Source organism: Microcoleus sp. MON2_D5 (assembly GCF_036701905.1).
Lineage (GTDB): Bacteria > Cyanobacteriota > Cyanobacteriia > Cyanobacteriales > Microcoleaceae > Microcoleus.
In genome coordinates this window covers 1-57671 of the sequence record NZ_JAUBRM010000019.1, presented here as the reverse complement: position 1 = coordinate 57671, position 57671 = coordinate 1, and the positions used below count along the sequence as shown (strand labels likewise).

Sequence of the window (57671 nt, the reverse complement as noted above, 5' to 3'; positions counted from 1 at the left end):
TTCGCCCCAGCACGACGGCAGAAATTGTCCGCAAAGCCTTTAAAGTAGCTCAAAGTGAAAAGCCGGGAGCCGTTCACATTGACTTACCTGAAAACATAGCAGCAATGCCGGCTGAAGGAACTCCGCTCACCAAAGACAACCGCGAAAAAACTTTTGGCGCTTACCAAAGCTTGAATAAAGCCGCTGTGGCAATTTCCAAGGCAAAAAGTCCTCTGCTTTTAGTAGGAAACGGCGCGATCCGCGCTAACGCCAGCGATGCTTTGACACAATTTGCTACTCGATTGAATATTCCTGTAGCTAATACTTTCATGGGCAAAGGTGTAATTCCTTACACTCATCCTTTGGCACTGTGGACGACGGGATTGCAAAAACGGGATTATATTAGCTGTGCTTTTGAAGAAACGGATTTAGTGATTGCTGTTGGCTACGATTTGATTGAATATTCCCCGAAGAAGTGGAATCCAGAAGGAAAAATTCCGATTATTCACATTGGATCTTTGCCAGCAGAAATTGACAGCAGTTATATTCCTCTTATAGAAGTTGTGGGAGATATTTCTGATTCCCTCAATGAAATTTTGCAGCGTGCCGATCGCATGGAGAAAGTAGATCCTTTTGCTAAGCAATTGCGGGCGGATATTCGCGCTGGGTACGAACAATATGCAGCCGACGACGGTTTCCCGATCAAGCCACAAAAACTCATTTACGATTTGCGGCAAGTCCTGGGCCCGGAAGATATTCTGATATCTGATGTGGGAGCTCACAAAATGTGGATCGCGCGGCACTATCATTGCGATCGCCCGAATACCTGTTTGATTTCTAACGGATTTGCGGCGATGGGAATTGCGATTCCGGGTGCGGTGGCTGCAAAACTCGTTTATCCCGATCGCAAAGTAATAGCAGCCACCGGCGACGGCGGTTTTATGATGAACTGTCAAGAGTTAGAAACTGCTTTGCGAGTCGGTACTAATTTTGTGACGCTGATCTTTAATGATGGCGGCTACGGGTTAATTGAATGGAAGCAGCAAGATTATTTTGGTCATTCCGATTTCGTCAAATTTGGCAATCCCGATTTTGTGAAATTTGCGGAAAGTATGGGTTTAAAAGGCTATCGAGTGGAAGCTGCAACCGATTTAATTCCGATTCTGAAAGAAGCCCTTGCTCAAGATGTCCCTTGCGTGATTGATTGTCCGGTAGACTATCGGGAAAATGCGCGTTTCAGTCAATTATCTGGGGATATGAGTTGCAATTTGTAAGAGTAGCCCGAAATCAGGAAACGGCAGTGCCGTTTCCTCCATCGCCGTGTTGTTGATGGTTATATCCGATCGCCCTTAAATCGCGCTTTTTGACAAGTTGGGATGTAAGGGCGATCGCACTTTTGCAGCTTCAAGTATTCGGATTAGCTGTTACCTGCGTGATGTACTGGATGATCACGTCAAAATGCTTACGGATTTCTGCCAAGTTTTTTACCCCAGTATGAGAAGTATAAATCACTTCCTCTTCCTTCTGGCGAGCGGTTGCAATTTTCTTTTCAATTACTCCCGATAGTTTTATTTTAACTTGTCGGAGTTGTTATTGTATCAGAGTTTCGAGGTCTTGGGCAATTGCAATAAACTGACTCATTATTTAACTATTATTTAACTTAAATTGATACGTTTTTTCAGTCTATTCAGACGTAGTTGAGTTTTTGGCTAGTTAAACTAATATAGCAATCCTTGCAGGAGTCGTAAATTTTTTACCCCACCCCAACCCACCCCGAACCCGAGGGGAGGAAGTAAGAAATTCACAAATGATGCGAGGATTGCTATATTTGAGCATACTAAGTATGGAAGACCCGTTTTTGGCTACTTAAACTAATATTTAAGGACACCAACTAAGAAAGAGCCTATTTTTTGACTTTTTAGCGACACGCAACACTTCTGTCTCAAATCTAATCACTTCAAACCCAATAATAAGGCGATCCCGCCGATCGCACCAACTACCCCCAAAACAGCCCGAATGCTCACTTTTTCGCCCGCCAGCACCGCTAAAGGCAGTATAAATAGGGGGCTGGTAGAACTGAGTGTTTGAGCGATTGCTGCGGGTGCATATTTCAGTGAAGTCTGTTGCAGGGAAATCCCGAGATAGGTTCCTAAAAAAGCTGCCAGAATTATGGCACCTAATATTTTGGATGATTTTAATTGTTTGAAACTCTCAAGGTTTGTTGGCTTAAAAAAGCACAGCATGACTGCCATGCCGCCGCTCAAACGCAAGGCCGCAGTCCACAGAGGATCGATATCTATTTGAGTGAAGGCGGCGCGGGATAAAATTGCTCCAGCGGCGTGGGTTGTTTGTCCTAATAAACTAATACCTAATCCCTGCCAAAGATGTTTTGATGATAAGGTTGTTTCGGCTGTTCGTTCTGCAATTACCCACGCTACGCCGCAGATTGTTAAAAGAATGCCAGTACAAGCAATGGGCGATAACTTTTCTTGCAAAAATATTAAGCCCAATAAAGCTGTTAAAGGGGGAGATAGGGTTTCTAAAAGCAGCGTTCGCCTCGCGCCTAAATATTTTAATACGATAAAGAAAGCGGTGTCTCCGATGCCAATTCCTAGACCGCCGCTAATCAGCAGCATTGCTAAAATATTAGGGTTGATTGCGGGTAAGGGTTTGCCTAAAATTAGTACAGTGGCAAGGAGCATGAAAAGGGCGATCGCGCCTTTGAGCAAGTTGAGCACCACTGCGGGGATTTGCTGTCCCACTCGCTGCCAGATTGTGGAAGATAGAGCCCAGACAAATGCAGCGCCTAAAGCGGCGATTTCACCCATAAAATCTATTGACTGTTGACTGTTGACTGTTGACTGTTGACTGTTGACTGTTAACGGTTGACTGTTGTCATTAGTTACCAATTCGCAATTCCCGATGCCCGATTCCTCATGCCATATAAATTAGGGTTCCCGGTGGCCTACCTGGAACCCTAGATTTATTAAGCTTTTTTAGCAGGGGGCGGTGAACATAAATCAATACCATCATGTCCGAATAGAGGAACGAATTCGCTTGCGGTTTGGGATGGCTTCGTTCCTTTCTTCGGACACCCAAGATATATGTCTACCTACTGATTAACGTTGTGGTAATTGCGGAGGTTGGGTAGGTTGAAATTGTGACCGCATATCTGTTCTTACCCAAGAACTAAAACGATCGGGACGAACGCATTCAGCATTCTCTAATTCATCTTTGAGTCTCTTGGCGAAAGATTCAAAGATATCCCCTAAAGCCTGACGATCTGTTAAGCAACCTTGGAGAGCAATAAGTTGTTCCAGCGTCCAGTTATACAGTTGAGTGTCCCCTTGTTCAATGCGTAAATAGAACTGATTCTCAAACTGTGCCAGATTAGAGTAGAAGTTCTCAACTTCTGACTTAATCAAGTTCATATCCAGGTAGAATTGTTGCTGTTTCAAATCTGCAAAAATCGTATTTTTGATGTTCTGCGTGAAGTTTTGGTTCAGCTCATTTTTGACGATAGTAGAGACATCATTACGGAAGTTGAGAATCTTGTTATCCAAGCTAACATTAATGCGATTGTCAAGATCGTTGACAATATTATTAGTCACTAACTGCACGTTGCTCGTGCTAGATTGATTAACAGCCGTATTGATGCGAGCATCAATGTTAGATTCAATCTGCTGAATGACCAGATTTTTAATGTTTTGGCTTTGGTCAGCAATTTTGAGATTAACTACCGCATTAATCCGCTGATCCATGTCGTGTTGAATTTGCTGAACAATTTGAGTGTTAATATCTTGAGATAGATTAGACACTTTCAGGTTCACGACATTATCGATGCGTTGATCGATGTAAGTTTGCATCTGCTGAATCACCAGATTCTTCACATTCTGGGTTTGATCGGAAATCTTGATGCTCACCACATTCTCAACACGCTGATCAATATTATGTTGGAGTTGCTGAATTACCTGATTAGTGATCTCTTGAGATTGATTGGCGATTTGGACACTAACCGAGTTACTAATGCGCTCATCAATATCAGCCGATATTTGATTAATTACCGTGGTATTAATCTCTGTAGACTGATTGGCAATTTTGATGTTAACTACATTCTCAATCCGTTGCTCAAGTTCAGTTTGCATTTGCTGAACTACGAGGTTCTTAACTTCTTGAGTCTGATTAGCCACTTTGAGATTAACGACGGACTCAACACGCTCATTGAGTTCGGTTTGCATTTGTTGCAGCACTAAGTTTTTAATCTCTTGGGTTTGTTCAGAGATTCTTAAATTCACCTGTTCACTAACAATGCGGGGGATTCGGGAAATAAATAAGTCGTTGAGATTTTTGTTGAAGTACCCCGACCAATTGTGGAAATTCTGATTAAAACTAACTTCCATTTGTTGGGTAAGAGTCTTAAACATAAAGTCCAGCCGTGCTACCCTCATGCCTAAGTCTTTAGCTTGAGTTTGATAGCCTTTAAGCAGCCATTTTTCCAAATTGTCCCAATAAGCTTCTTTTTTCTCGTTCGGGTCACCTGTTACTGTGATGGAAGTATTGATTTTGGCTGCCATTTCCTGCCACATTTGTTCCATCTGATCTTGGTCAAAACTGAAATTAAATCCACTGCTACTAATATTGATATTTTCAGTACCAGAGCCAGTTGTACCACCAGAGCCAGTTGTACCACCACCCACTAAACTAACACTGCCTCCGCTGATGCCGATACCACTGATGCCGATATCACCGATGCCGATACCAGGTTTTAGTTTGTCCTTTTCTTTCTCTACTTCTACATCAGTGATGTTGTTGATTTCTAAAACAACTTGCCCTTCGTTATCTTCTATGTATGTATCAAAAAAGAAGCCGGAGATGGTTGTTTTTTCTTTGACTTCAAAAATAACGTCATCTTTGAAGCCATTTAAGGAACACCAACTTTCGCTAACTTCATTTTCTGTCAACTTGGAGATAAATTTTCCCCCTTGAATCAAGAGTAATGCCCAAGGTTCTAATTGGAAATTTTTTGCTTCTGCTCCATAAGTGGCATTGCTTTCCCGAATTTTGACGCGATAGTTTCCTGGGGCTAACTCGATAGAATTAGCATTGGCTTTTTTAAGAGTTGAGAGATAATTGCCATCAAGCGAATAGCAGTTTTTCTTGCTATCAACGGTTAAAGTTTGGGAATTAGAAGGTTGATTGCCAGTGATTGAAACAGTGATTTCTCCTTCATTATCACCACTATAGACATCAAAGAATAAAGCACAGACTACAGCTTTTTCTTTGATATCAAACTGCAATTTGTCGTTATAGCCGTTTAAAGTTGCCCAAGTTCCACCTGTCTCAACACCTGTCTTTGTGTTGATAAAGGTACTGCCATCAAGTCCATAAATCCAGAGAAAAACAAAAGGCTCACCGACGGTATTGGCGGCACTATAACGGTAGCTACCACTGGTAATTTGGATGTCAAAAGTTCCTTTGTCTAATGTCAGAGACTTAGCAACATTTTGTTGCAAGCTATTCATCTGAGCGGTATTGATAACGTAACAGTTTTCTTTGGTATCAATCGTTAACAGTTTCATAGTTTCCTCACGAGTTGTAGTAGTTGGTTGTGGAGCTTGTGTAGCTTCAGTGTTAACTTTTGAAGTGATGGTTGGGATCGCTTCTGCTGCTGGTTGATAAACCGCAATTCCTGCCCAACGACCGCTAGGCTTGGTTTGAGCCACTAATGTGCCTTTACCTGTCTGGGTATTAATGCGGATTAATTGACCGTCTTTTCCCAAGTTAAAAAATCTGCCGGTAACGCCATAAAGGACATTGCCAACAAATTCTATACTGCCAATACCAGGAAATCCGGTATCACCAATAGTTTTAACTTCGCTAGTATCGAGATTGCAGCTAGCAAGTAATTTCTTCTTTTCGTAGCCAATTAATGTGATATATGCTATGCCATTGCTATCAAAGGCAACTTCGCCACAGTTGTAGTCTTTATTAGCTACGGTAGCTACTGGTGTACCTTTTCCTGTTTTGATATCCAGGGCAATCAGTTGTTTAGCTGTGCTGGCATAAAGGGTTTGACGTTGGGCGTTATAAGCCAAGCCGGCTGTAGCAAAGCCGGTATCCCCAATGACAATCGTATCGCCCGTTTTGATGTCAATTTTTACGAGCTGCGTTGTGTCGCCTTCTCGATCGATGCCATAGAGTTGTGAATCAACAAAGGCAATATCATACAGTTCTGTAATGATCTCACCGATGAATGTTGCTTTACCTGTGGCTAAATCAAGAGTATACAGTTTACTTAACTGATTTGAGACACAATCTTGGATATACACTGTCCCTGGAACCATAGCTAAATCCAAAGAAGATATATTGCTTGCCTGATTACTCATCTTTATCTTTTGAACTTGCCCAGCGATCGCTCTCTCTGGCCAGCAATACTGGTACAGGATGCGACAACTGATCCGTCTGAGCTTGTTTGAGCATATCTCCGAGTTGAGTGGTGCTGAGATCGTCGTAGGCTCGCGCCGGCGCCAAAAATTCGTCTACATTCAGTTTTTGGTAATCACTTAATGTGATATCTGCTATTAGACTTGTTTTGCCAAACTGTTAAGAAATCATAATCGAGGTTGCTGATGACGGTATTTCCCTTAGTGCTGATAAACTCAGCATCTGCTAGAATTGGTCGCAACTTTGACTGCTCCGGGGATGACTCTTAGTCTATCTAGAAGGGTAGATAATTGTTTTTTTAGTAATAAAGCGTAACATCTTTCTGTATCCGCTCAATAATCCGGGGTAAATCGCTCAACGATGCACCTCAAATGACGCAAAATCGTTCTTGAGTGGGTACTCCGCCCCGAATTATTGAGCGGATACATCTTTCTCATATTTCAGCCCACATTCCGCACCCTCAACTGTCACACGGACTGCTGAGGCTGAACGGAAAAAACTAATGATTTTTCAGGGAGTGCTTGTTTTCTCTCTAGTTATTGTCAATTAACAGGAATTAACGACAAGTTGGGTTCATCCTGAGCCTGACAGCTAATTCAACTTAAGTATTAGTGCTTAGTCTCACCTAGGTTGATCAAGCTTACAACCACCAAGAACACCAAAAGCCCCGTGTGACAGTTGAGAGTGCGGAAGGTGGGTTTTTGCTACCCCGCCCTAACTTGTTACTAAACAAACACTAACCAGTTATATAACTGGTTAGTGTTTGTTTAACTGGTTTGCTTTTCCGTAATCATTAACCAGATAACCCGATCAGCGAGCGCCAAATTAAAACCCTGTCTAACCGTTAGACATTAGGTTCCCTGACAACGCGCTCTATCATTCTGTGTCCTCAAACGTTATATTACTTTCGGACTTTAAGGTTAACCCTTTCCCGTCATTAAATTGAATCCTGACTTGATACTCTTTTTTTCCACCTGGAAAGGGCTGTGTAACAGACATATGAGAGACGACTTTCCCATTGTATGTAGGCACCTGCATTATACTCATTGCTTTTACTCCTTGTTTTTTTACAACAGAACCCGGAAGAAACGAGTCGAAAACTGCCTAAATATAGATTGGATAGGCATTTCGACAGTTCAAGCACATAACCCCGAGATCATCAGATTATATCCCCAAGTGGCGTTCGCTAGTTACTTTAAGTGGTGAGGCGATAGCTTACCGACCCAACCGCTGGCACTTCCCCAACACGCGATCACTGTCTGACGGTTAGACTGGGCAAAACAACCATTCCGCAACCCCAATTAACGCTTGAGTTGAAGATAATTTTACCCTCTGGCTAAATCAAGAGTATACAGTTTACTTAACTGATTCCAGACACAATCTTAGATATAAACTGTGCCTGGAACGATCGCTAAATCCAAAGAAGGTATATTGCTTGCCTCATTACTCATGTCTTTCTGTTTTTATTACATAAAAAAGCAGATGAAAGTAATAGTGCGGTTGCTCATGAGTTATTTCAACTGAAGTTCGGAAAATACTCGGCTACCAACCACAGCCACCAGCCAGGGCGAACTCAAGTGATGAGATATGCACTTGGAGCTACTGGGCTACCTAGCACACAGTTCTTTATTAATACATCACTAGCTTTTTTAGCAGTGGGCGGGGAGAGAATCGAACTCTCATACCTTTCGGTGTCAGATTTTGAGTCTGATGCGTCTACCAATTTCGCCACCCGCCCTTTTGGGTTTCACCATCATAACACACAGATCGATTTCCTGCAAGCAAAGATTCATAATCTTTTGAACTTGCCCAACGATCGATCTCTCGGGCGCGCAATACTGGTACAGGATGGGACAACTGAGCCGTCTGAGCTTGTTTGAGCATATCTCCGAGTTGAGTGCTGCTGAGGTCGTCATAGGCCCGCGCCTGCGCCAAAAACGCATCGACATTCAGTTTGGGAGCTAAAGTCGGCGAACCTCCGGCCAGTTTCATCAACAAGGATGCTACCACTTTTGGGTCTTGGGTGGCGAGCAAGGCGGCGCGATCGCACGTAAATTCCGCACACCGCAACCATTCCAACATTTGCGCCTGCAAACCCTGCGCGAGCACGGTTCCCACAGGCGAAATTTGGCCTGCGGCCAACACAATTAAATTAGCCAGAGTCAGGTAAACTCCGTGATCGCACTTCAAATGACCCAACTCGTGAGCAATTACTGCCTTAACTTCCTCGTCTGTAAGCAAATCAATCAGAGAAGTGTGCATCACCACAAAAGGCTGTTTTCCCCGCATCGCAAAAGTGTAAGCATTTGGCATCGGATGCTGGCGGACATAAAGCTGCGGCGCTTCCAAATCCAGAGTTTTGCAGGCATCCAACAGCAATTGATGCAGGTGGGGCAATTGATTTTCGCCGACTTGGACGCTGGAAGCCAGATTTTCCAGCATAAAAAACTGTTCGCCAAGTTGTCCCAGCAACTGCCGCACGATCAAATCCAGGCCGGGCAGTTGTTTGAGAGTGCTGGTAGCTTCCAAGTCTAGCGGGTGGCGAAACTGGTCTGCTTTTAAACCGATGAGCGGTATGTTCGACATTTTAGTCAGTTGGGAATGGGGAATTGGGAATTGGGAATTGGGCATGGGGCATGGGGAATTGGGCATGGGGAATTCTTTTGCTTCTTCCTTTTTTCCTCTTCCTTCTTCCTTCTTCCTTCTTCCTTCTTCCTTCTGACTACTTTAAACCCGATCGCACGGGATTGACAGGAGCCTCAGCAGTCGCCGGGTCTGTACCCTCTTTGACGCGTCGCAACTTAGCTCCCAGTTTTTGCAGTTTCACCTCTAACTGCTCATAGCCGCGGTCTAAGTGCTGCAAGCTGCTGATGGTGGTGACACCATCGGCTGCAAGTCCCGCTAGCACTAACGCCGCCGAAGCCCGCAAATCTGTTGCCACGACAGGCGCACCCGACAGCCGCGACACTCCCCGCACAATGGCTACATTGCCTTTAAGGCGAATGTCTGCGCCCATGCGGTTGAGCTCTGCTACGTGGCGCAAGCGATTCTCAAACACGGTTTCTTTGATCAAGCTGTCGCCTTCGCTCAGCGTCAGCAAAGCCATAAACTGAGCTTGCATATCTGTGGGGAAACCGGGATAAGGCAGAGTTTCGATGTCTGTGGCCGAGTGAGTTTGGCCGGGAACTATCCGCAAAATGTCGGGGGATTCTGCAATAATTTTTGCCCCAATTGTCTGCAATTTGGCAATGACTGCGGTCAGGTGGTCGGGAATTACTGGCGACAAACTGATTTCCGAGTGAGTGATAGCTCCGGCTACTAAAAATGTTCCGGCTTCAATGCGATCGGGAATAATTGAATAGTCTACCGCGTGCAGCTTGGGCACTCCCGAAATGACGATCGTATTCGTGCCGGCGCCTTGAATTTTTGCTCCCATGGCGCGGCAGAAATTCGCCAAATCTGCGACTTCCGGCTCTTGAGCGGCATTTTCAATTATGGTTTCTCCTTCCGCCAGAGTCGCCGCCATCATCAAAGTTTCAGTTGCGCCGACGCTGGGGTAGTCCAAATAAATTTTGGCTCCTTTCAGGCGGCGGTTTGGCCCTTTGACGTAAGCGTGAACGGTGCCGTGGTCGATGTGGACTTCGGCACCGAGGGCTTGCAGACCGCGAACGTGGAGTTCAACAGGTCGCGCGCCGATGGCGCACCCACCGGGCAAGGGCACTTTGGCAAATCCCAAACGCGCTACCAGTGGCCCGATGATGAAGAAGCTCGCCCGCAGTTGGCTGACTAATTCGTAGGGGGCTTGAGCGTCTATGAGGTTGCTGGCGTTGATGTCTAAAACGTCCCCGTTCTGCTGTAATTTGACTCCTACAGCCGAGAGAATTTGTCCCATGCGGGCGACATCGACTAGACCGGGAACGTTGCGGAGACGGCAATCCTCTGGGCATAGCAGGGAGCCTGCCATGACGACTAAGGCCGAGTTTTTGGCGCCACTGATTTTGACGTGTCCTTTAAGGGGTTCGCGACCCCAAATTTGTAATACTTGTTGTTCGTCGCTTTCAGGTGAAGCTGGCAGGTTAGATGAGTTCTGAGCTGGTGTAATGGGTTTGCCCTCCATAATGCGCTTCATTACTTTATACATTATTAATTTTGGTTCGATTTTACCGGAAAGTTTTTATATGTCTAGGGGTAACATTTGGAATTGCGGGAATTATATTTGCTGGCACTCGGTCTGGACAAGGCTTTCAGGTTTTAGCCCACAAATAATATCGATCGAGTCTCATGAAGTTATCTGTATCAAAATTTACGTTAATTTGTAGCGCTCGCTCGGCTCTCAGATGTTGTACCTTTGTCAACGATCTTTTTAAGTAAAAGCGGACTCGGTTGTTGACAAAGGTGTAAGATATCGGTTCGATCGACAATGCCGGAAAGTTCACACATTGTCGATCGCCCCATTGCCTGTGCTACCCTGTGACAACAACCTAGAGCCAAAGCTACTCCTAGCATATGGTTCACATTAAACGGATCGAACTGACTAACTTTAAATCTTTTGGCGGCACGACGGCCATTCCCGTGCTGCCCGGTTTTACTGTGGTTTCCGGGCCCAACGGTTCTGGCAAGTCCAACATCCTCGACGCTTTGCTGTTTTGTCTCGGACTTTCGAGTTCTAAGGGAATGCGAGCTGAACGTTTGCCGGATTTGGTGAACAGCGCCCAAAACAAACGCGGTACGATCGAAGCTAGCGTGACTGCGACTTTTGCGCTGGAAGATGTGGGGGAGGAATGGTTCGCCCGGGATGAAGATGAGGACGAAAATGCAGCAGATGAGTTCTCTGTGGAAGCAGAGGAAGTCGAAGGGATAGATATTGGCGAAACTCAAGACAACAACGGCCAATCATCTGCCAATCGAAAATCGAAAATCGAAAATCGAAAATCGGAAGAGTTATCTGTTGAAGACGTAGAAGAGATTGAAATCGCAGCGACTCAAGACAACAACGGACAACTACTCGCTACCAATCGAAAATCCAAAATCGAAAATCCAAAATCGGATGAGTGGAGTGTGACGCGGAAACTTCGGGTAACTCGCCAAGGTACTTACACTTCAACTTATTACATTAACGGCCAACCTTGCACCCTGACTCAACTTCACGAACAACTCAACCGCTTGCGAATTTATCCCGAAGGCTATAACGTCGTGCTGCAAGGAGACGTTACGAGCATTATTTCGATGAATTCTAAGGAACGCAGAGAAATCATTGACGAATTAGCTGGTGTGGCTCAGTTCGATCGCAAAATCTCTTTAGCTAGGCAGAAGTTGGATGAAGTTAAGGAGGTGGAAGAACGCAGCCGGATTGTAGAAAAAGAGCTGATTTCTCAGCGCGATAGGCTGGCTTCCGATCGCACAAAAGCGGAAAAATATCAAAAATTGCGGGCAGAATTTCAAGAAAAATCGCAATGGGAAATAGTGCTGAAATTCCGCCAATTGCAGCAGCAAGAATGGAAGCTGCGAGAACAAATCGAAACTGGCGATCGCACTTCGGCATCTCTCACGGAACAACTGCAAGCAATTAGTACCCAAATTCAAGAAGCAACCGCCGAACTTGAAGCGCTGAATGCCCGCGTTAAAGCTTTGGGCGAGTCGGAATTGTTGGCTTTGCAAGCGACGATTGCGACTCAGGAAGCGGAACGGCGGCAACTGCAAAACCGCAAACAGGATTTGGAAAAAACTGCTGGGCAAATGGCGGCTAACATAGCACAAACAGAGGAAGAAGTTCGGCAATTCCGGCAAAGTTTGGAGCAAATTGAGATTGAAATATCTTATGTTAAGTCTCAAATAGGAAGTTTGCAGGAACAGCGGGATGCAGCCCAGCAAAGTTTAGATGAAAGTCGGGAAGTTGCAAATGCGATCGCCTCGACTGCCGAAGTGTGGGTACAGCAGCAAACAGAATTGCACCGCCAAATCGAAACAATTCAACAAACTTTGGAACCGCAGCGTACAGAACAAGCTACCATTGGCGAAAGAGCCGATCGCCTGCAAAGTCAAATTCAAGAACAAAACCAATCGCTGCAAGTATTGGAACAGGAAATTGCAGCAAAAAAAGAGCAGCAATCTCGCCTTGTGGAAACCAAAGGCGTTGCATCTTTGCAAGTAGAATCGCTGAATCAGATTTTAGTCGAAGCCGAACAAGAATTGCAACTGCAACAAGAAACTCAAACTCGTTTGTTGGAAGAACAGCGCGAAAGACAGCGCAAATTAGACAAACTAGAAGTGCAGTTTCAAGCACTGCAAGAAGCGACGGGAACGTTTACTGCAAAAATTGTCGCGCAAAGCGGAATTGGCGGAGTTTGCGGCTTGGTGGCTCAACTGGGCAGGGTAGAACCGCGCTATCAGTTGGCGCTGGAAATTGCCGCGGGCGGGCGCATGGGAAATATGGTGGTGGAAGATGACAGCGTGGCTGCTGCTGCGATCGAATTGTTGAAACAAAAACGGGCGGGAAGGATGACGTTTTTGCCTTTGAATAAGATTAGAGGTGGCAGGTATTCGGTGAATGAAAATTTGCGGCGCGCGGCTGGATTTGTGGATGCGGCTGTTAATTTGATTGATTGCGATTCGCGGTATCAGGAAATTTTTGCTTACGTTTTTGGCAGTACGGTTGTGTTTAGTAACCTCAGCGACGCCCGCCGCTATTTGGGACAGTACCGGATTGTCACTTTGGACGGGGAAATTTTGGAAACTAGCGGGGCGATGACTGGGGGAAGTTCTACTAATAGATCTACCTTGCATTTTGGCACGGTTGAGGCTAGCGAGGCTGCTAGTGAAGCCCGGACGATCGCCTCTCTGCAAGAAAGGTTGGAGGAAATTGAGCGGATTTTGGAACGGTGCAAAATTGCGATCGATCGCGCTTCTGTTGCAGTCAAAACACGCAGCCAAGAATTGATGGAAGCGAAACAGAATTTGCGCGAACATCAGTTGCGCTTGGAACAGTTGGATTCAGAAATTAAGAATTTGCAAGCGCAACAGGAACAAGTGCGATCGCAAATGGCGAAAAACACACAGGAATTAACTAATTCGCGATCGAGATTGCAATTGCTGGAGGGAGAATTGCCCGCACAGGAAACTCAATTGCAGCAATATCGGCAAACTTTGGCGCAGTTGGAAGAGTCGAACAGTCACAGCGAATGGCAGCAAATGCAATCGAGTTTGCGCGCTCTGGAAGCGCAACTGCAAGAGCGAGAATTGGCTCTGAGAAACGTCCAGCAGCGCCTTGTAGACTTGGAAAATCAATTCGGGCGTTTGGAAGACAAAATTAAGGAATGTAGCGAGAAATTGCAGGAATGGCAAGTGCAGCAAAACGCGGGGGCGGATGCACTCGATCGCATTGTTTCGCAGCAGTTAGAACTCGATCGACAAATTGCCGAAGCTAAGGCGGCTTTGGGGGAAATTGAGGAAAAATTGGGCGTGCAGAAGGGAGATCGCGATCGGGCGGAATCTCAACTGCGAGAGAAGCATTTAGCCAAACAGCAGTTACAATGGCAGTTGCAAAAACTCCACGAAACCCAGCAAGAACGCCGGGAACAATTGAGCGCAGTCCGCACTCTATTGGAAGCGCAGCGGGCGGAAATGCCCGACCCCGTGCCCTCGATTCCTGAAAATGTCGAGAAAGCCAATTTGACGGAATTGCAGCAGGAAGTAAAGGCGATCGCCAAACGCATTCAAGCTTTAGAACCGGTCAATATGCTAGCCTTGGAAGAGTACAACCGCACTCAAGAACGCCTTCAAGAATTGAGTCAAAAATTGACCACATTGGAAGGAGAACGCACAGAACTGCTGTTGAGAATCGAAAATTTTACCACACTCAGGCGGCGCGCTTTTAAGGAAGCTTTCGACGCGGTTAACGAGAACTTCCAGACTATCTTTGCGGAACTTTCCGAAGGCGATGGCTATCTCCAGCTAGATGACCAGGAAGACCCCTTCAGCAGCGGCTTGAATTTGGTTGCTCACCCGAAGGGCAAACCCGTACAGCGACTGGCTTCCATGTCTGGAGGGGAAAAGTCCTTGACGGCGCTGAGTTTTATTTTTGCGCTGCAACGCTACCGCCCGTCTACGTTCTACGCTTTTGATGAAGTGGATATGTTTCTGGATGGGGCAAATGTGGAGCGATTGGCTAGAATGATAAAACGACAGTCTGAACAAGCCCAGTTTATTGTTGTGAGTTTGCGGCGACCTATGATTCAATCGGCTGAGCGTACAATTGGCGTTACTCAAGCGCGGGGAGCTTATACTCAAGTCATAGGACTGAAGTTGTAGTCCCGGAGTTTATGTTAACGCTCGTGTTGAGTGATATATGTACTTAATAAATCAGGATTAAAGTTAGAATGACATCCGAACAAATCTGCCAACGCTCAGACATTCTAGGCACTCAGGTCATCACCCGCGACAGAGGTAAACGCTTGGGGGTGGTTAGTCAATTGTGGGTGGACATTGACCGGCGGGAAGTTGTGGCGATCGGTCTGCGTGATAATATATTCGCGGTCGCTGGAATGCCGAGGTTTATGTTCCTCAGCAATGTTAGTGAAATCGGCGACGTGCTGTTGGTGGAAGATGAGAGCGCGATCGAAGATGATGTTGATGTTGAAGTCTACAGCATTTTGATTAACAGCGAAGTTATTACCGAAACCGGCGAACTTTTGGGTAGGGTGCGGGGCTTTAGGTTCGACCCCGAAGACGGTAAGTTAGTTTCTATAATTATCGCTTCCCTGGGAATCCCCCAAATCCCAGACCAAGTTCTCAGCACTTACGAGTTGGGGATTGAGGAAATTGTCAGCAGCGGCCCGAATCGCTTGATTGTATTTGAAGGTTCCGAGGAAAGGCTCAGGCAGCTTAGTGTGGGTTTGCTGGAGCGCGTCGGTTTGGGCCAAGCACCTTGGGAACGAGAAGAGGACGAGCAAGGTTATTATCCGAAACCCGTGGCTACAGGAAATCAATTGGGCCCGGGCGTGCGGATACCTGCACCGGAAATGCGGAGCCGGGTAGCTGCGCCTGCGGTTGAGGAAGTTCCTTGGGACGAGGATTCGCAGTGGAATCGGCCTGCGGTGCGCCAGCCGCAGCAGCAGATGCGCGCGGTGCAGCCTGAGCCGATCGACAATTACGAGGATTACGAAGAGGATAATTGGGGCGGCGAGGAGGACGATTACGAGGAGGAGTACGAGGCGAAGCCGCAGTACACTCGCTCTGAGAGTTCTCGCCCGAAGGCGCCTGTGGTCGAGTACGAGTACGAGGATGATGTGGAAGCTGATGCTTGGGCGGACGATGAGGCACCGAAGCCTTACCAGGCTCCTCGAGTGAATATCCCTGAGAAGACTAAAACTCCTGAGTACGAGGAGGAGCCTGGTTATTAGAAATTAATCGCTCGGTTGAAATTAATCTGGGATTTTTGGGGCGGGCTTGCGTGCCCACCCCAGACTTATCTGGGTTGATTTCTTGGGTGGGGGCGAGTTTACGAAATTATTGATTCTAGGCCTAGATGGTTGGAAAAACCCGCCCTTACAAATTGTCGTAGGGGCGGGTTTTGTCAGAGAGATCATTAATCATAAACATTATGAATCAACCCGCCCCCGCAAGGCGATCGATCAGAGTTGATTGTTTGGGCGGAAGCAGGTTTTGCCAGAAATATCGATCGCCCCAGTCCGTGATATCATGTCCGGTGATTTGATTTGCGATTGTTCGCTGTTTTGGGCGATCGGCAAAACGGTCGATTGCTTTCACCGCGATCTAAAGTATGAAAAAAGATATAGCTAAAAATTTTGCTTTTCGGTTAATAACTTATCTAATCTTTCCAATATTTCTATCTGCTACCAGTGCAGAAATTGTCTTACGAGTTGCGGGATACAAACCCTGGCAAATAGAAAATGTTGATGTTGCGGTCGAACCAAAAGGTAACTTTTTTACCAAAGACTCGCAACTTGGCTACAAGCATTTGCCGGGTAAATTCAAGGTGACACTTAACGGCAATTACTCATTTAATACAACTCATCTCAATAATAGTTTAAGAATAACACATCCCCTCAATACTTACAATTTATTATCGTCAAAAAAACCTGAAATTTGGATATTCGGCTGTTCTTTTACCTACGGTTGGTCATTGAATGACAGCGAAACTTATGCTTGGTTGCTGCAAGAGAAATTACCCAAATATGAAATAGTTAATTTTGGCGTTAATGGCTACGGCACGCTGCACTCGTTGATTCAATTCAAAGCAGCACTCAAACAAGGAAATAAACCCAAAATTGCGGTAATTGCTTATGCGGGATTTCACGACAGACGCAATACTTTGTTAAGGGCGAGAAGAAAGCAGATGGCTGCTTGGAATAAACTGGGTATTCTCTTCCAGCCCGATGCTAGGCTGAATGGAGAAAATAATTTTACCTACAAGATGGCAAAACTTGAATATCACGAGTTCCCGCTGATGCGGGTTTCTGCATTAAGCCATTTTTTGGAGGTTAATTACAATCAATTTGAAGAGGGATTGTACAAAAGTCACGAGGTTTCTAAGGCAATTATTGAAGAATTTAACCGTGTGGCTGAGGCTAATGGTGTTAAGTTAGTTGTGGCCGGAATTAATGCCGGTTCTGCTAAGATGTTGGAGGAGTTAAGTCAGGAGGGAATTGCTACGGCGGATATTTCAGTTGATTTGAAAATACCTGCCAATAATAATTTACCTCATGACCTTCATCCAAGTGCGATCGCAAATCGGCAATATGCAGAAAAGTTGGCAGGTTTTTTGCAAGGTACTGTTTTAAGGTAAGTTAACGGACCGTGAAGGCGCAAAGGGCGCGAAGGAAGAGAGAAACAAGAAGTTTATAAGTTATTTAGGGTTGCGAGAGTGATGGGATTATTGGATTTTGTTTCTTTTAAATTGCCTCGCAAGAGTTTGATTGATGCCTTTTTTCTGTTTTTAGTTGTTCTTGTAACAGTTGCAGTAACATCAATCTATGTATCCAGCGAACATACTTTTTATTGGTGGGATTACGCGGGATACAATACCGCTACAGTCAACACGGCAAATTTATTTAGAGACTCGCCAGATAAAGCATGGCGCGGAGTTATAGAATCGCTATCTAAAGAAAAAAACCTGTTAATTTCTCTGCCGTTAGTGCCGTTTATTCTCTTATTTGGCGAGTCTCGGCTGAGTTACATTCTCAGCGTATCCCTGATTTATGTGCTGCCGTTTCGCCTGTTGCTGGGGGCAATTTCGGCAAAGCTAATTCCCGTTTATCCGCGCCGGGTGTTTTGGTCAACTGTGCTGCTGAGTTTATTAATGCCGATGAGTTGGATACCGACTCTGCGGGGATATCTGGATACTGGGGGCTGTGTGTTTGTAGCCTTGGCAATTTGGGTTTATTTGCAGGATGTTAAGCTGAAATATTGGTGGAAAATCCCGTTAATTGGGTTTTTGCTGGCGGCGGCGATTCTGTTGCGGCGTCATTTTGCTTATAGTGCGATCGCATTTTTTGGTTCAGCGACTTTACAGGCTTTCATCGAGTTTATTGTACTAATATACCGTAGGAAATCGGCGTTGTCGTCTCCAAAAGACAAGGACGTAGCCGTGCCGTTTCCCTACAGATGCTTGTTTGAATCCGCTGTTAAATTGGGTTTAATAGCTGCAACTAGCTTAACTATTTTAATGTTGGTAGCGGGAGATTTTACTCACAGTGCTCTGACGGTTGACTACCGCAATTTGTATGTCGCTTGGAGTTTGCCTGTCAATGATATTTTAACTCGTTATGCGGATTTTTACGGTTTGGGAACTTGGCTGCTGGTACTGATTGGTTTTTCTGCGGGAATTCTCACCCGAATCCTGGTTCCGGCGGCGGCTATTTTTGTTTCGTTGTTTGGGGTTTTGTCGCTGGTTGAATGGCTGTTAGTTTTGCGTTACGGCTACTTGCACTATACAATTCATCTTACACCGATCGCACTTTTAGGACTATCCACATTTTTCTGGACAACTTGGCTGACACTCAAGGGAAAAGTCCGGTATTTCATGCTGGGCGCGGCGGGTTTGTACCTGGTTTTGAATGCCGCAGTCGGGTTAATTCCTCTCAAAATTGATTTGCCAAGACTGTTTGTGGGTAATTTTCCGCCGTTAGTGCGATCGGACTACGACGAAGTTGTAAAATTAGTAGAGTTTCTGCGAAAATTAGCACCGAATGAAGAACCGATTTATATTGCCGGTGCTTCTAACAGTTTTAATGCTAATATCCTGCGACAAGCTAACCGAAAATTAAACCCGCCGGAGGGTTGGTGGAAATTAAATACAATCGGGAGGCCGCAAATTGACTCGCGCGATACTTACCCGCTACCGGAGTTGTTGCAGTCACTATATGCGGTGATTGCTGTACCTTTTCAGCAGGTGTTACCGACTGACGAACAAGTTTTGCGATCGCACGAACAAGATGTTGTTAAAGTTGTGTACGATGCCTTTACTCAAAACTGGGAAATTGCCCGCGATTTCCAATTGCTACCGGAACAGTTTAAGCTAGCAAACGACGTGACTGTCAGGGTTTACCGGAGGATGCGGCCGACTGATACACCAACGGCAGTTAGGACTCTGGATGCGATGCAGCGGCAAATAGTCGATCGACCGGGTACGCAGTTAGATTGGATTAGTTTGCATCAATCAATCTACACAAGTGCCAATCATTCAGTCAGTCAAGAATCGGATAACTTATATAATATTGTAACTTATCCAATTAAAAATAGCAATAAACTCGATACATCTTTCCTGTATTTAGGTTCCATCTCAGACAAAGCGAAAGTTACCGGCAAACTCAATTTACCTAACAAACAATGTCCGGGAATTGCCCTGCGCTTGACTTTGTGGGACAAGCAAGGTAAATTAGTAGACTCAACAGAGATGGCTTATAGTCAAAAAAGTGCGATCGGCTTAAATCTATTAGTAGAGGGCAAAAATCCCACTTATCTGCTGCTTGAGGTATTCAGTACCAGCAAACAGGATTTAACAAACCAATGCCAACTGGAGATTAAGAATTTAGCTGTCAGTAGGTAAATTGAACCGTCAATGCACAAACATCAAAAATCCCACTGGTATTTTAATCTATCTCTATATACATTTGCCATCATCGGCTCCCTGATGGCAACTGGCTATATTTTCCCCATTGGAGGCAATTTCCCCGAAGTGCCGCCAATTCAATTTATGCTAAATCCTGAACTGTATAAAAATGATTATTACGTTCAGGAAATGGTGAAATTCAATCCCAGATACTACTATTATTATATCATCTATTTCCTCGCCCACTTAGGAACCAGCATTCCCCTAGCGCACTTTATTTATCAATTCCTAGCCTTTGGTTCATTTATCCTAGCTTGCTACGCAATTATCAATATCTACACTAATTCCAAACTGCCTGCTGCAGCGATGGCTTTTTTATGTATAGCCGCTTCATTTACAGATGTTGGTAACACCCTGATATTTTCCACCAAATCAGTACCCAGTACCTTCGCAATGGGTTTCGCAATCTGGGGAATTTACTTTAGTTTGCGCCACAAATGGCTGACCGGATATTTCTTTTTTGGACTGGGTTGTTTGCTGCAATTTTTAGTTGGTTTGTTGCCGGGATTGATGATGCTTCCCGTTTTAGTTATTCAATCTGTAAGACAGCGGAATTTCAAAACATTGATTTTGGCGATCGCACTTTTAGCAGGAATGGCAAGTATCGTTTACGTACCGATGTTATTAACAGGTACTACCAGCACTCACACTATCGGCAACGCCGAGTTTGTCTACATTCATGCGAAAGTCCGCAACCCCCACCACATCCTCCCGTCAAATTGGGATGTCGGGAATTGGTTCAACTTTATATGTTTCATAATTGGTGGCTTGCTGTGCATCAAAAATTCCGATTTATTGCGAAAAGAAGACAAAGTTAATTTTTATATAATTGTTGGTACATCCCTTTTGGGACTGTTTCTAAATTACATATTTGTAGAAATTTACCCGGTGGCTTTTATCGCCAAACTACAGTTAGCTAGAACCGTACCTTTTGCTCAATTAATTATATTTATTGCTGTTGCTTTGACGGTAGAGCGACTTTACAGAGACAAACAAATAGCTGTTAGCTTGTTGATGTTAGCTGTACTAACTTTGCCTTTTCGGGGCATCATTTTTCTACTATTATCAGTGTGGCAAACAAAAAAATACGTATTTACCAAACGATATAATATATTGTTGTGGATTTTAGCAGCAGCAACGGTAATTTTTAGCTTGATATATCCGCTGACTGATTCATGGGAAATAATAGGCGATCGAATAATTAGCATCCCAATCTTTTTCTCAATCCTCGCCTTCCCATTTATTTTAGAAGAAACATCCCTAGCTACATCTATAAAACAGACTCTAACTCACATATTAGCCTTAATAACTACCGCCACATTAGTTTTTGGAATAGCAGGAATTATGCCCAAACCTATATTAAATGTATTTCAAACAAGAGTTAATATTAATGCCGTTCCCAGGGACGACTTAAGCAGATTAGCGGTGAGATTTTCGCAAATTAGCAGCCGCGATTCACTCATATTAATTCCACCTTCAGTTACCAGCTTCCAGTTTTTCTCCGACAGAGCGATTGTCGTCAACTTCAAGAACTTTCCCTTTACCGAAAAAGGCATCAAAGAATGGCAAACTCGCATGGAAGCTGTTTTAGGGGTTCCCTTAAACCCGCAAATGATTTGGGGAGGAAATGACTTTTTTATCCGCCGCAGCAGTGCAGATTTAGTCAAAGTAGCCAGAAACTATCATGCCGATTATATCCTGACTCGTACTGACTGGCATCCAAATATTCAAGGGGAAATCGCCGACAAACAAGGCAAATGGATACTTTATAAAATTAGGTAATAGGTAATTGGTAAAACTTGTTAAATCTCAATTAGACTTTTATCTTAGTCTGCCGAGACAGATTTTGCTTGTCTGTAAGCAATTTGAAGAGCCGATTTATCTGCGTTAATCACCGTTAATCAGTTTTAATCTGCGGTTAAATATCAAAACCCGAATCATCAATAATTTCGCTAATTTGTTTGTCCACATAATCAGCATCCACATTCCGCGCCATCAACTCAGCTAAAATCCCCAAAGAAATCAACTGCACCGACAAAATTGTACACAAAATCCCAAAAAATAACAAAGGTCGATTCCCAATCGGCCCAAAATTCATCCCCGCTAAATTCAGAAACCAAATAATTATCAAATAACTCAGCGAAACAGTTCCAACCAAGCCAAAACACAATCCCAAACCTCCAAACAAATGACCCGGTTTGTGCAAATACTGCGTCGTGGCTAACACCGTCAACAAATCAATAAAACCCCGCGCATAACGTTCCCAGCCGTAATTAGATTTTCCGTGCTTTCGCGGATGATGTTCCACCACTACTTCCCCAATTTTAAACCCTAAATTGTTTGCTAAAGCCGGAATGTAGCGGTGCAATTCCCCGTACAATTTAATAGACTGCAAAACTTCCCTACGGTAAGCTTTAAAACCGCAATTCATATCGTGCATTTGCACCCCCGTCAGCAAACACGCAACGGCATTAAACAGCTTGGAAGGTAAAGTTTTAGAAAGGGGGTCGTTCCGCTGTTTTCGCCAACCGGAAACTAAATCAAATCCCGATTCTAAATGATGTAAGAATTTGGGAATTTCAGCGGGGTCATCCTGAAGGTCAGCATCGAGAGTAAAGATAATTATCCCTGCTGCATTGCGAAATCCTGCTGAAAGTGCGGCGGATTTGCCAAAGTTGCGGCGCATTTTAATCGCTTTAATTAGTTGGGGATGTTGGCTGGCTAAATCTGTGATTTCTTGCCACGAATAATCGCGGCTACCGTCATCTATGAAAATGACTTCGTAACTGTGAATTGCTGTTTGGAACATGACAAGTTTAATTTTTTCAAACAGTAATTTTAGGGTAGCTTCTTCGTTGTGAACTGGGATTACGAAGCTGAGATGTTTTGGCATAGGGCTATTCTATTTCATTTGTGTTGTAAATGAGGTTTTTTTATTAACCGCAGAGGGCGCAGAGGACGCAGAGGAGGAGAAAGAGAGGTTTTTTAGTTTTTATTGATAACTTGGGAGTTTCGCAAGGCTACCCAACCTTTGCGGTTTTTAAAGGAGGCATAGGCGGTCAATAATTTATCTGTTGGTAATGTTTGAATGTATCCTCTCCAAGCTGCGAATTCGTAGGAAGGGCCAAACAGTTTAACTAAATCTGGGCGCGGAAATCCGGACATGGCAAAACCTCGAACGACATTTTCTTGGTTGAGAATGGCAATACATTTTACATTGTTTTCGGGGTCTCCTACCCAGCCAATTACTCTCGCTGCTGTTGGTGCAAGTGTGGTGGCTGTATCAAAATATCCGGGTACTCCGTCTTTGGGCGCTGACAGTAAATTTGGGTCGATTTTTGTGTCTAATGCTGCACAGAAATTGTGTTTTTTAATATCTCGGTTAAATGGCACTAAGTTGTTAGTTTTTAATGCGTCAATTAATCCGATAAAAGCGGCAGGTTTGTTGCCTACGCGGTCTTTAATTAGCGTTACGTCGGTGATGCCTAATTGCAGTGATAATGCTACTAACGGTTGATAGGTTGCTCTGCGGGCGATCGCCATTGCAGTTTCGCCTCCCACCCCGTACATTAAAATAATCGCAACTGTCGCGACTGCAAACAGCGGTGTCAGCCAACGCCCTTGAATTCTTGGTGTTGGCTGCAACTCGCGCACCCACAATACTGTCAGCACAATTGTGCTCATCCAAAACAAAGCTGGGAGTGTGGCGTAGCGGGAAGCGGTGGCCTGTTCCACGCCAAATCCCGATCGACTAACCGCGGCCATTAACGCCGTTTGCAGCGTGTAAAGTTGGATTGATAGCCAAGGCAGCCAATCCGGGCGATCGACCTTTTTTACAAATAGCCAATAACCCACAAAACCCGTCACTGCAATCAAACCAATTATACCAATAATTGAAGCAACAATAATATTTTCGCTAAAAATACCGCCGAGATAAGTGGGAATATATTCGAGAGTTTTGAGGGGGTTAATTTTAGTTAAAGAAGGGTGATGAGATGGAGTTTTATAAGTTAAAAAATAAATACCAATCACTGCAATCGAAGCAATGAAATACAAATAAGTTATTCGCCGAGGAAACCGCAGCACAACAGCAGCCGCACACAATATCGGCCACAAAGCTAAAGGAGTGCTGTAACTAATACAGCCTAAAACGCCAAAAACAATGCTGCCAATTACCCACTTATTTTGTAACTGCGGGGGTGGGCACGGGGGCACGGCCCCTAAAAACTCGTTCCCCGGCTCTGCCTGGGAATGAAGATCAGGAGGAAGAGCCTTCCTCTTATTTAACAAAACTGTCGCATAGGATTGCAAACAAAATATCGAACAAATTACAAATAAATTAGCAATTATCCAGTGAACGCCGCTGAATCCCCGCATCCAATTGTGAGCCGCCGCCGGAGTAAAATTAAAAATAGAAATGCAAAGGAGTAGGGAAATAAATTGCAGCGGAAAACGCCTCAATTTTAACGGCAGCAGAGCAATTAATACGTGGCACTGAATCCAAGCCAAGAACCAGGCAACTAAACATAAACCAATATTTGAACCTTGGGTAACAGCTATATTCAAACCATAAATAATTGCCGGAATTAAGACAAAATGCTCGTTCGCCCGAAAAATCCAATTAAAAGGATTTTTAGAGAAACCGTCTACTGAATAAAAATTCCACGTCATCCACCAATAATCAAAATTAGACAAGTCTCCCGCTTGGGATATCAAGTACAAAATATATGATGCTGGTATTAGAATCCCGAGAACTGATGCGGCAATTAAAATATATTGTTGCTTGATTTTCATGGATTCAGACATGGGGAGATTTTTAAGGGGTAGGGGCGAGTTTAGGTGAGAAACTTTGCATATAACAGGTAACTCATGAACAAAACCCGCCCTCGCGTTTTGAGTTTTCCTCAATTTTTTATTTCACTTCTCTTCCCAGCATTTGTCTGAGCCCTTGCCGCCAGTGGGGAGGATACGTGCCTAGAAGTGCTGATATTTTTACTGTAGAAAGGACAGAAAAAGCGGGACGTTTTGCGGGTGTCGGATATTCGGAGGTTGTGATGGGAATTACGCGCTGAATTTTTAGGGGAAAGCCGAGTTGTGCTGCTTCCTCAAAAATGGCGATCGCAAAATCGTACCAACTACAAACTCCGCTGTTAGTGTACTGGTAAGTCCCAAAACTTTCTGGTCCAAGCCGAGGAATAATTTGCGAAATTGCCTCCGCTAAATCGCCCGTCCAAGTAGGACTTCCGATCTGATCTGCTACTACTCGAATTTCTTCCCTTTCCTTTCCCAACCTCAGCATGGTTTTGACAAAATTACCTTTGCCGCCATTGCCGTAAACCCAAGCGGTTCTAATAATAATATGTCGGTTTCCCGCTTTCCGAATTGCTTCCTCGCCTGCTAATTTAGATTTGCCGTAAGTTCCCAGCGGGTTCGTAGAATCTGTTTCCAGATAAGCAGAACCGTGGCTGCCGTCAAATACATAGTCAGTGGAGAAGTGAATCAAACTTGCTCCCAGTTTTTCGCATTCTTCTGCGAGAATTCCGGGTGCAATACCGTTGACTGCGTTTGCTAATTCCGGTTCGCTTTCTGCTTTGTCTACCGCAGTGTAAGCACCCGCATTGACTACTAAATTCGGTTGAATTTCAGCCATTGCTTGACGGATGCTTTCGGGTTGGGATAAGTCGAGGTGAGTGCGATCGAGCGCAATTACCTCTCCAGAAGATAATAAAATCGGCTGCAATTCTTGAGCTAGCTGTCCGCTGCCACCTGCGAGTAAAATTTTCATGATCAAAACACTTGAGCTGTTTTCAATGTTTGTCCCGCTTGGTCTTTAGCTGATAAGATTGGTTGGGCACCATCTAGCGGCCAGTCGATCGCCAAATCGGGGTCATTCCACAGGAGACACCGCTCGTGTGCAGGTGCATAATAATCTGTAGTTTTGTACAAAACTTCAGCAGTCTCCGAAACCACTAAAAAACCGTGTGCAAATCCGGCCGGCACCCAAAATTGCCGTTTATTTTCTGCACTCACCAAACACCCCACCCACTTTCCGAAAGTCGGCGAACTTTGTCTAATATCCACCGCTACATCAAATATTTCGCCAGCAACTACCCGCAGCAATTTGCCTTGAGGCTGCTGTATTTGGTAGTGCAAACCGCGCAGCACATTTTTAGAGGATTTGGAATGATTGTCTTGAACAAATTCTGCCGTCACACCTGTTTTTTCGACAAAAGCTTTGTGATTAAAACTCTCAAAAAAGAAACCGCGATCGTCTCCGAAAATTTTTGGCTCAATGATCAGAACTTCCGGTATTTCAGTAGATATAACATTCATAGTGGGCTGTATTGCGTGATAAACTCCTACCCAGTCTAGGCTATTTTACTATGAAAACTGACACATATCTCAAAAAATTGTATGCCAACCGCTTTGATTCCCGACAAATGCAAGCGAAGGTGGCACTCTGGAAAGTTTTAATTGACGATTTTTTACAAAATTATGTTCCTCCCCACTCAGCAATTTTAGATATTGGCGGCGGTTACTGCGAGTTTATAAATCAAATTAGGGCTGAAAAAAAATGTTTGATTGACCTCAATCCCGATTCAAAGTTATTTGCAAATCCTGATGTGAAGGTGCTTAACATTGATGTGTTAAATTTGGGCGATAAACCTGCTTTTAGCGCAGAATTTGACCGGATATTTATCTCTAACTTTTTTGAACATCTCCGCAATAAAGAAGAACTAATCCAAATTATCTCATTTTGCTTTGAGGCGCTTAAACCAGGGGGTTCTCTCTTAGTTGTCCAACCAAATTTTAAATATTCTTTCAAAGAGTATTACGATTTTATCGATCATCAATTACCGATTACCCACTTATCGCTGCAAGAACTGTTACAAACCGTTGGCTTTGAAATCGACCTAATTATACCCAGATTTTTGCCATTTTCGACTAAAGGCAGACCGGCATCGCCCTGGCTTTTAAAAGTTTACTTAAAATTGCCTTTTTTGTGGCTGTTTTTGGGAGGCCAAATGTTTGTTAAAGCATCAAAAACAAACAATAGAGGCAGATCCTCATGACAGGCATTCCCAGTCATATCCAGGCAGAGAGATACATCTGCGTTTATCCGCGTTGATCCCCCTGCATCTGCGGTTAAAAAATCCCTACAAAATGGAACTTAAAACCACCTCATTAGCAGCAATCCAATTATAAATATCCTGCAAAGCTGCTTCCGGCCCAATAACAGGGCGCCATCCTGTTTTCTCCATCACCCTAGAAGAATCAGTAATAAAAATCGGAATATCCCCCGCGCGTTCCTCCAAAACAGGATGAATGGGAATCGATTTACCCGTAATCTTTTGGCACAAATCAGTTGTCTCAACCAAAGAAAGACTGTTGCTCAAACCGCCGCCAACATTAAAAACTTCGCCATCAAATTCAGGAAAATGTTCTAACTGATAATTAACTAACCTCAACAAATCTTCTACGTGCAGTAAATCCCTAACCTGCTTCCCACTGCCGCGAAAACCGATATAATTCAGCGACTTTTGAAAATAGTGAGCCGCCACCCACAAACCGCAAACTCCCTGATCGACTTTACCCATTTGCCAAGCACCAGTAATTAACCCGCAGCGGTTAATAATTGCCGGCACATTGTATGCTTCCCTGTACTCCTCAATCAGCAATTCCGAAGCTAATTTAGTTGCTCCGTAAAGCGAACGGTGTCCTTTTAAAGGGAAGTCTTCTGATATGCCCAACTCGGATATACCAGGTAAAGTTTGCTCAGGAGCGATCGCAAATCTATTCGGCAACTCTAACAGTTTAACAGACTTGACACTGGCGATCGGATAAACCCGACTCGTAGACAAAAACAGCAAACTCGCACCCGTTTGTCTCGCCAACTCCAAAACATTCACAGTGCCCAGTAAATTCGTCTGCAAAACGTACTGAGGCGAACTAAAACCAGCCAGCACAGAAGGCTCCGCAGCACAATCTATAATGCAGTCAGCATTTAGTGCAACTGGATCTAAATCTGCCGCTGTGCGAATATCCCCGTAAACAAACTGAATACCGCAACTTTTAAGCCGAGGCAGATTCAATTCTGAACCCCGGCGACGCAGGTTATCTAAACAAATTATTTGCCATTCCGGGTGCAGTTTCTTCAGGCCAATTGCCAAACAACTGCCGATGAAACCCGCCCCCCCCACAATTAAGATTCTCTCAGGCATTCACTTTTAACTTTGCTATCTTTCTAGTCCGGTGGTAGTCGCCGCGAGAGAGATGTTTTTCCAGCCAGACATACAAGACAATAAACAAATACCGACTGCCCATCTCTTTTATTTTCAGCTTAGAAATACCAGCCGTCCGATTGTACCACCTCAGAGGAATCACCGTATAGGAAAAACCCCGGACAATTGCTTTTAAAGGCAGTTCCACTGTCAAATTAAAATGGTGGCTCAAAATCGGTTGCACGCCTTCAATCACTTCTCTGCGGTAAATTTTAAAAGCATTGGTGACATCGCTGTAGCGCAAGCCGAAAATACTTTTGACAAACCAGTTTGCTAAGCGGTTAATTGCTAACTTGTGAATTGGATAATCAACCACAAAGCCACCTTTGATAAAGCGGGAACCAAAAACGCAATCATATCCTTCTTGCAGCTTGCGGTATCCTGCTACCAAATCCATCGGATCGTCGGAAGCATCCGCCATCACAATAGCTGCAGCATCTCCGTCAAATTCCGCCAAACCCCGTCGCACCGCAAATCCGAAACCGTTCGGAGGTTGATTGTTGATGTATCTAACGGTGGGAAAAGTCTCTGACAACTCCTGGCAAATATCAATAGTTCGATCGACACTGTTGTCATTCACAATCAAAATTTCGTGCGGAATGCCTTCTAAATCGAGCGTCTGGGCGATCGCCCGCACAGTACCGTACAAACAGCCCTCCTCATTGTGGGCTGGTATTATCACAGAAATTTTCACTCCTCATCCTCCGCGCAACTGGACAAACTGGTTGTCAACAGGATTATACACCCAAGCTTTAATTTCTGTTTGGGTGATCGGCAAATTATTATCCGACAAATCAACAGCCCACCTTGCATTATTGTATAACTCAGATTTTAAACTCTCAGCAATGTCGGGACTGTCCAAATTTACATAAGCGTTAGCAAAAAAAGATTTTTTGTCCCCGACAGATAGCAGTACAATATTCGGCTGTTGCAATTTTTCTGGCAAAACCGCCCAACCAGCAGCCTTGACAGCATCATTTTGCTTAACCGTCAAGGATTTATTGCTGGTTTGAGGTTTGTCTAAATAGCCGTACACTTTCTCGGTATTAGAAATAAACTCTATATTTTTCGCGAACTTGATCCAACCTATTTTGTCGATAATTGCAGCGCCTTCTCTTACCAGCCAAGTTTTTTTGCTCAGCACCCTCAAACAGCTTTCCGGCGAATTTTTGAAAAACTCCGAGGGTTCCAGATAGTTAATTAACTGCAAACAATTTTGAGCGCCTTGTTTGTAAAGAAGCGCCGATCTAGTTTGGGCGATCGCCTGTTGAGAGTTAACAATAATTGTAGCAATTAACAGCCCTGCTACTACGCGATAAATAAATTTATAATTACTCCTTAACGTTGCTTGTGTTTCTTGATAATTACCTCGAACAAACAATTGCCCTAGCTGAACCAAAGCAATTAAGAGCAAAATCGAATTAGTGGTATATCTAGACGATTCAAGCGCCTGAATTGCCCCAAATTCTGCCCTCCCAGCCGTAATAAACAAAGAAGATAAAACCGAAAACAACCCTATTGACAGCCAAGGTAAAGCCTGATATTGCAATCCTAAAGGAATTGTGGAATGGGCATCTTGCCGTAATCCTAAATGAATTGTGGGATGGGCATCTTGCCCGTCCAGCGTCGCAGCCTGAACCACGTTCATAACTGAGTTGGGATTGCTATAGCTTTCAGCAATATCATTGCTATCTGTGATTCCGAGGGGCGAAGGAATCGCCGGGACTTGAGGTTGCTTTTGGAAGTTAGCATTCACAGATGAAGCTAGCGAACTTGATACAATTTTTTTTCCAAAATAAACTACAAAAAATATAAAATTTGCCAAAATTACCAATCCTACAAATGCCGAAATTCCCGGCGAGCGAACAATTGGCGAACCCAGCAAGCTTAAAAAGTAATCAATAACCACAAGCGGCTTATTCAACAATGAAATAATACTTGCTTTCCGACTAGGATGATAATCTATTGAGTAAACCGCACAAGTTGCCACAAACAGCAGCATCCAGGCGATCGCTCTTTTTCGTTTCTGCGCTGTATTTCCCTTCAAAGCCACCACAGCCGGAATCGCAGCCAACCAAGACAGCAAGCCTTGAGCGAGCGAAAAACTCGCAACAAAGCAGAATACAGCAGCAATAGAGATTCTAATATTAGGCACTAATTTGTGAGGTGAAACCAGCCCATAAACCGCAGTTACAAAACACAAATTTACGAAAAACCAAGCTAATTGAAACCCCCAAAGCCAGTTTTCGTGCTGAACTAGAGAGAAAACCAAAATACAAGTTAAAATATTAGCTAAATGCCACAGATCATCCGCGATATTCTTAACTGGCATCGAGGATAACTTGTACATAGCGATAAAAGTTATCGCAGCCAAACCTATGCTGAGACACAACTGATAATTAATATTCCATCGGGAAGCAAAAGCCAGCACCGCAATAATTATTTTAGGGAAAAGTATGCGGTGGTTGCTGTGCAAAGCCGAAAAATCGTTAAACGTTACATTTCCCGCAGCTATTTTTTCAAAAAGGCTAGCTAACCTCCACTCGTCATCAACGGGAACGTTAACGCTAAAATTCGCTACAAATCCGATTAACAACAGGACAGGAATCAGATATAGAGTAAATAAGATTAATTTTTTCATCAATGTGCGATCGCACCGATTGCCATCACCATTTTATATCAACCCGGCTTAAATACCCTTTATTTTTTTGTCAGCGAAGGACGTTCGGCGAAGCTCAGTCTAGCCGCCGACGAAAGTTTGACTTTTGAGGGGTTTTAACCACCTAATTTGATCGAGGAGGTGGTATTTACTTATAGCGGTAAGGTGCGCTAGGCGCACCCTACTTCTTGATAGCGGTTAACCGAATTACTTAATAGTCTTGAACGTATCCATTTTCCCTGTAAATCGGTTGATAAACATCTGCAAAACAGTCCGCTTGCCGATATTGATATTAGAACTCACCGACATTCCCGACTGCAAGTTAACCTCCACTTCATTTGCCTTGCCCTTGTTCAAAACAAACTTCTGATTTTTGAGCTTAATTTTGGTTTTGAAAGCGTAGTATTTCCGCAGTTCAGTAGGAGGCTCAGCATCGCTACTAATCTCTATCACTTCACCCTCAGCAGTACCAAACTCCATCGCCGGGAAAGCTTCTACATTCACTTCCACAGGCACGCATTGGTATTTCGTCAAACCCAGTTTCTCTCTGTTAACTTCCTTCTCTGGACAAACGCAACTTTTACCTGTTTCGCAGTCAATCTTTTCTCCGTCTAATTGCTTGCCGTGATACTTCTCCAATTTAGCCCGCTTCTGTCTCAAAGCATCCAATACCAGAGCCACATTGCTGTTTTCCAGGTAAACAACTGCTTCCAGACCGTTTTCGTCATCCAAAACCTTGAGCAGCTTTTCAGTTTGCTGCGCTTCGTAATAAGCTTCTTCGCAGCGTGCTGGGCGCGGTTCGCCCGGTTTCACCACCGAATTAATAATGGATTGGCATATCGGATCTTTCGCCATATCCAACTTAGCTTTCTCCTTCGTAGAAGGCTTCAAATCAAAGATTACACCCGATACGGGAGCCTTCATCACTTGAGTGTCGCGGTTTTGTTGAGCCTTTTCTAGCTGAGCGTTCACCTCGGACAGCTTTTTCAGGTTTTCCACTTTGAAGCGACTTAGCTGAGAATCGCTGCTGGCAATTTGTTTCTGGTTTTCAGCAATTTTGGTATAAAGTTCTTTCGCCCAGGAATCCTTGGTGTTTTTTAACTGTTCTTGGGCGCGGTTGATAGACTCCTGAATGCGCGCTTGCTCTCCTTGGTGACGCTGTATTTCAGCAGTAATTTTTTGAATGTCACCTTGACGCGCGTTAATTTCGCCTCGGCGCGTATTGATTTCACCGAGGCGCGTGTTAATTTCGCCTTTGCGAGAGTTGATTTCACCTTCCCGCTGCTTGATTTGATCTTGCTGTTTGAGAACCTCGCTTTGGCCTCTGAAAACATCTTGTTCTTGACGTTCTTTTTGCAGTTCAGCAATGGCTCCTTCCTCCACCAAGGGGGCGAGTCTGCCTAGAATGTTTTGATTCGACTTCAATACTTGTTGGGATTTCGCTAACTGTTCTTGGGCCAAATCTTTCTGAGCTAGGGCTGATTTTACTTGCTCTTGCGAAGAAGCTAACTGCTGCTGAGCATAATTTAATTGGTTCTGGGCAAAACCCAATTGTTGCTGTGCCACTGTCATTTGATCGCCGGCGGCTTTCTCAGCATCCTGAGCTTGCTTCAGTTGTTTTTCCAACTCCTGAACTTGGCCTTGAGCAGCAGCAACGCGAGACAGAAATTCCGATCGATAATTAACATAAAGTCCTTGCTGGGCTGCATCAAAATTTCCGCTAGCTCCCCGATTGAGGTACAGTTCGTCAATCAAAGCTTGCAGCACTTGATTTTGTGCCGTGAGGCTCTGTCGGTCCTTGATTGTTGATTCTAGGTTAGAAGGAACAGGGCCTTGAATTTTGCCGTTGACAACATCTTCGTAAAATTTATTTTCCTTTTCCAGAGCTTCTTTAGTTTTCTGTATCGATGTTAAATCGGCACTGGGTGCAAGGGGGTTGAAAGTGAGCAGAGGCTGGTTTTTTTCCACACGATCGCCATTTTCAACGTGAAGTCTCACCACAGCGCCCGTAGCAGGTGCTTGGATGTCTCTAGCACCATCTTTGAGCTCTAATTGCCCTACAGCGGGGACAGCTTGCTCTACGCTAGCAAAATAAGCCCAAACTACAGCAGAAGTGGTCATCAGCATGATCATCCACAAAAACAAGTGCGACCAAATCGCTGGTTTTTCGAGAATGACTGGTTGCTCAGAAAGTATTAACGATTTCATAGCCATTTGTTAGTTCTCAGTTGTTAAGCGTTAGCGAGCGGTTGTGAGTTGTTAGATATTAGGTATTCGAGGACTCTTGTTGTTGGAAGAGGCAGTAGTAACGCCCTTTAAGAGCCATTAATTCTTTATGAGTTCCCCGCTCGACTACCGAACCTTGATCCATCATAATAATTAGATCAGCGTTTTGGATTGTAGTCAGGCGGTGAGTAATGAAAAACACCGTGCGGCCGGCGAAAGCTTCTGCTAAGTTATTGCAAACTTGGCGTTCGGAATGGTAGTCGAGGGCGCTTGTAGCTTCGTCCAGAATCAGGAGTTTCGGGTTTTGCAAAATCGTGCGGGCGATCGCCAAACGCTGCCTTTGACCCCCAGAAAGCGACGCACCCCGCTCTCCGACTATCGTATTGTAGCCAGCAGGCAAGCCCATAATAAAATCGTGAGCTACCGCTAATTTCGCAGCTCGCACAATCTCATCCGTACTCGCATCGGGATTACTAAGAGCAATATTTTCCTGTACGGAGCAGTTAAACAGCAAAGTATCTTGCAATACCACCCCTAGTTGGCTGCGGAGCGAGTACAGTTCCACCTTAGAAATGTCGTACCCGTCAATAAAAATCCGGCCCGACAGCGGCGGATAAAGACGCTGTAACAGCTTCATCGCCGTACTTTTACCGGAACCGCTTCCCCCGACAATTCCCACAAAACTGCCAGCGGGAAATTCCAAATTCACATTAGCCAATTGCAGTGGACCGCTCTCGAGGAATCGGAACGAAACCTCCTCATAAGTAACCTGCCCTTGAATTGCCGGCAGCGGGATATTGCTGCGGTCTTCATCGCTGGTTTCCGTCGGCGTATCGACAACATCCTTAAGCATATCGATCGACATCGATACTTCTTGGAAACTCTGCCACACGCTTACAAAACGCAGCAGCGAACCAGTCACGTTCCCGGAAATAATTCGGAAAGCAATCAACTGACCCAAAGTAATCTCATTTCCCAGTACCAAATAAGCTCCTACCCACAACTGAGCTAAGTTACCCACCTGGTTTAAAAAGCCGCTAATCGTACCGGCAGTAGTCCCGGTGATAATTGTTTTAAAACTGGCTGTAATGTATTTTGCGTAGCGGCTCGACCATTCCCAGCGGGATTTCAATTCAATATTTTGAGCCTTAACAGTTTGAATCCCGCTGACTACTTCCACTAGATAGGATTGAGAGTCAGCAAAACGGCTGTTTCTTTGTTTTATCAGGCGCAGCACCAGCGGATTGATTAGAACAATCATCAGCCCCAGTATCGGTACCACTGCCAAAGATACTGCCGTTAGCTGCACGCTGTAAGAGAGCATAACGGCGACGTAAACCACCGAAAATACCGCATCGAGAACCACTGTCAGAGCTGTACTCGTCATGAATTCCCGAATCTGGCCCATCATGCTGAATTTGTAAACCAGATCTCCCACGCGCCGGTTGTCAAAGTAATTCTGGGGCAGGCGGAGCAAGTGGTCGATTACCTCCGCACTCAATTTGACATCGATGCGGTTTGAGGTGTCTATAAACAAAAAGGTACGCAAACCGTTGAGCAGTCCTTCAAACAGGGCAACACCTAACAGAAATGCCCCCAAAATATCCAAGGTGTCAATGCTGCGCTGACCTAATACTTTATCAATAATTATTTGGCTGATTAATGGGTTGGCAAGACCAAATAACTGTACAAAAAACGAAGCGAGCAATACCTCAAAAAACACTGTCTTGTGTTCCATGAGGGCCGGCACAAACCACCAGAAGCTGAACTGCTCTTTTTGCTCAACTTGCGGAGCTTGCAGCAGCAGGACTTCTCCTGATTCGCCCCAGATTTCTTTAAACTGAGGTATCCGCTTCCGCATCAGCCCCTGTTCGGGCGTGGCGAGCACCAATTCTTGCTCGGTGATGCTGTAAATAATGGCAAAGCTATCTTGCCATTTAATCATTACGGGGGCTTTGATGCGGTTGATGGCTTCTGCTGGCACTTGCGCCAATTGGGGCGTCAGGCCGATGCTTTGGGCGATCGCCCCGCAGGCTTGCATACTGATAGAACCAGCGGTTTTTAACTGATTTTCTAGAACTTTGCGGATGATATCTCGACGAAATTTGAGGCCGAAATACTTGCTCAACATCTGGAAGCAAGCTAGCGGACTGTCAATCTGCCCTTTGGCGCGGAAAACTGGGTATCTCCCCGCATCCTTTGGTTGGTCGGTTGGGGGTTCTGGGGGACGCTCTGGGGCGTCTATAACCGTGATCGATTTTCCGCCGGGCGGCTTGAGCCCTGGGCCTACTATATCTGGCGTGGGATTTAATGGGTCTGTTTCTTGAGGTTCTGGGGGTTCCCGGAAGCCGACCAAGCGGGCGCCGAGGCGACCTTCTACTTTTAAGGATTTGGCTGCGTTTTCCACAGAGAAGCGGCTGCCCGTGGGAAAGTCGCCCAAGACGCCGCTGCTGACAAGCCAAACTCGATCGGCATCTAGCTCTTTGGCGATGTCTTGAGTTTTTTTGTTGCCGTTTGGCACGTTGACAACTGCCGCGTCTTGCCAAGCTTGCAGGGTGAGTTCCTTGAGATTGGAAGTGCCGTCGGCTTGGCGCTGCAACTCCAGGCTCAACAGTTCAAATACTTCGCTCAAGGAACAGTGTTCGCGAAAGGCTTCTCCAAAGGTCGGCTGTTTTTCCAGTACGCTCAGGAAATCTTCGGCAGGTAGGACGATCGCGATCACATCTGTAGAAGCGATTGCCGTCTCGCAGGGAACCCCCCTGAGCAAGCCAGCCCAGCCCAGGATTTCCTTCGACTGCACCAAGCGTAAACTTACGTGGCGCTGCGAGCGCTGGTCAAAGCCCAGCAGCCGGGCCTGGCCTTGATAGATAATTGCCACCTGAGTCGGCATTTTTTCCCGTTCAAACAGGGGCTGCCCCGTCCGGTAGCCGAGGAGTTGGCATTTAGCCACCAAGGCTGACAGAGCCGTCTCTGAGAGTCGGTCAAAGGGAGGTGTTTTAGCTAGGAAATCCTGAATTTGGGAGAGGGAAACAGCGGAAGAAGTCATCCGATTTTAGATTTTAGATTTTAGATTTTAGATTGAATCCACAGATGAATCCGGAGGCTTTTTGTTAGGATGCTACGCTTTTTAAAGTCTCCACGGATAAATCCGGGGGCCCCAGACGAAATTGCTTTCGGTCATGATATTGAAGACACGGAAGAGAGGGGCTGTAGCGGGCCTATTTGCGAGATTTGTTCGGCGAGCCAGCTTTCAAAGAGTTCGTTAATCAAGTGCAGCCGCATCGATTCATCGAGCTGGGCCGGCATGAACTTTTCTAGTCGAATAATTACCATCCATTCTGCCAGAGGACGTGGCGTCCAGAGTTGATTTGGCTGGCTGACGGACAAAAGTTTGCTGATTGCCGGGTGGGGCTGGCTCAGGGGTACTGGGCCCAACAAGCCGCCTGACTTGGACTCGGGCCCTTCGGAATACTCGCGGGCCACTTCTGCAAAGGTTTGTTCCCCTTCGAGGATGCGAAAGTAAAGTTCGTTTGCCAGTGCTGGATTTTTGGTGCGTACCAGGGAATAGACTACGTGGTCTAGGCTGGCTTTGCGCGTTAAAAAATAATTATCTACTTTAGGTCTCCAAGTGGCTTGCTTAAATTTTTCAATCAGCAAGGGCCTCACGGCCATCTCTTGAAGTTCTTCTTCCGTCATGTTTTGGCTGCGCAGCCAAGCTTCTTTAGCTTCGGGGGCTGTCAGTTGGTGTTGTGCCAGAAAGTTCTCGACGGCGGATTTGCGTTCTTCGTCGCTGCAACTAAAGGATGCGATCGCTTGGTCTACTATTACACCCCGCAAGAATTGCGGCATTAACTGGTACCGCTTCAGGAGCGATGGCATATCCTGAGCTTGCAGTAATTTATCGCCTATTTGAAAAAGTCCTGTCATTTTTTTATCTCCAACTGACTTGCGCTTCCCCTTTTAATTTAGCTGTGGCAGGAAAAGAGCGACAACCACTAACCCCTCGATTCCCCGATGATAGCAGACCGTAAGTGGGCTAGCGCTATTGCTGTCTATTTCTTGACGCTCTGCCTAGCGAGGGGTTCCCCGCGGGTCTCAGAATGGTAGCGGGATGCGAGAGTGGGAGAGTGGGAAAATCTTTACTTCTGCCATCTTCCTTCTTGACTCAACATCCATCCGTTAAATCCCGTACACTGCTTAGTTGCTGAACTTCCTTCTTCCTTCACTCTCGGAATAGTCTTTCAAAGAGTGTTCCGAGTTGGGTCGAGCAAGCGCGACTGTCGAGATATTTCGGGTTTGCCGCCATTTTTTGCTGGATTCGATCGCGGTAGTGCTGGCGCAGTTCTGGGTTGGTTCCCAGTGCTGTGCTGAGCTCTAAATAAGAGTTCTCGCTGTTTGCTACCAGTTCCGGAATTAGCAGTTCTTCGAGCACTGCGGCTGATTGTCGCGATCGAGTTGTTTGCCCTTTTCTTACCACTACAGGCAACCCCACCAACAGCGCTTCTGCCGCATAGCAGGCACTGCTGTATGGATAGGAGTCTAAATATATATCAGCCAATTCCAGACATTTTATGTAATCGGCGCGAGATGGCAGCGCTTTAATAACAACTAAGCGTTTTTTGTCAACCCCAAATTCGGCAAAGAGCGATCTAATTTGTTTGTAAAAAGGCACCGTCGGATAGTTTTCATTGCCGGAACTAAAGGGATACAAAACTAAAATAGAATTTGGTACCGCCGCAATAATTTTTGCCCAAGTTTCTCTCAATTCTGGGATAATTGTAAAAGCTTGAGCGCCGGACATGAACACTACAGATTCCTCGGTGGCTCCCCAACTGCTGCGAGTCGGTTCAACTCGGGCAGGTCCTGATTCTACAGTATAGCTTAAACAAACTCCCGAGCCTTTTAAAGTAATTAATTTTTCGCGATACTCTGCTGCTGCGCCTGCTGGCAAGGTCAAATCTCCGGCAATGAAATAATCGATATTTCGGCTTCCGGTGGTTGCGGGGGTTGATGCACCGGTAGCTATTTGCACCCGCGCTAGTCGGTGCAGGCACAGCAGCGCGCTTGGTTGAGAAGTGTTGGTAGTATTGGTGCAGATTAGCAGAATATCTAAATCGTGCGATCGCATTTCTCGAACTTGATTGGGCAAATCTTCTGACATTTGCACCAGTTTGTCGGCGCAATTTTCGCAATATTTCCTCAGTCGCTCGTCTTGTACCTGGAAATGGTACACGATAATTTCAAATTTGTTTCTGTCTAAATATTCACAACTCGTAATTGCTGCACGATTCTCGAATTCATCACTAATTTTATCAAGCAAAAAGCCAACTCGTATTTTAGTTGTTTCCGATTCTTTTTGAATAAAATTCCATTCAATTTGACAGCCGATAGTCTTCAAATAAAATTCCAGAATATCCGCTCGATGACTCAATACATTCAGCAAATTTGCTTCGCTCAAGGACAAAGCTTGGAAGCTAACTTTTTTCGCAATAAAAGCCGCCAAATAACGCCACACTTCTGAATCTGGAAAACTGGCGATATTAGCAGCGACATACTTGATTAACTGCTGGAAATATTCAGAGTACCTTTCTATTTCCCAGTTTTGTTTAAAATAACCGGGAGACTGAAATATAAATTTCAAAAAGTCGTCAAAAAACCACTGGGGAATCGCTGCATTGTTATACTCAAGTGGCAACTGATAAGCGTCGCGGTACAGCATCGCTGCGAGGAGATATTGAATCTTATCGGCAATTTCCCCTCCTTCAGCAAGTTTCGAGGATAACTGCTGGACAAAACTTTGTTCTTCCTCAGTTAAAGTTTCATTTTTGAGGGCGCTATCTAGGAGCAATTTATGAGCTTTCCCCATGTCTTTCGAGTAAGCACTTTCTAATTTTTTCGCTGGCAAATTCAGCCAATATTCAGCTAGCTGTTGGCGGTATTGGCGCAGTTGCGCGAGAATAGGCTGTTTTGATGGCAATTTATTGTATTGCTCAAGCAGTGCTGACAATTCAGATAAACTCGGCTGGGTTCTCAATGCCAACTTTTGGCGAATTGTCTGTTTGATTTGTTGATTCAAGAAACTGTAATCAGGACTATTTAGTAGTTTTTTGTAAAATCTGACTACATCCTTATGATTTTCCCCAGCCGCGAAGTTTTTCCAAGTTTGTTGTTCGGGATGAATCCGCAGTGAGGACAGTTTTTTATCTACAAATCCGATATGATAGTTGCCCATGATTCGCCACCACATATCTAAGTCTACATACTGAGATAATCCCGAATCAAATAATCCTATTTCTTCAAAGACTCGCGCGGCTATTAAGACGGTACTAGGTTCGCCAATTTTGTTTATCGGGTTGTTCAAGCAGTTAGTATCAGCCAGTAATTCTTTTCCGGGCTGAATAGATTTTAAATTTGACCAACTTTTATGCAAATCTTTAATTGATTGGGAAGCTAGGCGCAAAATCGGGTTAGATTCATTGTCAGCTATGGTGATGCCACGCGGGGAGAAAACCATACCTATTGCTGGGTTTTGTTGGGCGACGGCGACCATTTTTTCAATACATTCTGGTGCGAGCAAGTCGTCTTGAAACAAAAACTTAATGTATTGACCTTTTGCTTGGGATATGCAAAAGTTCCAGTTTTGTGATAAGCCGTAGTTGCGGTGCAGTACGATACGGAAATCGACTGAGGTTTGGGATTGGAAAGATTGGGCGATCGCAACTGTTTCGTCTGTGGAACCGTCGTCGGATATAATCAGCTCTATGTTAGGGTAAGTTTGGGCGATCGCACTTTGAATCGCTTCGCCAATAAATGCCGCTCCGTTGTATGTGGGAATACAAATACTAACTAAAGGTCGTGCATTTTTTACTGTCGCCCCCTGAGAGGACTTTTTCCGTATTCCGCGCTCCAAGCTTTTGAAATTATCTGTAAGTTCGGCAATATATTCGAGACGGTTTTGAATTTTGCTCCCGACAGTTGGCGGATTCAGTAAAGTCTTAATTTCATCAGCAGCTATTCTTCCAACTTGCTGAGCTTCCAGGTAATTGTTGAAGACATGACGCATTAAATCAGCAGCGTGTTCGACATCCGGTTCGGCCCAAACATTGCCTTTTTTGTAAGGCCCGCAATCTTTCTCAATTGGGATTAACTTATACTTGACTAAATAGCTATTGCCGACATTCATAAATTCTGTATTTGATGAATAGCCGGTGGCAATTACGGGTTTCCCGTAAAACATGGCTTCAGCCATTGTTAAGCCAAATCCTTCGCAGCGGTGCAGCGATATGTAACAGTCGCAATTATAGAGCAAGCCGTTAAGTTTATTTTTGGACAGATACCCGTCTAGATGTTTGATATTTGAATTATTTGCTATGGCTGAGTTTAAGGATGCTTGCTCCGCTGAAAATTTGTTGGAATTAGAAGATTTGATTACCAATAATACCCTGTTATCTTCCCTAAAAGCTTGTTTAAATGCTTGAATGGTCGCCAAAGTATTTTTGCGCTCAATGCGGCTAGAAAAGTCGAAGACAAACAAGAAAATAAATTTGTTTTTCGGTAAATTCAGTGCTTCTCTGTTCAGGGAAGGTGCGGGGAGAGCAATACTAGGCATGATTTTGATAACGGGAATTGGCGCTACTGCGGCAATTGCTTCGGCGCAATAGTTGCTGTAAGTCCATATTTCGTGAAAGTGATTAAATGCGGGCTGCCATTCCGGGGGAAAGGCGGGAAGTTCCCAGGCCCAAAAGCCGATGTTGTATTTTTTGTCAAAATAACTGGAACCTATATGTTTGATAAAGGTTGCAACTTCATCTGCGTTGACTTGAATTAAGTTTACGGGATAGGGATTATCTTGGCTAAAATTTTGATAGGTGGTGTCTTTCTTGCGGTGGGGACTGCGGGTAAAATTGTTGATGACGAAGGGAATGTTGGCGGCTTCTGCAGCCCTGATATTTGCTCGGACACCTTCTCCTATGCCAAATTCGCCGTTGATGTAGCCGGCGATGTTAATTCCGATGTTTGGGTACGAATTTTTTGCTGTAATATTTTGAGATAGCTCGGGCGATTCCCTGCGGGATAGCTTGGGTTTAAGCACTTCGGGGTAGAAATCACTTTCTGGAAAAATCGGGGAACTTTCAGCGGGTAATTGCGCTTCTGGTGAAATTGTCTTGGCGACAAATTCTCGCAAGTGTTCCTCTGATGAAAAGTCTTTGAAAGCCATCGACTTTTCCCTCAGGATCAGCGATAGCCACGAAGTATTGAGCGAGCATAAAGTGTTAACAAAATCTCGGTGAATTTGAGACTTTAAATCTGGAGTTAAATTTGAGTGCAAACTCACACTCATCAGTTCTTTGGCTAAACTTGAATAAGGCTGGTGAAAATTTTCTTCGTGGTTGTTGGGCAACACTCGATAAGCAAATAATTTTTCGGGAACTTTGGCAAATTCGCCCAATAACATCAGTTCCATCAAGAGAATAACATCACTGCCGTATTTGCCTGACATTAAATTAGTTTTTTTCAACGCATCTGCACGCATCAGCCCGTAAATGGCGTCGTACCAATTAAGTTTATATGTAAGTCGGCGAATTCGCTCGGGAATATCTTTCCCCACTGTTTCTAGCAAATCGTTGTATTCACGATTTTTCGGAAATCCCAATTCATCAATAAACTGAATTTCACTAAAACAGAGTACCGCATTTGGGTGCGATTGTAACTGTGCTAAACATTTGCTAACATAACTAGGAACCCACAAATCGTCGTGGGCAGCCCACATGAAGTATTCGCCAGTAGATAGTTTAAAGACTTGGTTAAAATTAGAGAGAGCGCCGATATTTGTAGAGTTGCGAAAATAGCGAATTTTAGGGTTTTTGGCTGCATATTCCTGACAGATTTCTGGTGTAGAGTCTGTAGAGGCGTTGTCGGAAATTAACAGCTCAAAATTCGGGTAATCTTGGGCTAACAGCGAATCTAGTGCTTGACAAAGATAGCGATCGCCATTGTATACTGGCATCGCAATGCTAACCTTCGGCTGGTTGTCTGTCGGCATGGGTTGCTCTGTTTTATTTTACGATAAACTAATCAGGAATTTTAGACAAAGTGATCGATCGCGCCAACCACGACTTCTTGAAGCTGCTACCGCCGGATGCTAAAGTCATTGTCGAAATTGGCTGCGGTACGGGTTCGACGGGCGAACAGTACAAGCTGATCAATCCCCATTGTCAGTATATGGGCATTGAATGCGATCGAGAAAAAGCTCAAATTGCGGTCGCTCGGCTAAACTGGGTGACTGTAGCCGATATTGAAGAAATTGCCCTCGAAAGTCTCGACATCGCTCCAGGAACTGTCGATTGCTTAATTTTCGGCGACTTGCTACCCTATCTGAAAAATCCCTGGGAAGTCCTCAAGCAGTACAGTGGTTTGCTGAATCCAGAGGGGCAAATTCTCGCCAGAATCCCTAATGTTCAATACTGGCGGCGAATTGTCAATCTGCTGCGGGGACAGTGGGAGAATCCCGACAGCAAGATGCAGCACTGGTTTACCCTAGAAAGTATTAAATCACTATTTGCTCAAGCCGGATTGCAGGTTTATGAATTTCAAGGGAAGGGACACAAAACCGAAAATTTTGTCCACTTTCAGGAATTACTGCATCCAATGGTAAAGGCTTTAGAACTCACATCGAGCAGCTTTGCTACGGAAACGGGTGCTGAACATTATATCGTGCGATCGACCAAATCGACCGTACCTGCGCGCCGACTGCTGATTCAGACTATCATTATGGCTCCTACAGGGTGCGATCGCGTGCGAGTTTTGGAACCGGACAAATTTAGCGCCACAATTCCCGGTGTCCGCACCGTATCCGGCGTGAAAACAGCAGGATTAATTACCCCTCTGCCAGGAGAAGAAAAAGTTTTCATCTGGCAGCGGACAATCATGCAATATCCTGCCTACATTCCCCAACTCAAAGAACTGTTGCAACAAGGCTATTTAATAGTAGCTGAAATTGACGACAATCCGATCCGCCGCCGCGAATATGCAGATAATAATTACCTCAGCTATCGCGGCTGTCACTGCGTGCAAACTTCTACAGAACCCCTCGCAAAAATTTTGCGCCAATACAATCCAAATGTTGCTGTATTTCCCAATCAATTAGCTTATCTACCTCCGCCGCGAATTTATCCGGCAGAAGATACAGTCACATTTTTTTTTGGTGCGCTCAACCGCGAAAAAGATTGGCAACCGATTATGGCAGCACTCAATCGAGTTTTAGTCGCCCACAAGCACCGGATTCGAGTTAAAGTAATCCACGACCGAAAATTTTTTGAATCCTTGAAAATACAGCAAAAAGAATTTGAACCATTTTGCAGTTACGAACGGTACCAAGAAATCATGTACAGTTGCGATATAGCTTTGCTCCCGCTTGTTTCCAACCCGGTTAACGAAACAAAATCCGACTTAAAATTTATTGAATGTGCAGCGCGGGGAGTAGCGGTACTGGCAAGTCCCACTGTGTACGAACATTCGATAGTCGAAGGTGAAACAGGATTGATTTATAGATATGAAAAAGAGTTTGAAACAAAACTAAATTCGCTGATTTCAGACACTTCTCGGCGCCGGGAAATAGCCGCGAATGCTTACGAATGGGTACGCCACAACCGCTTGCTGGGCGGGCACTACCGGCAGCGGCGAGATTGGTACTTACAGATGCGGGACGAGTTGCCACGTTTAAATGCTGAGTTGCGCGATCGCCTGCCCGAGTTATTTGGTGACTAAATGCGGTAAAATTTATAGGGTTATTGTGCGATCTTACTGTTTTATTGTTGAATTTCTAATTGTTACTCCACACCAATGCGAATTCTATTCACTATTGCTCACTTTTACAATCCCAGCGGCGAGGGGAAACACGCTTCCCAGCGAAATGATCCGCAACCGCGACTGAATGCTTTAACCGCTTGCGTGACAGCGCTGCAAGCTTTGTACGGCAAATCTCAGTCCATGATTGACATTAGCGAATGTGCAACTATCCCAGCAAATCAATCTCAACAGCACGAAATTGACATTGTTATTTGCACTACTCAAGGTTATCATCTGTTGCCTCAACTGCCCGTGCAGCCCAGATGTTTTATGCACCACGCTACCAAATGCGAACCGCTGCTTTTGGGGTTTGAGTGTCAAGCAGTTTTGCGAGCGTGTCTTAACAAATACGATTATTTCTGTTATTTGGAAGATGATTTAGTTCTGCACGATCCGTGGTTTTTTAGTAAATTAAAGTGGTTTACGCATCACGGGGGAAATGGGAATTTGCTGCAACCTAATCGCTATGAAATAGCGCCTAAAGGCGCGGTTTTTAAAGCATATGTTGATGGTGATTTAGCAGACTCAGCAACTTCTCCGTTTCAAAATGTAGAGGAGCAGCGGCAGTTAATGGGAAAAATCATGGAACAAACAGTCGCTTTTGAGCGGGCGTTGAATCCTCATTCCGGCTGCTATTTTTTGAATGCGGAACAAATGGCACATTGGGCTAAGCAGTCTCATTTTTTGGACAGAGATACTAGCTTTATCGGCCCGCTGGAAAGTGCGGCGACTTTAGGAATTATGCGGACTTTTAGAGTTTACAAGTCAACTCCTTCCTATGCTAACTTTTTGGAGATTCAACATTTTGGAACGAGTTTTCTGAATTTGATTGGTAATAAGGTGAGGGTGCCACAAGCATAATGAGTCGCTGGGTTGGGGCGGGTTTTGTATTAATATTGTATGCTGTTGGTTCGGATTGTAAACTCGGGTACGCCTCTAAAGGTTTCGGATAATATAACAACGCATCAACTGATTATTCTAGGGATGCAAAACATCGCCGATTTTAACTGTGCCACTGTTGATAATTTTGGCTAAAACTCCAGTTTGTGCGTGACCGAATTCCTTTTGGAGTAAACGGAGTAGGGAAATATCCCGATCGCCTGTATCTGGATTCACTTCTATATTGACACAGCGATTGATTCGTGCTGTAACTTCTATGCGCGCCGTGCCTAATTGAAACTGTTTTCCGATCAACTCAAATTCTGACCAAGCTGCCATACCTTCTAGCACAATGTTCGGGCGAAATCGGCCCACGTCAATGTTTTGAAGAGCGATTTCTGTTAATTGGTCTAATGTGGCTTGACTGAGTAAAGAGATGTGTACGGGTTCTCGATCGGGATAACGAGTTTCGCCGCTGGTGTCGCCGACTAACTGCAAAGGTGCAAACTGCGGGTGTCTCGCTTCTTTTGTGGGTTCAATTGCCGCCAGATATTCTGTGAAAAAAGCGCCGATGCGATCGCGCCCCGCTGCTGTGTTCGTTTCTGCCGATAACACTACAACTCCTTCACGCTTGACTGTTAAAACGGCCGTTTCCGGTTGATAATGACATTCTAAAGCTGCTAACAGAGGCCAATCGTTTTGGACAGCAAAATTCTTTTTGCTCATCCAAGGCACATTGTCTGCCGGCATTTTTGCAGCTTCAAGATTATCTGCAAACATTAAGGCAAAAGCTCGATCGCCCTTAATTCCGTGTCCTGCTGTTAAAGCAAACTCCGACATTTCTTGCGGTGTCAGCCCTTTAATTGGATAAATAAATAACTGTTTTATTGTTGCAGACATCATAAATTTTAGGAAGTTACTACAATTTTAAATCTCAATCTTATCCCCCCCTTACTAAGGGGGGTTAGGGGGGTAGAAGCTATTTCACAAACCCTTAATAAAATTGCTCTAAAAACCGGATTAAGCTAGCAATTCATAGCGGCGGATATCTGGAGGCCCAACGGCCAAACCGTCTAATTTCTGCACTGCGTCTTGAATGTGAGTTGAACCGAGATGTAGTTCCAGCAAATCTGCACTTTCCCACTCTTCAACAAAGGTAAAATCTGTGGGATCGGCTTGATTTTGCAGGAGTTCGTATTTGATGCAGCCTTTTTCTTTGCGAGTGGGCTCCATAATGCTCAGCAGCAGAGATTTAAGTTCTGCTACTTTGTCGGGAAAGGCAGCGAGGCGGGCGACTACTCGCAAGGTTGTTTTGGACATAGGAGAAAAAAGTCACAGATAGGACAATCGAATTTACCGATTTTTATTTGGCAAACTCAACAATAGAGGATTTTACTTAAAATAACCTAAAGAGGTCGATCGGTCAACGGCAGTAAAATCAATGCTGGGTGCGCTTAAGTCTCAGAAACCCGGTTTCTTGCCAAATTCTTCGTTACTAAGCGCAGAGCGTCGTATAAACCGGGTTTCTTGGTATATTTGGGCAAATACCGCAGGAACTCAATCTTTGGGATAAAATCGCTTGTTTTCTGTAGAATATTCCCAGGCGAGATTCTCGGGGTCTTTTTCGCGGCTCCACTGAGCAAACTCCGGCTTAAGTTTCCACTTGCCGATCGTAGTTGCGTGAACTTTGAATCTGCGGGAGAGTTCCGTCTGGGTAAAAGAGATTGTGGGTTTTTCAGGAGTCTTGGTTTGAGTAATGGGGAATAAATTTGGTTTTTTATCTTGTGCTTTTTCCCGATTTGTGGGAGGCTCTTGAACAGCTATTGCCGCATTAGGTGTTTCGCTTGGAGTGACAGGTGGAGCTATTTGAAAATAATACAAAATTCCGCCTTGTTCTGTCACTTCAAAATCCGCTGCAAACTCAGAGGCTCGTTCGTCGAGATACTCTTGAACCTTTTCTCCGGGGAGTTTTGCATTCATCGCCAAATCCAAAGCCGTAACTCGCCCTTGATTTTCCTTGATTAACTTGTAGAAAACCGAGTCTAAATGAGCGAGTTTGTGTTTTTGTTGCTGCTGGTAGAGCCTCCAAGCCCAAGCAATGCCCGCTGTGGTGGCGATCGCCCAAAACATCGTTCCCGACTCGAAACTGGCAACCGCCGTCAAGGAAATAGGCAAAAGCAGGGTAAGATATCCCCAAATGCTTCCCTTCTTTAGGTTATTGCTGTTTTTGACCATAGTTCCTAAACAGGTACGTAGTTTAGCTTAGTAGAGCGTGTCTGAATGCCGCGAAAGTTTTTCGACAGTCGATATATCGGCTAATCGCTGACGCACTCTACTACACCATCCCAGAATCTACTTTTTTTTGCAACCGAGGGTTCATGTACTTTTTTCGCAAACAGATTGCCATCCTGCTGATAGTTGTTGCTTGCTGTACGCTGACGATTAGTTGCAGCGATAGCCGAGCTGTCCAGTGTACTAAATTTACTGAAATTGTCAACAAAGGCAACGCTCTCATGGATGTTGATAAAGACAGCAACGATGCTGCAACGACCGACAACTTAGCTAAAAATTTGAACCTGATAGCGAAGGAACTTGAAGATCTGCGAATAACAGATCCAACCCTCAAAGAAATTCAGAAGCCATCGGTTAAATCCTTCCAGGAAATTAGTCAAGCACTCGGCGACATAAGCAAAAGTCTTCAGGCTGGAAATCTCGCTTCTACAAGTATAGAAGGTCGAGAGCAAATCCAAACCGCTCAAGCAGATATTATCAGAGCAGGACAGCAGGCGAATCAAGCAGCCGCAAATCAAGACGCTTTGACTAGCAAACTGATTAATTATTGTAAGAGCGATCGCTAAAGGCTAAGAGTTTTGAGTTGGGAGATGGCCACGCGAACCCCAACAACCCACGGGGGGTGAATGAATTTGAGGAATGCGTCGCCTTCACCTACTATCTACCCCTTTGCAATTACCCAATTTAGTGATGAATTTCTAGATTCAAAATATAGCGACCGAGTTGTACTTTCTCCGACCACAACTCGTATTCTAACTGCAAGTGTCCGGGTTCCGGCTTTCCTGTCAGCGTCAAGTTGCGGGTGAAGTTGCGGAGCCGCAACTGTTCGGGAGTCGCCAGCGATTCGCCCTGAAGCCAATAACGGCTCAGGCCGTACATTCCTCGTTCCCAGCAGTGGCGGTAACTGTATTTGCCGTTTCCTTGCATGGTCATAATGACTCGATAGGGCGAAACTTCTAGCCAGAGCAACCGGGGTTTTGTAGTTGGGGGCAAGATTGTAACTTGCTCGGCAGATTCGTCGGAGCCGTCGGAAAATTCGCGATCGATTATTGCTGGTTCGTGTAACAACAAGTGAAAGCGATCGCTGTCTTTTTGATAAAGGGTAGCAGCGGTTTCCACGAATGACCACAAAGGTAAATCTGTGGATACCAGCGATAAACTGACAGGCTTGCGGTGATGGGTCAGCATAAATAAAATTTTAGGAGTTGTTGTGGATCGGGCGGTTTGAGATTTGAGATTTTAGACTTTAGATTTTAGATTTGCTGGGTTCCAAATTCCGGAGCTTTTGCTTAAAAAAATGAAAAACCTACAACTCGCAATCGAAAATCTAAAATTGTTCAGTCACAATTCAATCATCTGGTCGATAACTGAGAGCAGGAAATGAAATCTACGCATATACACGGATAATATTTGTGAAATTTATGTGAAATTAATGTGAAATCCGTGCGGTTGCGTCCGTCCTCCCTTGTCGCCGATAACTGACAGAAGAGTCTGCGGGCGAGTTTAATCAGCCTTTAAGTTAACCGGACACATTGGGAAAAAACCCGCAGGCCGTACAAAAGACGACTGACTTAGGACTGGGAAAAAGGTAGGATAGCTAACGCCATCCAATCCTAGTTTATCTCAATGCAAGCTGACATTATAACTACTACGCTTCTTGACAAAAGCCAAACTTTAAGCATTCAAAAACCGGCCTCGGGCTTGTCGCTGGTGGGGAGGATTCGAGTTCCGGGCGATAAGTCGATTTCTCACCGAGCTTTGATGTTGGGTGCGATCGCCCAAGGCGAAACTACTATTGAAGGACTACTCCTAGGGGAAGACCCCCGCAGCACGGCTAAATGTTTCTCGCTCCTGGGAGCCAAAGTTTCTGAACTCAACGCGGAACGGGTGACAGTCACGGGCGTCGGAATTGGCGAGTTAGAGGAGCCTGTAGAAGTCTTGGATGCGGGTAATTCCGGCACGACGATGCGGCTGATGTTGGGAATTTTAGCCTCTCATCCGGGGCGTTTTTATGCAGTAACGGGCGACAGTTCTCTGCGATCGCGCCCCATGTCGCGCGTCATTAAACCGCTGCAACAAATGGGATCACAAATTTGGGGCCGAAAAAGCAATTCTTTAGCTCCTTTAGCGATACTCGGACAGCAGTTAAAACCGATTCACTACCATTCTCCGATCGCCTCGGCTCAAGTTAAATCTTGCATTTTGCTCGCCGGTTTGATGGCAAGCGGAGAAACTACAGTCACAGAACCCGCTCTGTCGCGGGATCACAGCGAGCGGATGCTGCGAGCGTTTGGAGCCCAATTGAGCGTCGATCCAGAAACTTGCAGCGTGACAGTCACTGGGCCGACACAACTGCAAGGGCAGAATGTGATTGTACCGGGGGATATTAGTTCGGCGGCTTTTTGGCTAGTTGCTGGGGCGATCGTCCCGGGTTCCGAGCTCGTAGTCGAAAATGTCGGCGTCAACCCAACCCGTACAGGCATTTTGGAAGCTTTGGAAATGATGGGCGCCGATATTGAACTGCAAAATCAGCGAGAGGCGGCTGGGGAACCGGTAGCGGATATTTTGGTTCGCAGTTCCGGCCAATTGCGGGGATGCACCATTGCTGGCGACTTAATTCCCCGACTGATTGACGAAATCCCGATTTTGGCGGTAGCAGCGATCTTTGCGTCCGGTACTACAATAATTCGAGATGCGGCCGAGTTGCGAGTCAAAGAGAGCGATCGGCTGGCCGTGACTGCTGCAGAACTCAACCGCATGGGAGCCAAAATTTCCGAGTTACCCGACGGTTTAGAAATTACCGGGGGAACTCCTTTGACCGGCGCCGATGTTGACAGCTACACCGACCACAGAATAGCGATGAGTTTGGCGATCGCAGCCCTCAACGCCACAGGTATTACTAACATTCACCGGGCAGAAGCTGCTGCCATTTCCTACCCCGACTTTACCGCCACTTTGCAACAAGTTTGCCACCCTAATTGAGAGGGGGGAGAGCCGGAGAGCGGGAGATTGGGAGAGCCAGGAGTGCGAGATTGGGAGAGGGGAGAGTGGGAAAAATCTTCTTTATTCATTCTTTCTTCTTCATTCTTCCTTCTTCCCTCTTCCTTCTTCCTTCTTCCTTCTTCCTTCGTTTAAGAATCTTTACCTACAACTTGTTCTTTTAAAGAATCAATTTCCGTTAACAACTCTTGGCGGTTAGAAGCCTTGAGCAGATAGCGGTAAACAAACCAACCCGTATATCCCATCCCAATCAACTCAAAAACGGGAGCTACCAAAGGGACATCATTAAGAGCACCTAAAACTCCCAGCATTACCTTAATACTAATGCCGCCTGCCAGAATTAAACCAATAGTTATGAGGGGCTTTTGGTAGTCAGCAAAAAAATTGGAGACATAGGTTGGAAGTTCCGACAAAATTGTCAGAAATTGGTCTTTAATATCTTGGAACTGGCTCGTCGGTGTTTCTGTGGTTGTCACTGTAGTCATGACCCCCGGTTGGTCAGGCACCAGGTCTACTGTGACGACTTCAGTGACTGTTTGTGCGTCGTCAGAAAAGTTAGCTTGTGTCATTTGATACTTCCTCCGGTGTCAAGTACAATTGCAGGCTTTGAGTGGCTGCCCGTATAATTCTCCGGCAATTAGCACAGCATTCGCGCTGCCGGGACTAATTGATGAGACTAAGGCAGAGCTTCACAAATTGCAAGCAAAAATAAGGATAAGACTTGATTGTAAACAATTTCCCCCGTTGCCAAATCGGTCTTTTGACTCATTTTTTCACTTGAGCGAAGTCGATTTGATTGGGGCAAGGGCGTCCTTGTTCAAAGTCGGTGATATTGGCGATCGTGGTTTCGGCAATATTTTTCAAAGCTTCCTCGGTGAAGAAAGCTTGGTGTCCGGTAATCAGGACGTTCGGAAAAGTCAGCAAACGCTGAAAAACGTCGTCTTGAATGACCTGATTTGACAAATCCTCAAAAAACAGATCCGTCTCTTGTTCGTACACATCTAAGCCGAGGTAGCCAATTATACCCGACTTCAGCCCTTTGGTAACAGCTTTAGTGTCAATCAACTGACCGCGGCTGGTATTGATCAGCATCATCCCCGGTTTCATTTGCTCGATCGCCTCTGCACCGATTAAATGGTAAGTTTCCGGTATCAGCGGACAGTGGAGGCTGACAATATCAGAGGTGGCGAACAGTTCCGGGAGTGCGACGTATTCCATGCCTAGGGCGAGGCAATCTGGGTTGTGGGAAACATCGTATCCCAGCAGGCGACACCCGAATCCGTGCAGAATTTGGGCAGTAATTGCGCCAATCTTGCCAGTCCCGACGATTCCCACCGTTTTGCCGTGGAGGTCAAAACCCAACAAGCCATCTAGGGCGAAATTGCCTTCGCGGACGCGGTTGTAGGCCCGGTGGATTTTGCGGTTGAGGGACAAAATCAGAGCGACTGCGTGTTCGGCGACGGAGTAGGGAGAATAAGCGGGAACTCGGAGGAGAGTTAGATCTAAATCCTTGGCTGCTGCTAAATCGACGTGATTGAATCCGGCCGATCTCAGGGCCAGCAAGCGGACGCCTTTTTCGGCGATCGCCCCGAGCGTTTTCGCGTCCAAGCAGTCGTTCACGAACGCACAGACGGCCGGAAATCCAGCAGCCAAAACGCTGGTTTCCAGGGTCAGATGCGGTTCAAAAAAAACCAACTCGTGTTGACCGCCGACATTGGCTGCTGTCAGAAAAGTGCGATCGTAGGATTTGGTATTAAATACGGCTACCTTCATGATTTTTGCCTGCAAATCCAGTAATAGTTGGAAATTTTTTCCAGATTAACTCTAAATTTTACTAGAGCGCCGTTGTCCCAAACAACCCACTTTCCATGAGCAATATTGAATTTCGCAACGAGAGCATCTGTGAAGACACCATTTTTTTAGCTTTAGGGCAAGTCCGGCTTAATTTTGTGAATCTAATTGCTTAGACTGTAGTAAAGCGCGATCGTTAATTGCTATTTTTTTAGGAGAAAGCCAAATGCGTAAACAACTCAAAACTATAATATATGAAATATTAGAAACCTCCGACTCAAGCAATTTATACAGTTTAGCAGATGATGTTGTCATAACTTGTTTAACTCTGATCAACGTCGCAGCTTTTATTGCTTCTACTTCGCCCACCTTGTCGCCACAACACACATCGCTTTTGGCAAACATCGAAATTGTTTCATCCTTAGTATTTACCATAGAATATATTTTGAGGCTGTGGGTGTCTACAGTCGATCGCAGATACAGCCACCCGCTTTGGGGAAGATTGAGATATGCTCTTACACCGCTAAGTTTGATAGATTTAATTTCCATCTTACCTTTTTACTTTTTGCTGTTATTTCCTAGTTTTAACTTTGTTAATTTAATTCGTGTACTGCGCTTATTGCGCTTGCTAAAAATGAGCCGTTATTCAGAGTCAGTCCGAACTCTGGGAGCAGTATTGTACGCTGAAAAAGAGGAGTTAATGGCCACTGCATTTGCAGTTTTTATTCTGTTAATATTTGCCTCTAGCATCATGTATTTTGTTGAATACGAGGCACATCCAGAAGCTTTTGGCAGCATCCCCGATGCAATGTGGTGGGGAGTTGTGACATTAACTACTGTTGGTTACGGCGATATTTATCCAATCACTCCTTTAGGAAAATTGTTGGGAGCAATATTAGCATTTTTGGGAATTGGAATTTTTGCGTTACCTGCGGGGATAATTGCTGCGGGTTTTTCCGAGGAAATCCAAAAGAGAAAACAGGAAAAAATGGCTGCCAATTTAGAGCAATCTGCGAAGTGTCAATCGGTCAAAAGGCTGGCGGAAATCGAGGTGGGCTTTGAAGAAAAGCAAAGGGCGATCGCACTTCACATCGAAAGTTCGTCCGAGTTGATGAAAATGTGTGTTCAAACGGCGAAACAGAAGTTAGGGAGTGATTTTCAAAATGAACAAATTCTTCGTGATTTAGCTATTCATCTGTACAACGAGACTGTTCGCAAATTCCAGCTTTAATTACAGCCATAGCAGAAGGAAGAAGGAAGAAGGCTATAAAGGAAGGGAAAGGAAGGGCGAGCGCATCATCGACGGCCCGAGGATGCCGGGAGTAACTCAGTCCTCGATCGCCTCAATACCAAGTTGCCTAAGTCGCTCAATGTGGTCCTTCATGGCCTTGAGCGCTTCGGGGGAGTGCCCCTGCCAATCCGTGACCTCGCCCGTGACGCGCAGCGGCTCCCGGGATCGGTATGACTTCGTTGGATTACCCGGGTATTTCTTGTCCGTCAGATTGGGGTCATCCATAATCGGGCCGGTCGGTTCCACCATGTAGATTCTGCCGGGTCCTTCGCCGAGGGCCAGCTCGGCCCCCCAAGTAGCCGCATCCAAGGTGGCAGTCAGATAGACGTAGACTGCCTTATTCCTCTTACCGTAGTTAGAGTTGTAGCCGGGCACGATTAGGTCTCCCGGCTTCAGGTCAGCCCGTGTGCCATGGTAGAACTGCTGCGGAATCATATCGTCAGTGGCTGTCATCGGCTCGCTCCTGATACTGTTTGTCTTCCGCTCGCAAATCTCGCGCCGGTCTAGACAGGGAGTAGGTTTGCCTGAGACTAGGGCGAACGCATCTAAATTTCATGTTAACAGAATATGGTATATTGCAATACGATTGACTTGAAAACAATCTGACTTTCAAGAAATGCCTGTATTGCCTATAAAATGCTGAGATTACATTCGTCAAAAAGCGTTAAGTTAACTGTATTGACTTATGAACAGCGTTCAATAAGATGCGTTCTTCCTGGCTATAAAGGCTTCGCGAGCGGCTAAAAAGAAGGAAGAAGGAAGAAGGAAGTTGAGTTTGTAGGGTATGGAGTGTCCGACCAACTCCAATACAGTTGACTTAAGCACAATCTGATTTGGGAAAAATGCCTGTATTGCCTATACAATCGCGATCTGAAATTCGTCAAAAAGCGTTAAGTCAACTGTATTGCTACAAACTCAACCTGTGCTTACAGCACACCGTACAAACTGGACTAATGACTAATGACTAATTACCAATCGGGCGGCAAATTGTAATATTCAAGAGTCGATTTATCTTTCAGCAAATCTTCAGTTTGCCGATCGACCTGAATCTGCCCATCAGCCAAAATTAACGCCCTTTGAGTCGTTTTCCCGATCCAATTCAAATTGTGAGAAGCGATCAAAATTACCTCGATCGGCAATTGGGACAAAACCTTAGCCAAGTGACGCCGCCACGAGGGATCGAGTCCATTCGTCGGCTCGTCTAAGATTAAAATTGCTGGGTCTAATGCTAAAATGGCTGCCAAGGCTGCTAATCTTCTTTGACCTCCCGAAAGTTCGTGGGCCGAACGGTTGGCAAATTCTACTAAACCAAATTCGTCTAATAGGGCTAAAGCTCGATCGCGCGCAACTCCGGGCGGCACTCCGTAATTGCGCGGCCCGAACATGACATCCTCTAAAATAGTCGGCATAAATAGCTGGTCGTTAGCATCTTGAAAGCAAAATCCAATCTGCCTCCGCGCCTGCGATAAAGTCGCCTCTTCCAACTTTTTTCCCTGCACTCTAATCTCGCCCGCTTGAGGCATTTTTAATCCGATCAAGTTTTCGAGCAAAGTGCTTTTACCAGCACCTGTCAGGCCGAGTAGAGCAACTCTTTCTCCCGGTTGCAAAGTAAAAGAAATTCCCCGCAATACTGGCTTTTGATCGGGATAGCCAAATACTAAGTCTTTCACTTCGATTGTTGGTGCGGATTTGAGATTAGTCATCCGATTTTAGATTTGAGATTTTAGATTGAATAATTTCCACTCGTTCCCAGGCAGAGCCTGGTAACGCAGATCCGGAGGCTCTGCCTCCACTTTTCCTCCGCAAGAAGCGAGGCAGAGCCTCTGGAGCTCGATTCCCAGACAGATCCCGGGAACCAGTTAAATGCCCAAGGCCCAATTACGAATAACCGTAAGAAGCTATTGTTAATCCGGCTGCTATTAAAATTGCTAGTGTCAGCCAGAGTCGCTCTTTAGGTGTCGATTGTGAGTCGGCGGGCAAACTTCCTTTATAGCCGCGAATTAGCATGGCTGCGTGTACTCTTTCTGCCCGATCGAGACTTCGCAAATAAAGCGCTCCGATCATGGAAGCACTGGCGTAGCGGAGCCATCCTCCGGTACCCGATAAGCCCCGGAGTTGGGCAGATATTTTCATGCGGTTGACTTCTGCCAGCAGGATTTCTAAGTATTGTCCTGTTAAAAGTACAATCTCTTGCAAACCTGCTGGTAGCGGTAATCCTTTGAGGGCGATTCCGAAACTGTGGGGTGGCAAAGTTAGCAGAAAGCTGTTCATAATTAGCAGGCAAATTAGGGAACGCAGCAACAGAAAACTGGCGCGTTCCCAACCTTGGGGCAGCACTAATAAGGAGAGAAAAAGCAATTCTGCTCCCAACAGTTGCGCTAGGGTTCGCACCGGAGCCCTGAGCGAAAACGACCAAAAAAGTGCGCTCGCCCCATAAATTCCCAGCCATAGCCAAGCGCCTGTCTTCAGAAAACCCATGCCAATCACAATTGTGAGAGACACTCGCAATCGAAAAGGTATGGAGAGTTTAGACATCTTTAGGTTTTACCACCAACTGAGCAATCCCAAAAGCCGCGCCGAAGCTGAAGGCAGACCCTAAAAGTCCAGCAATGCTAGTACCAATAGGCTGTTCTTCTAATCCTTTAACTGTGTAATCTGCTAAAGGAGTAGGATTTTCGATCGCCACAGCTTCTTTATCTTTAAAGCCGTGTTTTTCGGCTACCGCTTCTAACCCGTCAGGCCAACTTGAAGCAAACAGTGAAAGCACCCCGGAAATTAATAACACTCCGATTACTGGCACTACCCATTTCTGCAATTGTGGCTGTTGTCCCGGCAGTAAATCCGGCCGCACTTTGACGAGATAAGTTAAAACGCCGCCTGTAATTACCCCTTCGCCAATGCCAATTAAAATATGTACGCCTACCATTGCTGGCAATGCGATATTGAGCCCTACTGTACCAGAAATTGCCAATTGGATCGCCACACAAATAGAAGCAGCAACGACGCTGAGGGCGGCTGCCATCCCCGCAGCTAGGGGCAAACGATTTCTGGAACCTCCCAAGAGTTGCTGCAAGGGCTGCAACAGCCACCAGCCCGCCCAAATTCCAACTAGCCCCATATTAAAAATATTGGCTCCCAGGGCGGTGATGCCCCCGTCGGCAAACAAGACGCTCTGAATTATAAAAACCGTGCTCATTGCCAAAGTTGCCGCCCAAGGGTTCCCCAAAACGACGGATGCGAGCGCCCCTCCCAACAAGTGGCCGCTGGTGCCGCCGGCTACGGGAAAGTTGATCATCTGGGCTGCAAACACGAAAGCTGTGGTTAAGCCCATGATTGGGGCTTGTCGAAGTCCAAGACTCGCGCGGGTTCGATTTAGGGCAACTGCAATTACTGCTGCGCTTGCTATGCCGGTGGCAATGGCTACTGGCGGTGAAAGGAAACCATCAGGTATGTGCATCGATCTATCCCAAACGAGAGAACTTCCAACTCTTTAGTCAACTATTTTTTACAAAAATTTAAAACCCCCTCTGGGGGCATTAATGCGATCGAGCGATCGGAGGATTGGGGGCGGGCGATCGCTTATTGGATATAGATTACCGCCTCATGGGCAGAATTTTGAGGATGAGAAATTTTACATTAAATAATCCTGAAGAATTATTCGGATATTTTACCGACCACCCTCACATTGAAGCTTTTTGATAAGAATTATCAATATTTGTTTACACATTCAACTCCAAAATTGTATTCACCGTCAAGCTCAAATAAGAATTTTAAAAAAATATAAAGAATACCCTGAAAATCTCTCATTGGTTTTATTCTGCACTCTTGAAAATAAATAGCATTAAGTTTTTGACGACCGCAACAGTGAAATTAGCAGATAGCTAGTCAAAGCCAAAGTATTGCGTGTTATAGAAACTAAAAAGTCCGAATTATTGCGGCTCAATATAGTTAGCAGTAGGTTTGCAGTTGTCGATCGCGCCAAAGTGCGATCGGCTTTACCCGCACGAGCTGCATTTTCAAGAAACTCAAAATACTAATGCGCTTATTCTCAAGTAATTTTCCGCACAACCTACAGGATGTTTGCCAGTGGTGCAGCACTCAACCCAAGACTCAACTACCGATTTAGTTGCATCTGAATTTCCCAGACAATTAGATATTGCTCAAGTTTCTATCTACGGGCTGAGCTTTTTATCTGCTGGTTTATTTCTGTTTTTACCTCTAGTTAACTTATTGCATCCGAGCCCTTGGCAGCGGTGGATGGGAACCATTCACCGCATGGGTGCAATGTCCGCATTACTGGTAATTGTTTATACGGGACATTTGGCTTTTCCCTTGTTGCGAGGTGCCGGTAAAATCTTGCCACAAATGCGTACTTTAGCCTTTTGGTCAACGCCAGGGAAATGCACAAAATACTTTGGGTTAGCGTCGGAGTTTTGACTCTTTTATTTATGACTTTTCCCATCGCAATGTGGCGCGTTAGCCAAAAAGAAAAGTTTCGCGGTTTTCACGTCAAGTCTTTGACAATCGAGGGGCAAAATCCCGCTCATGCTATTGCTAATGCTGTTGCTAAGGGACTGGCCCAACCAGCTATTGCCAGTAGCAGTGCGCTTCCGGCTGCAAATAATTCCTGGCGTTGCTGAATTGATGTATGATATAGTGATCGAGAGCAAAGTTGACGAAAAACAATGAACAGCAAATTAGAGTCCATCGAATGTCCTGAATGCAAGTCTACTCGTATTAATAAGAATGGGCATAAAGCAGGTAAACAGAATCATATATGTGTTGATTGTGGTAGGCAATTCATAGATTCCTATCAATCCCATCAAGGGTACGCACAGGAAGTTAAAAGAG

43 protein-coding genes and 1 tRNA gene (1 of these 44 running past the window's edge) are annotated in these 57671 nt (G+C 45.1%); 16 read left to right on the top strand and 28 right to left on the bottom strand.

Annotation, left to right across the window (positions count from 1 at the left end):
* On the top strand, positions 1 to 1253 hold the 3' portion of the coding sequence (locus QUA47_RS09395; RefSeq protein WP_333430553.1) for an acetolactate synthase large subunit. Its footprint begins 385 nt before the window's first position; only the last 1253 of its 1638 coding nucleotides appear in the window; its start codon lies beyond the left edge, outside the window; it ends in the stop codon at positions 1251 to 1253.
* Positions 1254 to 1931: 678 nt separating this feature from the next.
* On the opposite strand, the gene QUA47_RS09390 is transcribed toward QUA47_RS09395, so the two are convergent.
* The 6 genes from QUA47_RS09390 to murA all read right to left on the bottom strand — a co-directional run bounded on the left by QUA47_RS09390 (position 1932) and on the right by murA (position 10564).
* Positions 1932 to 2807, bottom strand: coding sequence for a DMT family transporter (locus QUA47_RS09390; protein ID WP_333430571.1), 876 nt, complete (start codon positions 2805 to 2807; stop codon positions 1932 to 1934).
* A 291-nt stretch (positions 2808 to 3098) separates the two neighbouring features.
* Positions 3099 to 6365, bottom strand: coding sequence for a hypothetical protein (locus QUA47_RS09385; RefSeq protein WP_333430552.1), 3267 nt, complete (start codon positions 6363 to 6365; stop codon positions 3099 to 3101).
* Positions 6358 to 6510, bottom strand: coding sequence for a hypothetical protein (locus QUA47_RS09380; protein ID WP_333430551.1), 153 nt, complete (start codon positions 6508 to 6510; stop codon positions 6358 to 6360). Before QUA47_RS09380 ends, QUA47_RS09385 begins: the two co-directional genes overlap by 8 nt.
* Positions 6511 to 8079: 1569 nt before the next feature.
* Positions 8080 to 8161 (bottom strand) — tRNA-Leu (locus tag QUA47_RS09375).
* Complete coding sequence (locus QUA47_RS09370; protein ID WP_333217264.1) at positions 8140 to 9009, bottom strand: M48 family metallopeptidase; 870 nt, start codon at positions 9007 to 9009, stop codon at positions 8140 to 8142. The genes QUA47_RS09375 and QUA47_RS09370 overlap by 22 nt, the downstream gene beginning before the upstream one ends.
* 136 nt (positions 9010 to 9145) lie before the next feature.
* The gene (gene murA, locus QUA47_RS09365) at positions 9146 to 10564 is read right to left on the bottom strand and encodes a UDP-N-acetylglucosamine 1-carboxyvinyltransferase (RefSeq protein WP_333290274.1); all 1419 of its coding nucleotides are present in this window, start codon (positions 10562 to 10564) and stop codon (positions 9146 to 9148) included.
* Positions 10565 to 10929: 365 nt separating this feature from the next.
* On the opposite strand from murA, the gene smc reads away from it, so the two are divergent.
* Together smc and QUA47_RS09355 are read left to right on the top strand one after the other, a co-directional pair.
* A complete protein-coding gene (gene smc, locus QUA47_RS09360) occupies positions 10930 to 14730 on the top strand; it encodes a chromosome segregation protein SMC (RefSeq protein ID WP_333430550.1) in 3801 nt (1266 codons plus the stop codon).
* Between the two features lie 68 nt (positions 14731 to 14798).
* A complete protein-coding gene (locus tag QUA47_RS09355; protein ID WP_333290270.1) occupies positions 14799 to 15821 on the top strand; it encodes a PRC-barrel domain-containing protein in 1023 nt (340 codons plus the stop codon).
* 205 nt (positions 15822 to 16026) lie between these two features.
* Here QUA47_RS09355 and QUA47_RS09350 read toward each other — a convergent pair whose 3' ends face one another.
* Positions 16027 to 16188: a hypothetical protein gene (locus QUA47_RS09350; protein ID WP_333430549.1), complete on the bottom strand. Its 162-nt coding sequence runs from the start codon at positions 16186 to 16188 to the stop codon at positions 16027 to 16029.
* A 13-nt stretch (positions 16189 to 16201) separates the two neighbouring features.
* Here QUA47_RS09350 and QUA47_RS09345 point away from each other — a divergent pair, with 13 nt between their 5' ends.
* From QUA47_RS09345 to QUA47_RS09335, 3 genes are all read left to right on the top strand, one after another.
* Positions 16202 to 17227 (top strand): SGNH/GDSL hydrolase family protein, encoded by a 1026-nt coding sequence (locus tag QUA47_RS09345; protein WP_333430548.1) that lies wholly within the window; start codon positions 16202 to 16204, stop codon positions 17225 to 17227.
* A gap of 81 nt (positions 17228 to 17308) precedes the next feature.
* Entirely contained in the window at positions 17309 to 19489 is a 2181-nt protein-coding gene (locus QUA47_RS09340; RefSeq protein ID WP_333430547.1) for a hypothetical protein, read from the top strand.
* 12 nt (positions 19490 to 19501) lie between these two features.
* Positions 19502 to 21334 (top strand): DUF6798 domain-containing protein, encoded by a 1833-nt coding sequence (locus QUA47_RS09335; RefSeq protein ID WP_333430546.1) that lies wholly within the window; start codon positions 19502 to 19504, stop codon positions 21332 to 21334.
* A 136-nt stretch (positions 21335 to 21470) separates the two neighbouring features.
* On the opposite strand, the gene QUA47_RS09330 is transcribed toward QUA47_RS09335, so the two are convergent.
* The 4 genes from QUA47_RS09330 to rfbC form a co-directional block, all read right to left on the bottom strand.
* Positions 21471 to 22445 (bottom strand): glycosyltransferase family 2 protein, encoded by a 975-nt coding sequence (locus tag QUA47_RS09330; protein ID WP_333430545.1) that lies wholly within the window; start codon positions 22443 to 22445, stop codon positions 21471 to 21473.
* 92 nt (positions 22446 to 22537) lie between these two features.
* Positions 22538 to 24358, bottom strand: coding sequence for a hypothetical protein (locus QUA47_RS09325; protein WP_333430544.1), 1821 nt, complete (start codon positions 24356 to 24358; stop codon positions 22538 to 22540).
* A 106-nt stretch (positions 24359 to 24464) separates the two neighbouring features.
* Positions 24465 to 25337: a dTDP-4-dehydrorhamnose reductase gene (gene rfbD / locus QUA47_RS09320; RefSeq protein ID WP_333430543.1), complete on the bottom strand. Its 873-nt coding sequence runs from the start codon at positions 25335 to 25337 to the stop codon at positions 24465 to 24467.
* 2 nt (positions 25338 to 25339) lie between these two features.
* Positions 25340 to 25885, bottom strand: a complete 546-nt coding sequence (gene rfbC / locus QUA47_RS09315) for a dTDP-4-dehydrorhamnose 3,5-epimerase (protein WP_333430542.1) — start codon at positions 25883 to 25885, stop codon at positions 25340 to 25342.
* A gap of 50 nt (positions 25886 to 25935) precedes the next feature.
* Between rfbC and QUA47_RS09310 the strand changes: the two genes are divergently transcribed.
* Positions 25936 to 26625, top strand: a complete 690-nt coding sequence (locus QUA47_RS09310) for a methyltransferase domain-containing protein (protein WP_333430541.1) — start codon at positions 25936 to 25938, stop codon at positions 26623 to 26625.
* A gap of 84 nt (positions 26626 to 26709) precedes the next feature.
* On the opposite strand, the gene QUA47_RS09305 is transcribed toward QUA47_RS09310, so the two are convergent.
* The 7 genes from QUA47_RS09305 to QUA47_RS09275 all read right to left on the bottom strand — a co-directional run bounded on the left by QUA47_RS09305 (position 26710) and on the right by QUA47_RS09275 (position 41762).
* Positions 26710 to 27774, bottom strand: a complete 1065-nt coding sequence (locus tag QUA47_RS09305) for an NAD-dependent epimerase/dehydratase family protein (protein ID WP_333217238.1) — start codon at positions 27772 to 27774, stop codon at positions 26710 to 26712.
* Positions 27767 to 28528, bottom strand: a complete 762-nt coding sequence (locus QUA47_RS09300) for a glycosyltransferase family 2 protein (RefSeq protein WP_006632227.1) — start codon at positions 28526 to 28528, stop codon at positions 27767 to 27769. Before QUA47_RS09300 ends, QUA47_RS09305 begins: the two co-directional genes overlap by 8 nt.
* A 3-nt stretch (positions 28529 to 28531) precedes the next feature.
* Positions 28532 to 30475: a hypothetical protein gene (locus tag QUA47_RS09295; RefSeq protein WP_333430540.1), complete on the bottom strand. Its 1944-nt coding sequence runs from the start codon at positions 30473 to 30475 to the stop codon at positions 28532 to 28534.
* A gap of 225 nt (positions 30476 to 30700) precedes the next feature.
* Positions 30701 to 32707 carry a chromosome partitioning protein ParA gene (locus QUA47_RS09290; protein ID WP_333430539.1) on the bottom strand — a complete coding sequence of 669 codons (2007 nt, stop codon included), beginning with the start codon at positions 32705 to 32707 and terminating at the stop codon, positions 30701 to 30703.
* Between the two features lie 52 nt (positions 32708 to 32759).
* The gene (locus QUA47_RS09285) at positions 32760 to 35765 is read right to left on the bottom strand and encodes a peptidase domain-containing ABC transporter (RefSeq protein ID WP_333430538.1); all 3006 of its coding nucleotides are present in this window, start codon (positions 35763 to 35765) and stop codon (positions 32760 to 32762) included.
* A gap of 131 nt (positions 35766 to 35896) precedes the next feature.
* Positions 35897 to 36646 (bottom strand): peptidylprolyl isomerase, encoded by a 750-nt coding sequence (locus QUA47_RS09280; RefSeq protein ID WP_333430537.1) that lies wholly within the window; start codon positions 36644 to 36646, stop codon positions 35897 to 35899.
* A 295-nt stretch (positions 36647 to 36941) separates the two neighbouring features.
* Positions 36942 to 41762, bottom strand: a complete 4821-nt coding sequence (locus QUA47_RS09275) for a glycosyltransferase (protein ID WP_333430536.1) — start codon at positions 41760 to 41762, stop codon at positions 36942 to 36944.
* Positions 41763 to 41812: 50 nt separating this feature from the next.
* On the opposite strand from QUA47_RS09275, the gene QUA47_RS09270 reads away from it, so the two are divergent.
* Both QUA47_RS09270 and QUA47_RS09265 read left to right on the top strand, forming a co-directional pair.
* On the top strand, positions 41813 to 43486 hold the full coding sequence (locus tag QUA47_RS09270; protein ID WP_333430535.1) for a methyltransferase domain-containing protein: 1674 nt from the start codon (positions 41813 to 41815) through the stop codon (positions 43484 to 43486).
* Positions 43487 to 43561: 75 nt separating this feature from the next.
* Entirely contained in the window at positions 43562 to 44428 is an 867-nt protein-coding gene (locus QUA47_RS09265) for a calcium-binding protein (protein ID WP_333430534.1), read from the top strand.
* Positions 44429 to 44545: 117 nt separating this feature from the next.
* On the opposite strand, the gene QUA47_RS09260 is transcribed toward QUA47_RS09265, so the two are convergent.
* The 3 genes from QUA47_RS09260 to QUA47_RS09250 form a co-directional block, all read right to left on the bottom strand.
* A complete protein-coding gene (locus tag QUA47_RS09260; protein WP_333430533.1) occupies positions 44546 to 45349 on the bottom strand; it encodes an MOSC domain-containing protein in 804 nt (267 codons plus the stop codon).
* A 117-nt stretch (positions 45350 to 45466) separates the two neighbouring features.
* The gene (locus QUA47_RS09255) at positions 45467 to 45766 is read right to left on the bottom strand and encodes a putative quinol monooxygenase (RefSeq protein ID WP_190656699.1); all 300 of its coding nucleotides are present in this window, start codon (positions 45764 to 45766) and stop codon (positions 45467 to 45469) included.
* A 237-nt stretch (positions 45767 to 46003) separates the two neighbouring features.
* Positions 46004 to 46681 carry a hypothetical protein gene (locus QUA47_RS09250; protein ID WP_333430532.1) on the bottom strand — a complete coding sequence of 226 codons (678 nt, stop codon included), beginning with the start codon at positions 46679 to 46681 and terminating at the stop codon, positions 46004 to 46006.
* A gap of 143 nt (positions 46682 to 46824) precedes the next feature.
* Here QUA47_RS09250 and QUA47_RS09245 point away from each other — a divergent pair, with 143 nt between their 5' ends.
* Positions 46825 to 47304, top strand: coding sequence for a hypothetical protein (locus tag QUA47_RS09245; protein WP_333430531.1), 480 nt, complete (start codon positions 46825 to 46827; stop codon positions 47302 to 47304).
* Between the two features lie 118 nt (positions 47305 to 47422).
* Here the strand turns inward: QUA47_RS09245 and QUA47_RS09240 are convergent, their stop codons facing one another.
* On the bottom strand, positions 47423 to 47926 hold the full coding sequence (locus QUA47_RS09240) for a hypothetical protein (protein WP_333430530.1): 504 nt from the start codon (positions 47924 to 47926) through the stop codon (positions 47423 to 47425).
* 438 nt (positions 47927 to 48364) lie between these two features.
* Here QUA47_RS09240 and aroA point away from each other — a divergent pair, with 438 nt between their 5' ends.
* Positions 48365 to 49720 carry a 3-phosphoshikimate 1-carboxyvinyltransferase gene (gene aroA / locus QUA47_RS09235; protein WP_333430529.1) on the top strand — a complete coding sequence of 452 codons (1356 nt, stop codon included), beginning with the start codon at positions 48365 to 48367 and terminating at the stop codon, positions 49718 to 49720.
* A 149-nt stretch (positions 49721 to 49869) separates the two neighbouring features.
* Here aroA and QUA47_RS09230 read toward each other — a convergent pair whose 3' ends face one another.
* Both QUA47_RS09230 and QUA47_RS09225 read right to left on the bottom strand, forming a co-directional pair.
* Positions 49870 to 50307 (bottom strand): CAAD domain-containing protein, encoded by a 438-nt coding sequence (locus QUA47_RS09230; protein WP_333403384.1) that lies wholly within the window; start codon positions 50305 to 50307, stop codon positions 49870 to 49872.
* Positions 50308 to 50503: 196 nt separating this feature from the next.
* Positions 50504 to 51511: a 2-hydroxyacid dehydrogenase gene (locus QUA47_RS09225; protein ID WP_333430528.1), complete on the bottom strand. Its 1008-nt coding sequence runs from the start codon at positions 51509 to 51511 to the stop codon at positions 50504 to 50506.
* 244 nt (positions 51512 to 51755) lie between these two features.
* On the opposite strand from QUA47_RS09225, the gene QUA47_RS09220 reads away from it, so the two are divergent.
* Positions 51756 to 52760, top strand: a complete 1005-nt coding sequence (locus QUA47_RS09220; RefSeq protein ID WP_333430527.1) for an ion transporter — start codon at positions 51756 to 51758, stop codon at positions 52758 to 52760.
* Positions 52761 to 52856: 96 nt separating this feature from the next.
* Here the strand turns inward: QUA47_RS09220 and arr are convergent, their stop codons facing one another.
* From arr to QUA47_RS09200, 4 genes are all read right to left on the bottom strand, one after another.
* Positions 52857 to 53273 (bottom strand): NAD(+)--rifampin ADP-ribosyltransferase, encoded by a 417-nt coding sequence (gene arr, locus QUA47_RS09215; protein WP_190738102.1) that lies wholly within the window; start codon positions 53271 to 53273, stop codon positions 52857 to 52859.
* 515 nt (positions 53274 to 53788) lie between these two features.
* Positions 53789 to 54523: an ABC transporter ATP-binding protein gene (locus QUA47_RS09210; RefSeq protein ID WP_333430526.1), complete on the bottom strand. Its 735-nt coding sequence runs from the start codon at positions 54521 to 54523 to the stop codon at positions 53789 to 53791.
* Positions 54524 to 54698: 175 nt separating this feature from the next.
* Positions 54699 to 55355 carry an energy-coupling factor transporter transmembrane component T gene (locus QUA47_RS09205; RefSeq protein ID WP_333430525.1) on the bottom strand — a complete coding sequence of 219 codons (657 nt, stop codon included), beginning with the start codon at positions 55353 to 55355 and terminating at the stop codon, positions 54699 to 54701.
* Positions 55348 to 56277, bottom strand: coding sequence for an energy-coupling factor ABC transporter permease (locus tag QUA47_RS09200; protein ID WP_333430524.1), 930 nt, complete (start codon positions 56275 to 56277; stop codon positions 55348 to 55350). Before QUA47_RS09200 ends, QUA47_RS09205 begins: the two co-directional genes overlap by 8 nt.
* On the opposite strand from QUA47_RS09200, the gene QUA47_RS09195 reads away from it, so the two are divergent.
* The 4 genes from QUA47_RS09195 to QUA47_RS09180 all read left to right on the top strand — a co-directional run.
* Positions 56272 to 56412 carry a hypothetical protein gene (locus QUA47_RS09195; RefSeq protein ID WP_333430523.1) on the top strand — a complete coding sequence of 47 codons (141 nt, stop codon included), beginning with the start codon at positions 56272 to 56274 and terminating at the stop codon, positions 56410 to 56412. The two genes, QUA47_RS09200 and QUA47_RS09195, sit on opposite strands and share 6 nt — an antisense overlap.
* 494 nt (positions 56413 to 56906) lie before the next feature.
* A complete protein-coding gene (locus QUA47_RS09190; RefSeq protein ID WP_333430522.1) occupies positions 56907 to 57257 on the top strand; it encodes a hypothetical protein in 351 nt (116 codons plus the stop codon).
* An 11-nt stretch (positions 57258 to 57268) separates the two neighbouring features.
* Positions 57269 to 57460, top strand: a complete 192-nt coding sequence (locus tag QUA47_RS09185; protein WP_333430521.1) for a hypothetical protein — start codon at positions 57269 to 57271, stop codon at positions 57458 to 57460.
* A 66-nt stretch (positions 57461 to 57526) separates the two neighbouring features.
* Positions 57527 to 57671: IS1/IS1595 family N-terminal zinc-binding domain-containing protein (locus tag QUA47_RS09180; protein ID WP_445302496.1), on the top strand; the 145-nt coding region annotated here is incomplete at its 3' end.

What these genes read in the sequence shown, in the direction of transcription:
- QUA47_RS09390 (WP_333430571.1), bottom strand. Translation starts at nt 2,807, where the DNA reads ATGGGTGAAATCGCCGCTTTAGGCGCTGCATTTGTCTGGGCTCTATCT.
- QUA47_RS09385 (WP_333430552.1), bottom strand. Translation starts at nt 6,365, where the DNA reads ATGAGTAATCAGGCAAGCAATATATCTTCTTTGGATTTAGCTATGGTT.
- QUA47_RS09370 (WP_333217264.1), bottom strand. Translation starts at nt 9,009, where the DNA reads ATGTCGAACATACCGCTCATCGGTTTAAAAGCAGACCAGTTTCGCCAC.
- murA (WP_333290274.1), bottom strand. Translation starts at nt 10,564, where the DNA reads ATGTATAAAGTAATGAAGCGCATTATGGAGGGCAAACCCATTACACCA.
- smc (WP_333430550.1), top strand. Translation starts at nt 10,930, where the DNA reads ATGGTTCACATTAAACGGATCGAACTGACTAACTTTAAATCTTTTGGC.
- QUA47_RS09355 (WP_333290270.1), top strand. Translation starts at nt 14,799, where the DNA reads ATGACATCCGAACAAATCTGCCAACGCTCAGACATTCTAGGCACTCAG.
- QUA47_RS09345 (WP_333430548.1), top strand. Translation starts at nt 16,202, where the DNA reads ATGAAAAAAGATATAGCTAAAAATTTTGCTTTTCGGTTAATAACTTAT.
- QUA47_RS09340 (WP_333430547.1), top strand. Translation starts at nt 17,309, where the DNA reads ATGGGATTATTGGATTTTGTTTCTTTTAAATTGCCTCGCAAGAGTTTG.
- QUA47_RS09335 (WP_333430546.1), top strand. Translation starts at nt 19,502, where the DNA reads ATGCACAAACATCAAAAATCCCACTGGTATTTTAATCTATCTCTATAT.
- QUA47_RS09330 (WP_333430545.1), bottom strand. Translation starts at nt 22,445, where the DNA reads ATGCCAAAACATCTCAGCTTCGTAATCCCAGTTCACAACGAAGAAGCT.
- QUA47_RS09325 (WP_333430544.1), bottom strand. Translation starts at nt 24,358, where the DNA reads ATGTCTGAATCCATGAAAATCAAGCAACAATATATTTTAATTGCCGCA.
- rfbD (WP_333430543.1), bottom strand. Translation starts at nt 25,337, where the DNA reads ATGAAAATTTTACTCGCAGGTGGCAGCGGACAGCTAGCTCAAGAATTG.
- rfbC (WP_333430542.1), bottom strand. Translation starts at nt 25,885, where the DNA reads ATGAATGTTATATCTACTGAAATACCGGAAGTTCTGATCATTGAGCCA.
- QUA47_RS09310 (WP_333430541.1), top strand. Translation starts at nt 25,936, where the DNA reads ATGAAAACTGACACATATCTCAAAAAATTGTATGCCAACCGCTTTGAT.
- QUA47_RS09305 (WP_333217238.1), bottom strand. Translation starts at nt 27,774, where the DNA reads ATGCCTGAGAGAATCTTAATTGTGGGGGGGGCGGGTTTCATCGGCAGT.
- QUA47_RS09295 (WP_333430540.1), bottom strand. Translation starts at nt 30,475, where the DNA reads ATGAAAAAATTAATCTTATTTACTCTATATCTGATTCCTGTCCTGTTG.
- QUA47_RS09290 (WP_333430539.1), bottom strand. Translation starts at nt 32,707, where the DNA reads ATGGCTATGAAATCGTTAATACTTTCTGAGCAACCAGTCATTCTCGAA.
- QUA47_RS09285 (WP_333430538.1), bottom strand. Translation starts at nt 35,765, where the DNA reads ATGACTTCTTCCGCTGTTTCCCTCTCCCAAATTCAGGATTTCCTAGCT.
- QUA47_RS09280 (WP_333430537.1), bottom strand. Translation starts at nt 36,646, where the DNA reads ATGACAGGACTTTTTCAAATAGGCGATAAATTACTGCAAGCTCAGGAT.
- QUA47_RS09275 (WP_333430536.1), bottom strand. Translation starts at nt 41,762, where the DNA reads ATGCCGACAGACAACCAGCCGAAGGTTAGCATTGCGATGCCAGTATAC.
- QUA47_RS09265 (WP_333430534.1), top strand. Translation starts at nt 43,562, where the DNA reads ATGCGAATTCTATTCACTATTGCTCACTTTTACAATCCCAGCGGCGAG.
- QUA47_RS09260 (WP_333430533.1), bottom strand. Translation starts at nt 45,349, where the DNA reads ATGATGTCTGCAACAATAAAACAGTTATTTATTTATCCAATTAAAGGG.
- QUA47_RS09255 (WP_190656699.1), bottom strand. Translation starts at nt 45,766, where the DNA reads ATGTCCAAAACAACCTTGCGAGTAGTCGCCCGCCTCGCTGCCTTTCCC.
- QUA47_RS09250 (WP_333430532.1), bottom strand. Translation starts at nt 46,681, where the DNA reads ATGGTCAAAAACAGCAATAACCTAAAGAAGGGAAGCATTTGGGGATAT.
- QUA47_RS09245 (WP_333430531.1), top strand. Translation starts at nt 46,825, where the DNA reads ATGTACTTTTTTCGCAAACAGATTGCCATCCTGCTGATAGTTGTTGCT.
- QUA47_RS09240 (WP_333430530.1), bottom strand. Translation starts at nt 47,926, where the DNA reads ATGCTGACCCATCACCGCAAGCCTGTCAGTTTATCGCTGGTATCCACA.
- aroA (WP_333430529.1), top strand. Translation starts at nt 48,365, where the DNA reads ATGCAAGCTGACATTATAACTACTACGCTTCTTGACAAAAGCCAAACT.
- QUA47_RS09230 (WP_333403384.1), bottom strand. Translation starts at nt 50,307, where the DNA reads ATGACACAAGCTAACTTTTCTGACGACGCACAAACAGTCACTGAAGTC.
- QUA47_RS09225 (WP_333430528.1), bottom strand. Translation starts at nt 51,511, where the DNA reads ATGAAGGTAGCCGTATTTAATACCAAATCCTACGATCGCACTTTTCTG.
- QUA47_RS09220 (WP_333430527.1), top strand. Translation starts at nt 51,756, where the DNA reads ATGCGTAAACAACTCAAAACTATAATATATGAAATATTAGAAACCTCC.
- arr (WP_190738102.1), bottom strand. Translation starts at nt 53,273, where the DNA reads ATGACAGCCACTGACGATATGATTCCGCAGCAGTTCTACCATGGCACA.
- QUA47_RS09210 (WP_333430526.1), bottom strand. Translation starts at nt 54,523, where the DNA reads ATGACTAATCTCAAATCCGCACCAACAATCGAAGTGAAAGACTTAGTA.
- QUA47_RS09205 (WP_333430525.1), bottom strand. Translation starts at nt 55,355, where the DNA reads ATGTCTAAACTCTCCATACCTTTTCGATTGCGAGTGTCTCTCACAATT.
- QUA47_RS09200 (WP_333430524.1), bottom strand. Translation starts at nt 56,277, where the DNA reads ATGCACATACCTGATGGTTTCCTTTCACCGCCAGTAGCCATTGCCACC.
- QUA47_RS09185 (WP_333430521.1), top strand. Translation starts at nt 57,269, where the DNA reads ATGACTTTTCCCATCGCAATGTGGCGCGTTAGCCAAAAAGAAAAGTTT.